Source organism: Mesorhizobium sp. KR2-14 (assembly GCF_040049255.1).
Taxonomy (GTDB): domain Bacteria; phylum Pseudomonadota; class Alphaproteobacteria; order Rhizobiales; family Rhizobiaceae; genus Pseudaminobacter.
In genome coordinates this window covers 55117-112031 of sequence record NZ_JBDZDR010000006.1, presented here as the reverse complement: position 1 = coordinate 112031, position 56915 = coordinate 55117, and the positions used below count along the sequence as shown (strand labels likewise).

51 protein-coding genes (1 of these 51 running past the window's edge) are annotated in these 56915 nt (G+C 65.4%); 18 read left to right on the top strand and 33 right to left on the bottom strand.

Translation table 11 applies throughout. The features are described from left to right. Positions 1–294, top strand: partial view of an SRPBCC family protein gene (locus ABLE86_RS16380; protein WP_348780035.1) — the 3' portion only. It extends 144 nt beyond the left edge of the window; only the last 294 of its 438 coding nucleotides appear in the window; the start codon falls outside the window, past its left edge; the stop codon is at positions 292–294. Between the two features lie 9 nt (positions 295–303). After that, positions 304–1821 (top strand): zinc-binding dehydrogenase, encoded by a 1518-nt coding sequence (locus tag ABLE86_RS16375; RefSeq protein WP_348780034.1) that lies wholly within the window; start codon positions 304–306, stop codon positions 1819–1821. 358 nt (positions 1822–2179) lie between these two features. On the opposite strand, the gene ABLE86_RS16370 is transcribed toward ABLE86_RS16375, so the two are convergent. The 3 genes from ABLE86_RS16370 to ABLE86_RS16360 form a co-directional block, all read right to left on the bottom strand. Further along, positions 2180–2731 carry a pilus assembly protein TadG-related protein gene (locus tag ABLE86_RS16370; RefSeq protein WP_348780033.1) on the bottom strand — a complete coding sequence of 184 codons (552 nt, stop codon included), beginning with the start codon at positions 2729–2731 and terminating at the stop codon, positions 2180–2182. Then, positions 2728–3156: a TadE/TadG family type IV pilus assembly protein gene (locus ABLE86_RS16365; protein WP_348780032.1), complete on the bottom strand. Its 429-nt coding sequence runs from the start codon at positions 3154–3156 to the stop codon at positions 2728–2730. Before ABLE86_RS16365 ends, ABLE86_RS16370 begins: the two co-directional genes overlap by 4 nt. Positions 3157–3234: 78 nt before the next feature. Then, the gene (locus ABLE86_RS16360; RefSeq protein WP_348780031.1) at positions 3235–4167 is read right to left on the bottom strand and encodes a LysR substrate-binding domain-containing protein; all 933 of its coding nucleotides are present in this window, start codon (positions 4165–4167) and stop codon (positions 3235–3237) included. Between the two features lie 101 nt (positions 4168–4268). On the opposite strand from ABLE86_RS16360, the gene ABLE86_RS16355 reads away from it, so the two are divergent. The 4 genes from ABLE86_RS16355 (at position 4269) to ABLE86_RS16340 (ending at position 8760) form a co-directional block, all read left to right on the top strand. After that, complete coding sequence (locus tag ABLE86_RS16355) at positions 4269–5309, top strand: aromatic ring-hydroxylating dioxygenase subunit alpha (RefSeq protein WP_348780030.1); 1041 nt, start codon at positions 4269–4271, stop codon at positions 5307–5309. Beyond that, complete coding sequence (locus ABLE86_RS16350; protein ID WP_348780029.1) at positions 5306–6427, top strand: 2Fe-2S iron-sulfur cluster-binding protein; 1122 nt, start codon at positions 5306–5308, stop codon at positions 6425–6427. Before ABLE86_RS16355 ends, ABLE86_RS16350 begins: the two co-directional genes overlap by 4 nt. Before the next feature lie 97 nt (positions 6428–6524). Then, the gene (locus ABLE86_RS16345) at positions 6525–8153 is read left to right on the top strand and encodes a SulP family inorganic anion transporter (RefSeq protein ID WP_348780028.1); all 1629 of its coding nucleotides are present in this window, start codon (positions 6525–6527) and stop codon (positions 8151–8153) included. Next, positions 8143–8760, top strand: a complete 618-nt coding sequence (locus tag ABLE86_RS16340; RefSeq protein WP_348780027.1) for a ParB-like protein — start codon at positions 8143–8145, stop codon at positions 8758–8760. The genes ABLE86_RS16345 and ABLE86_RS16340 overlap by 11 nt, the downstream gene beginning before the upstream one ends. A gap of 12 nt (positions 8761–8772) precedes the next feature. Here ABLE86_RS16340 and fixJ read toward each other — a convergent pair whose 3' ends face one another. From fixJ to ABLE86_RS16320, 4 genes are all read right to left on the bottom strand, one after another. Next, positions 8773–9387, bottom strand: coding sequence for a response regulator FixJ (gene fixJ / locus ABLE86_RS16335; protein WP_348780177.1), 615 nt, complete (start codon positions 9385–9387; stop codon positions 8773–8775). Positions 9388–9405: 18 nt separating this feature from the next. Further along, positions 9406–10899 (bottom strand): PAS domain S-box protein, encoded by a 1494-nt coding sequence (locus ABLE86_RS16330; RefSeq protein WP_348780026.1) that lies wholly within the window; start codon positions 10897–10899, stop codon positions 9406–9408. A gap of 245 nt (positions 10900–11144) precedes the next feature. After that, complete coding sequence (locus tag ABLE86_RS16325) at positions 11145–11966, bottom strand: universal stress protein (RefSeq protein ID WP_348780025.1); 822 nt, start codon at positions 11964–11966, stop codon at positions 11145–11147. Between the two features lie 135 nt (positions 11967–12101). After that, positions 12102–12533 (bottom strand): cytochrome c, encoded by a 432-nt coding sequence (locus ABLE86_RS16320; protein ID WP_348780024.1) that lies wholly within the window; start codon positions 12531–12533, stop codon positions 12102–12104. Between the two features lie 162 nt (positions 12534–12695). On the opposite strand from ABLE86_RS16320, the gene ABLE86_RS16315 reads away from it, so the two are divergent. Beyond that, on the top strand, positions 12696–13532 hold the full coding sequence (locus ABLE86_RS16315) for a universal stress protein (RefSeq protein ID WP_348780023.1): 837 nt from the start codon (positions 12696–12698) through the stop codon (positions 13530–13532). Positions 13533–13538: 6 nt separating this feature from the next. On the opposite strand, the gene ABLE86_RS16310 is transcribed toward ABLE86_RS16315, so the two are convergent. The 8 genes from ABLE86_RS16310 to ABLE86_RS16275 form a co-directional block, all read right to left on the bottom strand. Beyond that, entirely contained in the window at positions 13539–14030 is a 492-nt protein-coding gene (locus ABLE86_RS16310; RefSeq protein ID WP_348780022.1) for a pyridoxamine 5'-phosphate oxidase family protein, read from the bottom strand. 75 nt (positions 14031–14105) lie between these two features. Next, positions 14106–14324 (bottom strand): hypothetical protein, encoded by a 219-nt coding sequence (locus ABLE86_RS16305; protein ID WP_348780021.1) that lies wholly within the window; start codon positions 14322–14324, stop codon positions 14106–14108. Positions 14325–14413: 89 nt separating this feature from the next. Continuing rightward, the gene (locus ABLE86_RS16300; RefSeq protein ID WP_348780020.1) at positions 14414–16297 is read right to left on the bottom strand and encodes a heavy metal translocating P-type ATPase; all 1884 of its coding nucleotides are present in this window, start codon (positions 16295–16297) and stop codon (positions 14414–14416) included. Positions 16298–16333: 36 nt separating this feature from the next. Then, a complete protein-coding gene (locus ABLE86_RS16295) occupies positions 16334–16720 on the bottom strand; it encodes a DUF302 domain-containing protein (RefSeq protein WP_348780019.1) in 387 nt (128 codons plus the stop codon). Positions 16721–16832: 112 nt separating this feature from the next. Beyond that, positions 16833–18395: an AAA family ATPase gene (locus ABLE86_RS16290; RefSeq protein ID WP_348780018.1), complete on the bottom strand. Its 1563-nt coding sequence runs from the start codon at positions 18393–18395 to the stop codon at positions 16833–16835. Between the two features lie 28 nt (positions 18396–18423). After that, complete coding sequence (locus ABLE86_RS16285) at positions 18424–19074, bottom strand: helix-turn-helix domain-containing protein (RefSeq protein ID WP_348780017.1); 651 nt, start codon at positions 19072–19074, stop codon at positions 18424–18426. 104 nt (positions 19075–19178) lie between these two features. Further along, entirely contained in the window at positions 19179–19556 is a 378-nt protein-coding gene (locus tag ABLE86_RS16280; RefSeq protein WP_348780016.1) for a hypothetical protein, read from the bottom strand. Positions 19557–19695: 139 nt separating this feature from the next. Then, positions 19696–19896 (bottom strand): hypothetical protein, encoded by a 201-nt coding sequence (locus ABLE86_RS16275; protein WP_348780015.1) that lies wholly within the window; start codon positions 19894–19896, stop codon positions 19696–19698. 246 nt (positions 19897–20142) lie between these two features. Between ABLE86_RS16275 and ABLE86_RS16270 the strand changes: the two genes are divergently transcribed. Continuing rightward, the gene (locus tag ABLE86_RS16270; RefSeq protein ID WP_348780014.1) at positions 20143–21561 is read left to right on the top strand and encodes an FAD-binding oxidoreductase; all 1419 of its coding nucleotides are present in this window, start codon (positions 20143–20145) and stop codon (positions 21559–21561) included. A gap of 22 nt (positions 21562–21583) precedes the next feature. On the opposite strand, the gene ABLE86_RS16265 is transcribed toward ABLE86_RS16270, so the two are convergent. Continuing rightward, a complete protein-coding gene (locus tag ABLE86_RS16265; RefSeq protein ID WP_348780013.1) occupies positions 21584–22021 on the bottom strand; it encodes an Lrp/AsnC family transcriptional regulator in 438 nt (145 codons plus the stop codon). A 134-nt stretch (positions 22022–22155) separates the two neighbouring features. Here ABLE86_RS16265 and rocF point away from each other — a divergent pair, with 134 nt between their 5' ends. Together rocF and ABLE86_RS16255 are read left to right on the top strand one after the other, a co-directional pair. Beyond that, positions 22156–23076: an arginase gene (gene rocF, locus ABLE86_RS16260; RefSeq protein ID WP_348780012.1), complete on the top strand. Its 921-nt coding sequence runs from the start codon at positions 22156–22158 to the stop codon at positions 23074–23076. A 4-nt stretch (positions 23077–23080) separates the two neighbouring features. Then, on the top strand, positions 23081–24148 hold the full coding sequence (locus ABLE86_RS16255; protein WP_348780011.1) for an ornithine cyclodeaminase: 1068 nt from the start codon (positions 23081–23083) through the stop codon (positions 24146–24148). A 127-nt stretch (positions 24149–24275) separates the two neighbouring features. Here the strand turns inward: ABLE86_RS16255 and ABLE86_RS16250 are convergent, their stop codons facing one another. Next, positions 24276–24566, bottom strand: coding sequence for a GlsB/YeaQ/YmgE family stress response membrane protein (locus ABLE86_RS16250; protein WP_348780010.1), 291 nt, complete (start codon positions 24564–24566; stop codon positions 24276–24278). Positions 24567–24741: 175 nt separating this feature from the next. Continuing rightward, the gene (locus tag ABLE86_RS16245; RefSeq protein ID WP_348780009.1) at positions 24742–25413 is read right to left on the bottom strand and encodes a Crp/Fnr family transcriptional regulator; all 672 of its coding nucleotides are present in this window, start codon (positions 25411–25413) and stop codon (positions 24742–24744) included. Positions 25414–25704: 291 nt separating this feature from the next. Here ABLE86_RS16245 and ABLE86_RS16240 point away from each other — a divergent pair, with 291 nt between their 5' ends. Beyond that, complete coding sequence (locus tag ABLE86_RS16240) at positions 25705–26550, top strand: slipin family protein (protein WP_348780008.1); 846 nt, start codon at positions 25705–25707, stop codon at positions 26548–26550. Between the two features lie 21 nt (positions 26551–26571). Here ABLE86_RS16240 and ABLE86_RS16235 read toward each other — a convergent pair whose 3' ends face one another. Beyond that, the gene (locus ABLE86_RS16235) at positions 26572–27891 is read right to left on the bottom strand and encodes a glucoamylase family protein (RefSeq protein ID WP_348780007.1); all 1320 of its coding nucleotides are present in this window, start codon (positions 27889–27891) and stop codon (positions 26572–26574) included. A 209-nt stretch (positions 27892–28100) separates the two neighbouring features. Here ABLE86_RS16235 and petA point away from each other — a divergent pair, with 209 nt between their 5' ends. Beyond that, a complete protein-coding gene (gene petA / locus ABLE86_RS16230; RefSeq protein ID WP_348780006.1) occupies positions 28101–28754 on the top strand; it encodes a ubiquinol-cytochrome c reductase iron-sulfur subunit in 654 nt (217 codons plus the stop codon). A gap of 14 nt (positions 28755–28768) precedes the next feature. Here petA and ABLE86_RS16225 read toward each other — a convergent pair whose 3' ends face one another. The 4 genes from ABLE86_RS16225 to ABLE86_RS16210 all read right to left on the bottom strand — a co-directional run bounded on the left by ABLE86_RS16225 (position 28769) and on the right by ABLE86_RS16210 (position 38111). Next, positions 28769–30250, bottom strand: a complete 1482-nt coding sequence (locus ABLE86_RS16225; RefSeq protein WP_348780005.1) for an efflux transporter outer membrane subunit — start codon at positions 30248–30250, stop codon at positions 28769–28771. Between the two features lie 168 nt (positions 30251–30418). Continuing rightward, positions 30419–33703 (bottom strand): efflux RND transporter permease subunit, encoded by a 3285-nt coding sequence (locus ABLE86_RS16220; protein ID WP_348780004.1) that lies wholly within the window; start codon positions 33701–33703, stop codon positions 30419–30421. Then, a complete protein-coding gene (locus tag ABLE86_RS16215) occupies positions 33700–36810 on the bottom strand; it encodes an MdtB/MuxB family multidrug efflux RND transporter permease subunit (RefSeq protein WP_348780003.1) in 3111 nt (1036 codons plus the stop codon). Before ABLE86_RS16215 ends, ABLE86_RS16220 begins: the two co-directional genes overlap by 4 nt. Further along, complete coding sequence (locus ABLE86_RS16210) at positions 36807–38111, bottom strand: efflux RND transporter periplasmic adaptor subunit (protein ID WP_348780002.1); 1305 nt, start codon at positions 38109–38111, stop codon at positions 36807–36809. Before ABLE86_RS16210 ends, ABLE86_RS16215 begins: the two co-directional genes overlap by 4 nt. A 212-nt stretch (positions 38112–38323) precedes the next feature. Between ABLE86_RS16210 and metH the strand changes: the two genes are divergently transcribed. Beyond that, the gene (gene metH / locus ABLE86_RS16205) at positions 38324–42109 is read left to right on the top strand and encodes a methionine synthase (protein ID WP_348780001.1); all 3786 of its coding nucleotides are present in this window, start codon (positions 38324–38326) and stop codon (positions 42107–42109) included. 54 nt (positions 42110–42163) lie between these two features. On the opposite strand, the gene ABLE86_RS16200 is transcribed toward metH, so the two are convergent. Further along, positions 42164–42634 (bottom strand): NUDIX hydrolase, encoded by a 471-nt coding sequence (locus ABLE86_RS16200; RefSeq protein WP_348780000.1) that lies wholly within the window; start codon positions 42632–42634, stop codon positions 42164–42166. 174 nt (positions 42635–42808) lie between these two features. Here ABLE86_RS16200 and ABLE86_RS16195 point away from each other — a divergent pair, with 174 nt between their 5' ends. The 3 genes from ABLE86_RS16195 to ABLE86_RS16185 all read left to right on the top strand — a co-directional run bounded on the left by ABLE86_RS16195 (position 42809) and on the right by ABLE86_RS16185 (position 46029). Further along, positions 42809–43006 carry a hypothetical protein gene (locus tag ABLE86_RS16195; RefSeq protein ID WP_348779999.1) on the top strand — a complete coding sequence of 66 codons (198 nt, stop codon included), beginning with the start codon at positions 42809–42811 and terminating at the stop codon, positions 43004–43006. Positions 43007–43252: 246 nt separating this feature from the next. After that, positions 43253–44413, top strand: a complete 1161-nt coding sequence (locus tag ABLE86_RS16190) for an FAD-binding oxidoreductase (protein ID WP_348779998.1) — start codon at positions 43253–43255, stop codon at positions 44411–44413. Between the two features lie 116 nt (positions 44414–44529). Continuing rightward, on the top strand, positions 44530–46029 hold the full coding sequence (locus tag ABLE86_RS16185) for a malonyl-CoA synthase (RefSeq protein WP_348779997.1): 1500 nt from the start codon (positions 44530–44532) through the stop codon (positions 46027–46029). 80 nt (positions 46030–46109) lie between these two features. Here ABLE86_RS16185 and ABLE86_RS16180 read toward each other — a convergent pair whose 3' ends face one another. The 6 genes from ABLE86_RS16180 to ABLE86_RS16155 form a co-directional block, all read right to left on the bottom strand. Beyond that, entirely contained in the window at positions 46110–47054 is a 945-nt protein-coding gene (locus tag ABLE86_RS16180) for a nucleoside hydrolase (protein WP_348779996.1), read from the bottom strand. Next, positions 47051–48064, bottom strand: a complete 1014-nt coding sequence (locus tag ABLE86_RS16175; protein WP_348779995.1) for a nucleoside hydrolase — start codon at positions 48062–48064, stop codon at positions 47051–47053. Before ABLE86_RS16175 ends, ABLE86_RS16180 begins: the two co-directional genes overlap by 4 nt. A 42-nt stretch (positions 48065–48106) precedes the next feature. Beyond that, positions 48107–49072, bottom strand: a complete 966-nt coding sequence (locus tag ABLE86_RS16170; protein ID WP_348779994.1) for an ABC transporter permease — start codon at positions 49070–49072, stop codon at positions 48107–48109. Next, entirely contained in the window at positions 49060–50100 is a 1041-nt protein-coding gene (locus ABLE86_RS16165; RefSeq protein WP_348779993.1) for an ABC transporter permease, read from the bottom strand. Before ABLE86_RS16165 ends, ABLE86_RS16170 begins: the two co-directional genes overlap by 13 nt. Further along, complete coding sequence (locus tag ABLE86_RS16160) at positions 50097–51671, bottom strand: ABC transporter ATP-binding protein (protein ID WP_348779992.1); 1575 nt, start codon at positions 51669–51671, stop codon at positions 50097–50099. The genes ABLE86_RS16165 and ABLE86_RS16160 overlap by 4 nt, the downstream gene beginning before the upstream one ends. Before the next feature lie 118 nt (positions 51672–51789). Beyond that, complete coding sequence (locus ABLE86_RS16155) at positions 51790–52794, bottom strand: BMP family ABC transporter substrate-binding protein (protein WP_348779991.1); 1005 nt, start codon at positions 52792–52794, stop codon at positions 51790–51792. Positions 52795–53056: 262 nt separating this feature from the next. Here ABLE86_RS16155 and ABLE86_RS16150 point away from each other — a divergent pair, with 262 nt between their 5' ends. Together ABLE86_RS16150 and ABLE86_RS16145 are read left to right on the top strand one after the other, a co-directional pair. Continuing rightward, a complete protein-coding gene (locus ABLE86_RS16150) occupies positions 53057–53641 on the top strand; it encodes an amino acid synthesis family protein (protein WP_348779990.1) in 585 nt (194 codons plus the stop codon). After that, a complete protein-coding gene (locus tag ABLE86_RS16145) occupies positions 53638–54222 on the top strand; it encodes an amino acid synthesis family protein (RefSeq protein ID WP_348779989.1) in 585 nt (194 codons plus the stop codon). Before ABLE86_RS16150 ends, ABLE86_RS16145 begins: the two co-directional genes overlap by 4 nt. 58 nt (positions 54223–54280) lie before the next feature. Here ABLE86_RS16145 and ABLE86_RS16140 read toward each other — a convergent pair whose 3' ends face one another. The 3 genes from ABLE86_RS16140 to ABLE86_RS16130 form a co-directional block, all read right to left on the bottom strand. Next, complete coding sequence (locus tag ABLE86_RS16140) at positions 54281–55483, bottom strand: amidohydrolase family protein (RefSeq protein WP_348779988.1); 1203 nt, start codon at positions 55481–55483, stop codon at positions 54281–54283. A gap of 62 nt (positions 55484–55545) precedes the next feature. Further along, entirely contained in the window at positions 55546–56079 is a 534-nt protein-coding gene (locus tag ABLE86_RS16135) for a MarR family winged helix-turn-helix transcriptional regulator (protein ID WP_348779987.1), read from the bottom strand. A 73-nt stretch (positions 56080–56152) separates the two neighbouring features. Further along, positions 56153–56797 carry an isochorismatase family cysteine hydrolase gene (locus ABLE86_RS16130; protein ID WP_348779986.1) on the bottom strand — a complete coding sequence of 215 codons (645 nt, stop codon included), beginning with the start codon at positions 56795–56797 and terminating at the stop codon, positions 56153–56155. Between the last annotated feature and the right edge of the window lie 118 nt (positions 56798–56915).

Here is a 56915-nt window from a genome sequence, read left to right as displayed (position 1 = left end):
GGCTGCATCCGAAATTTCACGCTGAAGGATGGCGGGCGCATCCGCGAGCGGCTGCTGGCGCTTTCGGACTATGAGCTCTCCTGCACCTATTCGATCCTCGAAAGCCCGATGGGGGTGGAGAACTATGTCGCCAAGCTGGCGCTGACGCCGGTCACCGACGGCAACGCCACCTTCTGCGAATGGGAGGCGGAGTTCGACTGTGCGCCGGAGCGGGAGGCCGCGCTGATCCAGCAGATCGGCAGCGGCGTTTTCCAGGCCGCGTTCAATTCGCTGAAGAAGCGCTTCGCGCGCTGACGCCGCCAGATGGTTCAGGTCTGCCAGAGCACCATCATCGACGCGCCGATCGAGGAAGTCTGGCGTGTGCTGCGCGATTTCAACGGGCACGACCGCTGGCACCCGGCGATCGCGTCAAGCGAGATCGAAAACGGCGAGCCGGTGGATGCGGTCGGATCGGTCCGGCGCTTTCGGCTCGCGGATGGCGGCGAGTTGCGCGAGCAGTTGCTGTCGCTCTCGGACAAGGATTTTCGGCTGACCTATTGCCTGCTGGAATCGCCGCTGCCGCTGATGGGCTATGTCGCCTCGATCCGGCTGAAGCCGGTGACAGACGGCGACCGCACCTTCTGGGAATGGCGCTCCGATTTCCACCCGCCGGCCAACCGGCGCGAGGAACTGGTGCGGCTGGTGACCGATGGCATCTATCGGGCAGGCTTTGCGGCGATCCGCAAGCTGCTGCGCGAAAACGCGCCGCGAAACGCGTCGCCCGCGCCGGCACCCGTGGCAATCCAGCGGGAAGCGCCGCCCAAAGTGCGGCCGGTTGGGCAGCTGCTCGGCACCGCCGCCGCAAGCCGCACCAAAGCGATTGTCGTGGAAAGGCATGGCGGCCCCGAGGTGCTGCAGTTCAGGGAGATCGAGTTGCCCGCTCCCGGCCATGGCGAGGTGCAGGTCCGGCACACCGCCATCGGCGTGAACTTCATCGATGTCTATTGCCGCACCGGCTATTTCAAGCTGCTGACGCCGCCCGGCGTGCCGGGCATGGAAGCTGCCGGCGTGGTCGAGGCTGTCGGGCCTGGAGTGACGGGGTTTGCCGTCGGCCAGAGGGTCGCCTATGCCTGCGCGCCGGTCGGCGCCTATTGCGAGCGGCGCAACATCCCGACCCAGTTGCTCCTGCATCTGCCGGACGACATTTCCGACGACATCGCCGCGGCCGGGTTGCTCAAGGGGGTGACCGCCAGCTTTCTCCTGCACGATGTCCACGCGCTTAAAGCCGGCAGCGTGGCGCTGATCCATGCCGGCGCGGGCGGGGTCGGCCAGTTGCTGGTGCAGTGGGCCCGGCATCTCGGCGCGACCGTGATCACCACCGTGTCGACGGACGACAAGGCCCGCATCGTCGAACGGCTGGGCGCCCACCATGTCGTGGTCTACTCGCGCGAGAATTTCGCCGATGCGGTCATGCAGATCACCAGCGGTCGCGGCGCCGATGTGGTCTATGACGCGGTCGGCAACGACACCTTTGGCGGTTCGCTGGAGGCTCTTGGCGTAAGGGGCCATCTGGTCAGTTTCGGACAGGCGTCGGGCCCGGTCGGGGAGTGGGACATCGACCGCATGGCGTCGAAATCGATCACGGTCTCCCGGCCGAACTACGGGCATTACACCGACACGCCCGAGAAGCTGGTGCCGCATGCGGAACGCTTCTTTGCGGCGCTGCGCCAGCGCACGGTCTCGGTCGAAGCGCCGGCGCGCTATGCGCTGGAAGACGCCGCCCAGGCGCATCGCGACCTTGAGCTGCGCCGTAGCACCGGGTCCATCGTGCTCGGCGTCTGACCCGCGGTGTGCCGTCAGTCATGCGCGAAAAGAAAAAGCCCCTTCCGCTTGCGGGGGCGTGGCGGAAGGGGCGAGGAAACCCACCGAAAAGGAGGGCACAGGCGCTTGCCTGTAAAAACGAACTTAGCAAACACCCGCAAAGATTGTGTAATCAATCTTTACAACTAAATGTTGTATTTGATTGCGTGCCTGATTGCAAGAGGCAAGATCGGGCGAGCACCACGCTCGCCGGAGCGATGATCGCGCGGTTCAGGCTTTCTGGTGCAAGGGTGGAAGGAGCCTAAATCCGCCAGGCAGCGCCCGTGCGGGCGCAGTCGCCCGGAGGCGGGCTCGGGCCTGCAGGCGTTGAACGCTCGGACTACTGGACGAGAACGGAGCGGCCGCGGCCGCCGATCGACAAGCCGGCCCGCGCCGAAACGCTTGCCGTCGCCTGCGCTCCGATGAGCGGCCGGCCGGTGAGCTCATTGCCGAAACGCCGGGTTCCGAGTTTCTGAAATGTCACGCGAACGGCATTGAAAGGCCGCGCGCCGGGCGAGAAGCGTGTGTCCGGGGCGGTTGCCGACGTGCCGACATAACGGCCCGGTTCGACAGTGACAGTCGGAGTGAGGTCGCCTGGCTGGGTGCCGCTACGCGCCAGGACGACATCATGCATGCCGTTGTCGAGCAAGGTGATGAGAACGGCCGCAACCGCCTTGTCGAGGTTGGCGGCTGCGGTGATGGCCGCAAGGTCGACCAGCGACTGCGCATGACGCCGCTCGGCATAGAGCGCACCCTCTTCGATTGCGAAGGCTGCCAGCACCAGCGCCGCCGGCATGGTAATCGCCGTCATCACGGCGAGATTGCCGGAGATGTCGGAAAGAAACCTTCTTCTCGCGGCTGCGCGAGCGTGCTGGCTGGGTCGCTGCATCATGTCCCTCCTATGCGGATGGTCGACTGCCGAAAGATGGTTTTTCCCTGTATCGGCAGGCCGTGCAGTAGGCTCCAGATCGGCAGCGCGCCGGCGTCATAGCTGAGGGCCACGACGAACTGGCCGCTATCGTTTGCGCCGTCGCACGTGCCGATCGTCAGCTTTTCGGGATCGACGAACACATAGCTGCTTGCATTGCGGCGGATGAAGTCGGCCGCCAACATGCGGCGCTCCGCCTGGTTCAGTCCGGCAATGGCGCTGCGCGCCGCGTCGGCCGCGATCTGGTGGACGGAATGGCTGGCGCCGAGATAGACGCCGTAGCCGGCCATGCCCAGGAAGAGCATGATGAAGAGTGGCGCCAGAAGCGCGTACTCGACCGGGGAAGTTCCCGATCTCGATGAAAAATATCGACGGCTGGCGGATCTCATGGCGCCATTATCGTCATGCAAGTCGGTAGGAAGGGAAAAGACGGATTGCAACCGAGGGTGGATATCGGTTGCGCCTCGCTACGGCGTTTGCGCAGAGCGGGCGTTTTGGCGTTTGGACATGGAGAGCATGAAGGCGCGAAATGCCGCGCCAAAGGATTTTTCCAGCGCCGCGCGGTTCCATGCCAGGAAATAGGCGCCCGGCATCCGCAGCCGCAGGTCGAAGGGCACCACCAGCCGGCCGGCCTCCAGGTCGCCGGAAATCATCGACATCTGCGCCAGCACGAAACCGCGACCGTTCATGGCGGCTTCGATTGCCGCGCTGGAAAGCGAGAAGGTGATTTCCGCGGATTTTTCCGGCACCTCGGCGCCCGCCAGCGCCGCCCAGTCGTGCCAGCTCACCGACGGCTGCTGGTCGGCATCCCATTCGATCTCGATCAGCGGAAGCTTGACGATGTCGGCTGGCGTCCTGAGAGGGTGGGCGGCCAGGAACGACGGCGAGCAGGCCGGCACAACCCAGTCGGTGAACATCTCGGCATAGTGTTCGTAAGTGTGCACCCCCTGGCCGTAGGTGATCCGGAAGTCTGCCTCGCCGTCGTCCAGGCGCGGCTCGGTCTCCGAGCCGATCAGCCTGATGTTGGCCTCGGGGTTCTTCGCCCTCCAGTCGAGCACCAGCGGGCCCACCCATTTGCTGGCCAGCGAGGGCAGGCAGCTCACCACGAAGCCGGCCTTGCGGTGGCTCTGGTAGAGCGCGGCCTGCGCCTTCTTCAACTCGTCGAAGGTGTTGGCGATGCCGCGCTGGTACTGCTTGCCCAGCTCGGTAAGGGCCACGCGGCGGCCCTTGCGCTCCACCAGCCGGAGGCCGATCGCGGTCTCGACATTGCGCAGTTGCTGGCTCACCGCGCCGGGGGTGACGCCGAGTTCGTCCGCAGCCGCGCTGACCGTGCCGAGACGGGCGACGGACTCGAACGCCTGGATGGCGCGCAGCGGCGGCAGTTTGAGCGGCGTTTTCATGCTCGATACTGTAGATTTTCTAACATAGAAGGCAAATTGAATCGCTTTTGATCCCCGGGCTTGTGGCTTAGGCTTTGGCCCAAAATTTGCAGGAGGAACCGATGTTTCTGAAAAACGCCTGGTACGTCGCCGCCTGGGACCACGAGGTTGGCCGCCAGCTCCAGCCGGTCAAGGTGCTGGGCGAGGAGATCGTTCTCTACCGCAAGACCGACGGCACGCCGGTGGCGCTGGAGAATGCCTGCCCGCACCGCAAGCTGCCGCTGTCTATGGGCCGGATCAAGGGCGACGAGGTCGAGTGCGGCTATCACGGACTGACCTTCGACGGCACGGGCACCTGCACGCGCGTGCCGGGCGCGGAGAAGATCCCGCATGTCGCCTGCGTGCGCGCCTACCCGCTGGTCGAACGCTACGGCCTGCTGTGGATCTGGATGGGCGAGGCCGACAAGGCCGATCCGGCCGAGATCTTCCAGGTCGAGCACTGGGGCGATCCGGCCTGGGGGGTGAATCGCGGCGAGTCCATGCTGCTCGAATGCAACTATCTCTACATGACCGACAACCTGCTCGACCCCTCGCATGTGTCGTGGGTGCACCAGTCGTCGTTCGGCGGCGTGCAGGCGATGGAAGACCTGCCGCTGCAGACCACGGTGGGCGAAAAGGGCGTCACGGTGTGGCGCTGGATGCACGACGTGGAGCCGGCGCCCTTCTACAAGCCGTTCCTGAAGTTCAGCGGCAATTGCGACCGCAAGCAGCACTACGAGGTGCACTATCCCAGCAACGCCATCATCAAGGCGATCTTCGTGCCAGCCAACACCGGCGGCGAAGACAAGCCGCTGCATGAGGACGTGTTCCTGATGGACAGCTATAACTTCATGACGCCGGTGGATGAGGACCACACCAGGTATTACTGGTTCCAGATGCGCAACTTCGCGCCCGACGACGAAGAGGTGTCGCGCCAGTTCGCCGCCTCGGTGCGCGGCGCCTTCGAGGAAGACCGCGCGGTGCTGAACGCGGTGCACAAGGGCATGAAGAACATGCGCACCCCCAATCTCGACCTGAAGATCGATGTCGGCCCGCTGCGCTTCCGGCGCAATCTCGGCCAGCTGATCGCCGCCGAGAGCGCAGCCAAGCAGGCCGCCGAATGAACGCAGTCGCGGGCGTCGAAGTCGCCGGCAGGAGCGGCTTTCGCGAGCTGAGGGTCGTCGCCAAGGTTCGCGAAAGCAGCATCATCACCTCGCTTTACCTGGAGCCGCTGCAGCCGGAGGGCTGGCGCGCCTTCGCGCCCGGCCAGTTCCTGGTGTTCAAGCTGCCGGTGGAGGGCGAGGGCGGCTTTGTGCTGCGCAACTACAGCGTCTCCTGTTCGCCGGCGTCGCCCGGCAGCTATCGCATCACGGTCAAGCGCGAGCCGGCAGCGGCGCCCGAGCTGCCGGCGGGTGCGTGCTCGTCCTTCCTGCACGACCGCACCGAGGTCGGCGATGTGCTTTTGGCGGAAGGGCCGCGCGGCGACTTCGTCCTGGACGAGACGAGCGAGCGGCCGGTGGTGCTTCTGAGCGGCGGCGTCGGGCTGACGCCCATGGTCTCGATGCTGCATGCGCTTGCCGGCAGCGGGCGCCGGGTGTTCTTCATCCATGCCTGCGACAATGGCGAGGTGCACGCCCTGCGCGACGAGGTGGAGGGGGTGGCGGCCTCGCGCGCCGGCATCACTGTGCATTTCTGCTACCGCTTCCCGACCGAGGCCGACCGCACCGCCGCGCGCCACCACAGCGAGGGCGTGATCACCCGCGAGCTGCTGCAGAGCCTGCTGCCGCTCGACGATTACGAGGTCTATCTGTGCGGGCCGCCGCCCTTCATGCAGGCGATGTACGGCACGCTGCGCGGGCTGGGCATCGCGAAGGAGCGTATCGCCTACGAGTTTTTTGGCCCCGCGACCGTGCTGGAGCCGGACCGGGTGCAACCGGCCGCCGAAACGCCGCCGGCGCCGCAAGGCGAGGCCGCGGCTACGGGCGACCAGCTCACCATCGAATTCCGCCGCTCGGGCCGCACCGCCGTCTGGGACGACAGCGCGGAATCCCTGCTGTCCTTTGCCGAGGACCAGGGCCTGGCGCCGGACTTCTCCTGCCGCGCGGGCGTCTGCAGCACCTGCAAGTCGCGCCTGATCGAGGGCGAGGTCGCCTATTTCGAGGAGCCGCTCGACGAGCTTGCGGCGGGCGAGGTGCTGCTGTGCTGCTCGAAGCCGAAAGGTTCGCTCGTCATCGACATCTGAGGCAGGCGGCGGCGCACCTCTCGGGAAATAACCCCGCGGCTGGTCACGCCGCACGGCCTCTTGCCAGCGCCGCAGATTGCGGCGTTAGATCAGCTGCATGCGCAAGGGCGACCTCATTGCAGGCGTTTCCGTGGCCGGCCTGTTGCTGCCGGAAGCGGTGGCCTACGCATCGATTGCCGGCTTGCCGCCCCAGCGCGCCATCCTGGCCGGCATTGCGGGTTGCCTGACCTACGCTGCCTTCGGCCGCAGCCGCTTCGCCATCGTCTCGCCGACCTCTTCTTCCGCCGCAATTCTGGCGGCGACGCTCGCGTCGATCCCGGGCGTCGATGGCTTCAAGCCGGCCCTCGCCACGATCGTGGTTGCGCTGGCCGGGTGCCTCTTCCTGTTTGCCGCCGCAGCCCGGCTTGGCGGCTTCACCGGCTTCATCTCGCGTCCGGTTCTGGGCGGCTTTGCCTTCGGCCTTGCCATAACCATCATCATCCATCAGTTGCCGCGGCTCGCCGGCGTGGAGGTTTCCGCACCCAATATCTGGTCCCTGCTCGCCGAGCTGGCCGCCGCACTTCCGCAATGGAATCTGGTGAGCCTGGCGATCGGTGCCGTCGCGCTTGTCGCGCTCCTGCTGCTGAAGCGCTTTCCGGCGGTCCCCGGCGCCTTTCTGGTGCTGGCGGCGGGGGTGGCGGCATCGCTGGGCCTCGGTCTTGCGGGACAAGGCGTTGCGGTCGTGGGCGCGATCAACCTCGAGCCCCGCTGGCCGACATTCCCGGCGCTCGGCTGGCCGGAATATGCAACGCTTGCCCAGTTCACCGTGCCGCTGGTGCTGATCCTGTTTGCCGAATCCTGGGGCACCATCCGGGCGCTTGCGCTGCGCCATGGCGATTCCGTCGAGCCCAACCGCGAGCTCGGCGCGCTCGGCTTTGCCAATCTTGCAGCCGCGGTCGTGCAGGGCATGCCCGTGGGGGCGGGCTTTTCCGCCGGCTCGGCAAGCGAAGCGGCCGGCGCCAAGACCCGCGCGACGGCCGTGATCGCGGGGCTGGGGCTTGCCGTGCTGATCGCCTTCGCCGCGCCGCTCGTCGCGCAATTGCCGCAGGCGGTGCTGGCCGCGGTGGTGATTGCCGCTCTCACCCATTCGCTCGACCTCGCGCCGTTCCTGCGGCTGTGGCGGCTTGGAAGGGATTTCTACATCGCCGTCGGCGCGGCCGCCTCCGTGCTGCTGCTTGGCGTGCTGGCCGGCATGCTGGTGGCAATCGCGCTATCGTTGATTGCGCTGGTGCAGCGCCTTGCCACCCCGCATGTCGCGCGGCTGGGCCAAGTCGGCAACTCGCATGACTATGTCGACGTCGCTCGCCATGAAGACGCCGTGCTGCCGAAAGGGATTGCCATCTGGCGGCCGACCGAGCCGTTGTTCTTCGCCAATGCAGACCGGACCTTTGCCGTGATCCGCAACAAGGTTGCGGCCGAGCCGACGGTCAGGGCAGTCGTCGTCAGTCTCGAGGAAAGCGCGGAGTTCGACAGCACCGCGCTCGACGCCTTGCTGGAATTCGACCGCGCCATATCTGCAAGCGGCGTGAGGGTACAGCTTGCGCGGCTGCACCACCGCGTCAGCGACCTGCTGCTCGCGGCCGGGGCAACCGATCTTCAGGCCCGCAGCAGCTACAGCGTCGACGATGCGGTCCGGGCCGTGTCGGCATCGATCCAGGAGCAGGGAGGTTGCCATCATGAAGCGTGACGTCGAGCCGCTGCTTCAACCAGTCGAGATCGCTGCCCTGCGACCGACACAGATGACGGTCGGCTATCGCGAAGTTTCCCAGAAGCGCGTCGAGTGGCGCAGGCGGTCGGAAGAGGGCGGGTCGGAGTTCCTGGGGCATCACATGGTGCCGGCGGTGCTGGGTCCAAAGCAGCGGCACTATCTCATCGACAATCACCATCTCGTCCGCGCGCTCTACGAGGAAAGGGTCGAGCATGTTTTGGTTAGGCTCGTCGCCGATCTCAGCACGCTCCCCAAGCCGTCATTCTGGACATTCATGGACAACCGCAACTGGCTGCACCCCTACGATGCCGCCGGGAAACGAAAGCCGCTCGACCGGCTTCCCAAGGCCATCGACGATCTTGCCGACGACCCCTACCGCTCGCTTGCCGGTGCCTTGCGCAGGGCAGGAGGCTACGGCAAGGATGCCACGCCATACTCGGAGTTCCTCTGGGCCGATTTCCTGCGCCGCCAGGTCGAGATCACGACCCTGGAACGCGATTTCCAGAAGGCGCTTGTTCAGGCGCTGGCTGTGGCACACGGCCCGGACGCCAGCTATCTTCCGGGGTGGTGCGGCCCGGACGAATGACCGACGCCGGTGTCAATGGAGGTCGAACTGCGCCGCCATCGTCATGCGCACCAGCTCGGGCAGGCTTCTTGCCTGCATCTTTGCCATCACGCTGGCGCGATGCGCCTCCACCGTGCGCGGGCTGATGTCCAGCTCATAGGCGATGGTCTTGTTGGGAAGCCCGCTCACCACGCCGGAAAGCACCTGGCGTTCGCGTTCGCTCAATTGGTTCAGCCGCGCCTGCACGACGGCCAGCTCCTCGGCGCCGGCCGGTTTGCTGGCATGGGTTTGCACGGCGTGTTCCAGCGCCTCGATCAGCACTTCGTCCTCGAACGGCTTCTCGATGAAGTCGAGCGCGCCGGCCTTCATCGCCTCGACCGCCATGGGCACGTCGCCATGGCCGGTGATGACGATGGCCGGCATGCTGATATGGGAAGCCCGCAAACAGCGCAGCAGCTCGACGCCGCTGATGTCGGGCATTCGCAGGTCGGTCAGCAGGCAGCCGTTGCGGATGTTGGGCGCGACCGCAAGAAACGCGGCGGCCGTCTCGTGCGTGCGCACCGCGAAACCGGCCGTGGTCAGCAGGAAGGCGAGTGACTTCCTTGCCTGCTCCTCGTCGTCGACGATCTGGATGACGTATGGATCGATCATGCCGCAACGCGCCTGTCATATTGTCGGCAGGGTGAAGTGAAACGTCGCGCCGCCATCATCGTTCCGCCTGACGGCCATTTCGCCTCCATGCGCCTCCACGATGCGCTTGGAAATGGAAAGCCCCACGCCCATGCCTCCCGGCTTCGTGGTGACAAAGGGGGTGAACAATTGCGCCGCGATCTCGTCCGGTATGCCGGGCCCGGTGTCGGCAACCTCCACGGTGACCATGCCATCGCCGTTTGACGAGGTGCGCACCAGCAGTTCGCGGCGCTCGCATTCGCGCATCGCTTCCATGGCGTTGCGCATCAGGTTTGCCAGCACCTGCTGGATCTGCACGCGGTCCACCATCACCGTGTCGGCCCCCGGCGCGAAGTCGAAAACCGAGCGCACGCCCTGCTCGCGGGAGCCCGCCAGGGCCAGCGCGCCGGCTTCCTCCACCAGCCTGCGCACGTCCTCCGGCGCCTTCTCGGTTTCGCCCCGCGTCACGAATTCGCGCAGGTGCTTGATGATCTGGCCGGCGCGAAACGATTGCCGCGCGGCCTCTTCCAGCGCCTCGCGCATCTTGGCCGCAAGGCCGTCGTCGATGTCGCGCAACAGGCGGATGCAGCCCTGCACGTAATTGGCTATCGCCGAGAGCGGATGGTTGAGCTCGTGCGCGAGCGTTGAGGCCATCTCGCCCAGTTCGTTGAGCCGCGCCAGCCTGGCCAGTTCGCCCTGCACCTGGTGCAGGCGCAATTCCGACGCCTGGCGCTCGGTCAGGTCATGAATGAAGCCGGTGAAGTAGATGCTGCCGCCGAAGCTCATTTCGCCGACCGAAAGCTTCATCGGAAAGGTCGAGCCATCCTTGCGCCTGCCGACGACGACGCGGTCGCGCCCGATGATGCGCTTCTGATGGGTCGTGAAATAGCGGTTTATGTAGCCGTCATGTTCGGTGCGATAAGGCTCGGGCATCAGCACGCGAACGTTCTGGCCCAAGATCTCGGCTTCCGAATAGCCGAACTGCCTCACCGCAGCGGCGTTGAAGGTGATGATCGTTCCACCCGCATCGATCACCACGGTGGCGTCGGGAACCGTATCCAGGATCGAGCGCAGATGCGCTTCCCTCGCCTCGAGCTCGCGCGCGGTCTTGTCCGCAAGCCTTTGCGCGTGATGGAGCCTTTCTCCCACCCAGGCTATGGCAAGGCCCACCAAGGCAAACAGGGCAAACTGAAATGCGTCGGCGGGGACGCTGGGCGCGCCGCCGCCCAGATAGTATGCGGCCGGCAGTGACAAGGCGACTGCCACCAACCCTGGCCCGATGCCGCCGGCAACCGATGCCAGCAATATGGCGGGGATGAAGAGGATGAACGAGGCGCGGCCGTCGAGAAGCTGTTGCAGAGCGAAACGGATGCAGAAGGCCGCGGCAACCGACGCAAGCGCCAGGACATAGCCCGCCGGACCGTCGAAGCGGTTTGACACGACCTCATGGAGGAAACGGCCATACAGGCCTGAAATATCTCTCGCCGGCATGATGCGGGCACCAGGTTCGAGACTGGTTTTATCACATGATAATTAGGGCAACGATCAGGAAAAACCCGCCTCCGAACGCATGGGAATGCGGGTGATTTTAGCCCATTGCGACGCTGCAAGCCCGCCCTCGTGAGGGGGAAGGCGAGCCTCGGCTATGGCAATGTCCCACGAGGCGAAGAAGCGGCCTGCCTGAATTTAGGGCCCGGCCTGACGCACACTAGTAGCGGCCGCGGCGGCGGTCCTGGTCAGCTGGACATGAAGCGGTGCAGGCCGTTTTCGCCCAGCAGCGAACGGGTCACGCCGCCGAAGACCCACTCCCGCAATCTGCTGTGGCCGTAGGCGCCGGATACGACCAGATCGGCCTTCATCGACCGTGCATGGCTGGTAAGCGCCGCGCTGTCGTCGTGGCCGGCGATGATCTCGGCGCGTGCCTTGATGCCGTGGCGAGCGAGGTAGGCGGCGACATCCTCCACCCCTGTGCTCGAAATCGAACCTTCGGTTTCCTCGACAGTCACCACAGCCACTTCCTGCGCCAGGGTAAGCAGCGGAATTGCATCCGCCACCGCGCGCCGCGCTTCGCGCGTGTCCTTCCAGGCCACCAGCGCCTTGTCGGCCGCAAGGCGTTCCGCATCCAGGGCCGCCACCAGAACCGGCCGCCCGGCGTTCAGCACCAAGCTGCCGAGATCGGTGGAGCGATAGAGGTTTGCGCTGGCGCTCTTGTCCGGCGGGCCGGTGATGATGAGATCGGCCGAGCGTGCCGCCTCCGTGACATGGCGGGTCGGGATTGCAAGTTCCTCGCGCCATTCCAGCTCCACGGCGGTGCCGGCAAGCTGCTCCAGCTTCGTGCGCAGTTCGGCAAATTTCGCCTCTATGTTCTCGCGCTCGCACTCCACCAGTTCGCCGTCGAAAACCATGCCGTCGGCCGATGCCATAGGGGGCGGAACGTCGGCAGCGGCAAGCCCGATGAGCCGGGCGTCGAGCCGCTGCGCCAGATCCACCGCGAGCTTCATCAGCAGCGTCGAGCGGCGGTCGATGTCGAGATTGAGGAGTATGGTCTTGTACGCCACGGCATTTCCTTTCCTCGGGCGCCCGCCGACGGGCTTGCCGGTTCGATCCTATGCAACGTCAGGAAATCCATATAGGGCGCATGATGGCGCGCCTTGATCCGGGTCAAAATCGGCTGGCGCCTGCCGTATATGGCATCACTGCTGCTGTTGCAGCGACCTGATGTAGTAGGCGAGGGCAAGGATCCTGTCCTGGGCCGACAACTCGACCCCGTTTGGCGCGGTCGCCGGCTTGTTCTCCTGGCGAAACACATCGCCCCAGATCGGCATCATGCGCTCGCCGTGGCCCGGAACCATGAAGCGGCCGTCTATGGTCGCCACCACCTTCTCCATCGGGAACTTCCCGCCATTGTTCCGTTCAAGGGCGGTGAGGTCGGCGGGCTTTCGGGTAAGCACCTGCGCCATGATCCCGTCGCCCCGGCCGCGAATGCCGTGGCAGGCGGCGCAGAAGTTCTTGTAATACTGCTGGCCGAGCGACATGTCCTGCGCGAAACACGTTGCCGGCAGCAGCCCTGCCGCCAGCAACCATGATCCTGTAGCGATGGCCAGGGACCTGATGGTCTTTCTCATCACGTCCTCCCTTTTTGAGATGGATGGCACCGTTTGGCGGCCTCTGCCTTGACCCGGGTCAACGCGGCAAATCTTGTTCGGCGTCCGGGCTTTGATCCAGCGCAATGAAGGGGCTGCCCGGCTTCGCTAGAAAGACTTTGCGGCGTGGCAAGGAGTTTCGGAATGTTCTTCAAGACCGTGCTCTGCGTTGTCGGTGTTCACCAGTCGGATCGCGATGTCAGGCGGGCGATTAGTCTCTGTGCCGAAGTGCAGGCTCATCTGTCCGTGCTGGTCGTGTGCCTGGCGGCACCGCCGCCGGTCGGCGCCTATGCGGCGGTTCTGTCGGAGCCCTGGCTGCAGGAACGCGAGAACGACACTTCCGAACTCAAGCAGCGCGTCGAAGAGATTTCCCAGCTCACAGCGACCGCCGGCACCTCTTGCGACGTGAACGGCTATTATTCCGAGGTCGTCTGGGCTGACGAGGCAATCGGCCAGCGCGCGCGCTACGGCGACCTGACGCTGATTGGCGCCGAACTGCTCGATGACGGCGATTTGCGGGCAGCCGCCATAGGCGGAGCCTTGTTCGAATCCGCCCGTCCGGTGCTGCTGATGCCGGACGGCAAGGTCCCGACCTTGCGGCCGAAGACCGTCCTCGTCGCCTGGGATTCGCGCATTGAGTCTGCCCGCGCCGTGCACGAGGCCTTGCCACTTCTGCCCGGAGCGGAGCGCGTGCACGTCACGCTTGTCGATCCGCAGGCCGGGCTCGACCTGAGCGGTCCGGAGCCGGGCGCCGATGTCGCGACCTATCTGGGCCGCCACGGCATCAAGGTCGCGGTGGATCATCTCCCGGGCGGCGGGCGCGCCGTGGCCGACGTGCTTGCGCAGCACGCGATGGATCTCGACGCCGACATGATCGTGATGGGGGCATATGGCCATTCGCGCCTGAGGGAGCGCCTGTTCGGCGGCGTGACCAGGACGATGATCGAAAAGGCCAACCTGCCGGTTTTCATGGCTCACTGACGGGAACTAGCCCCGACGAGGGTGGGTACCCGCCGGCTCGTCGGCGGGGGCGACCTCGATGGCCCGGCGACCCGTGACGGTCTCGACCAGGATGCGATAGAAGATGTGGGTGGAATCGCGCACTACCGGCTGCGGACCGGGCTTCAGGCCGCCCGGCTCCCACCAGTTCGGAAATTCATGCAGCAGCGTCCAGGCGTGGTTGCGCTCGCGTTTCCACTGCGGGGTGTCGGTCAATTCCTCGAAAACCCCGTAGACCACGACGCTGCGCCACTCGCGGTGCTGGGAAAACTCATCGACCTGGATGCAAACGTGAGGGTTGGCGCGCATCCAGTCTATCTTCTGGCCGGGCATCGAGAAACTGTAGAGGCAATCATTGGCATAGGCGAAATGGATCGGCACCACATAGGGGCGGTTTTCTCTCGCGCAGGCAAGGCGGCCCAGCCGAGATGCCGAGATCAGGTCGATGCTCTCCTGCCACGTCATTTCCTTCAATAACATTGCATAACCTGCCTGTGTTTCGGGAAGCGTCACGGCCGGCCGCCAGCATGCGACCGGCCAGTGTCCAAGGGGCCCTCACCTGCAGGCGCGGGCAACCCTCCTGGCCAGTTCCGCGCCCATCTTGGTTCGATGGGCGTGGCCGAGCTGTATCAATTCCTTGCCGTCCGGCTTCTGCGATACGATCTCACATTTCTTGGAATCGGGCTTGTGAACCACGAAATACTCATTCGCCGCGAGGGCGGTGGTTCCGGTCAGGGAAAGCACCGCGCCGACCATCACAAGTTTCCGTAACATGGCATTGCTCCGTTTCGGATAACGCGGTCCGTCGAAGCCGGACCGGGCAAAAATTCTATAGGCGCCGCAAGGAGTCGCCTTGATCAGCGTCAATGGACGGCCAATTCGGCCTCCGCGTCCTGCAGCACGGGCCACAGCTGGCCGGGACCAAGTGCTCGCAGCGCATTGACGATGACCGCGACATCTATCGCTTCCTGAAACAGCGCTCCCGCCACGGGCGTCAGATAGCCGAATGCGGCCGCCACCATTCCGGCGCCTGACAAGGCGAGGCCCACCACGATGCTCTGCAGGGCGATGGAGCGGGTGCGCTGGGCGATCGCCAGCGCTTGCGCCACCCGGTCCAGCCGATCCACCAGCACCACCACGTCTGCCGCTTCCGAAGATGCCGTGGCGCCGCGCGCGCCCATCGCAATGCCGAGGCTGGCCGCCGCCAGCGCCGGAGCGTCATTGATGCCGTCGCCCACCATCATCGTGGGCTGGACCGCCGTTTCGGCCAGCACGGCGTCGACCTTTTCGGCCGGGCTGCGCTCTGCGAGAACCTCGTCGAGGTCAAGCTCGGCCGCCACCGCGCGTGCCACGGCCTCGTTGTCGCCGGTCACCATGATCATGCGCGAAACCCCGGCATCGCGCAGGCCCTGAAGGGCCTTCGGCGTGTCGGGGCGGATCTCGTCGCCCATCACGAGAACGGCCGCCAGCTTGCCATCGACCGAAAGGTAGAGCGTCAGCGCCGCCATGTGCCGGCTCGCGGCCGCACTGCCTTCGGCCCAGTCGGGCAACTTCATGCCGGCGCAGACAAGGCTGCGGGACCCGGCGCGGACCTTCCTGCCGTCAACAAGGCCCTCGATTCCCGACCCGCGATGTTCCTGGACCATGCTCGGCTGCGAGAGCGGCAAGCCCCGTGCCCGCGCGGTGGCGATGAGGGTTTCGGCAAGCACGTGGTGCGACGCCTGCTCCAGCGATGCGACCAACCGCAGCGCTTCATCCGCCTCGACGCCAGGCGCGGTCTTCATGCAGAGAAGCTTGGCGCCGCCTTCCGTGAGCGTTCCGGTCTTGTCGAACACGGCGGTGCGGATCCCTGCCAAAGCCTCCAGGGCAGCGCTGCCCTTCATGAGCACGCCGGCCTTGGCCGCGCGCGAAACGCCGCCGATGAAGGCCACCGGCGCGGCCAGGATAAGCGGGCAGGGCGTGGCCACCACCAGCACGGCCAGCGCCCGCACAGGGTCGCCCGAACCCCACCATGCCGCTCCGGCGACGACCAGCGTTGCCGGCAGCAGAAGCAGGGCAAACCGGTCGGCCATGCGCATGAAGGGGGCCTTGGCGGTCTGCGCCGCCTCCACCATCCGCACGATGCCGGCATAGGTGCTGGCACCCGCCTGCGCGGTGGCCCGAAAGCGAAAGGCCTCGCCCGCGTTCACCGTGCCGCTGCGCAGCGTCTCGCCCTTGCGGCGGGTGGCCGGAATGGGCTCGCCGGTCAGGGCCGATTCATCGATGGTCGCGCTCGTGTCGAGAAGCTCGCCGTCGACCGGCAGGACCTCGCCGGCGCGCACCAGCAGCTCGTCGCCGATCGCCACCTGGGCAACCGGAACATCGACAATCCCGTCGCTGGCCTTTCGATGCGCCACGCGCGGCGTGCGATCGGTCAGCGAGCGCAGGTCGTGCTCGGCCCGGCCGCGGGCAAAGTCCTCCAGTACGTTGCCGCCCGAATACATCATGGCGATGACCACGGCAGCGAAAGGTTCGTCGAGCGCAAGCGCGCCCGCCATCGAAAGCAGCGCAATGGCATCGACGCCTATCCGTCCGATCCAGAAGTCGCGAAGAATCGAGATGGCTAGCGCGGCGATGACCGGCACCACTGCCGCAGCCCAAATCCAGCCGGCATCCACCGGCCAATCGAAGACGTAAGCCGCGGCGCCAACGACGAGCCCGACGCCGGCAAGCGTCAGAAGCGATCGATGAAACAGGCCTTCGTTCAAGGGCGCGGTCTCTGCTTTCGCTGGGGTGCGGCCCGGTCAGAGCCCGTCGACGATTTCCTTCAGCAGGCCGCGAACCTTCGAGGCAATGTCGGCCAGTTCCGGATTGCCGACGGAGGCCATGGACGCGACCGGATCTATGGCGCAAACCTCTATCTCGCCGGGGGCTCTCTCCATCACCGTCACGTTGCAGGGCAGCATGGTGCCGATCCTGTCCTCTGCCTGAAGCGCGCGATAGGCGTAATGCGGGTTGCAGGCGCCAAGGATCGTGTACGGCCTGAAGTCGACGCCCAGCTTGCGCTTCAACGTGTCGCGCACGTCAATGGTCGTCAGGACACCGAACCCCCTGGCCGCCAGAGCCTGGATCACCCTTCCCACGACAGCGTCGAACGGCCCGGGCAGCGACTTGCTGAGATAGTAGCTCATGGCATGTCTCGCGAGCAAAACGCGGCATTGCAGGTGCAGTGCCTGTCCCGCAAGCGCGCATCCGCGTTGCTATAGTCCCGGCAAATCCTCCCGGCCTTGATCTGGCTCAAGCTTAGCCGATCCGGCCGGATGTCTCCGCGCGCTCGTAGCTGGCGGTTCGGTCTTTGAGGGCCAGGATTGCGTTCACGATGGCGGTCGGCGTGCCGGTGGCGTCCACCCGCTTCCAGCCGATTTCTCCCGCATCGCGCCCAAGCTGCTGCTGCACGATTTCGGCCGTGGCATCCGACGCCCCTCCCGTGCGTTCGCCCACCCGCCGCAGGAGCGTGCCGGCGTCGGCCTCGAGCCAGATGCCGGTGAATTCCGCGCCGCTTTGCGAAGCCGCAGCTTCGATCAGCGCGCGGTTTTCGGGCCTGTCGAACACGGCATCGGCCACCACCGATCCGCCTTGCTGCAGCACGGCCTGAGCCCGGTCGGCGAGCGCCCGATAGACCTTCGCAGAGACTTCCGGTCGATAGGCTTCGACGGCGAGGCGGGTTTCGGCCGAGACCCCGAACATCGCCTTGCGCAGCCGGTCGCTCTCGACCAGGCGGGCCCCCGGAGGTGCGCCGATGCGAGGCGCCAGTGCCTCCGCGATGGTGGACTTTCCCGATCCGCTCAAGCCCCCAATAGCCACGATGGCGGGTGGCACGCGCTCCAGCAACGCGTCGGCCAGCTCGAAATAGGAGCGCGCCGCTGCCACCAGCTCCTGCGACTTCGGTTCGCTTTCCTCGACCTGCGTGGCGGTGACATGCGCGCGCACCGCTGCCCGCACAGCCATGAAGAACGGCAGCAGCGCAAAGCCGTCGTCGTCGCCGGTTTCGTCCAGATAGCGGTTCATCACCACATTGGCGAAGGCGCGCAGGTCGCGATGCCATAGGTCCATCAGCAGGAACGCCAGGTCGTAGAGAACGTCCACGGTGGCGATCCGGTCGTTGAACTCGATGCAGTCGAACAGCCTCGGGGCACCGTTGAACATGCAGATGTTGCGCAGGTGAAGGTCGCCATGGCAGCGGCGGATCTTTCCGGCGTCGGCGCGGCGGTCCAGTGCGGCGGTGTGGCGATCCAGTTCCATCCGGAACCTGGCGGCGCTGGCGCGCACTTCGTCGGGCGTGAAGACGTGGCTGGTGGAAAACCCGGCTTCGTTGATGTCGAGCACGGCCCGCATGCTGGCCGCCCCCTTCTCACGCGCCCGGGGCGCCTCGGCGTGAAACTGCGCCACCATGTGGGCGACTTCCTCCATCAGCTTCGGCGTCAGTTCGCCCGCCGCCGCCATCCGGTCGAACAGACAGTTTTGGTCGAAGCGCACCATCTCCACCACCGCCTCGACCAGCTCTCCTGGGACGTCGAAGGCGAGCTTTCCGGTGTTGTCGCGCACGATGCGGCGCACGCCGAGATAGAGGCCGGGCGCCGTCGCGGAGTTCAGCGCCACCTCCTTTTCGCAGGTTGCCATGCGCAAGTCGGGGGTCGAGAAGTCGACATAGGGCAGCCTCACCGCCCGCTTCATCTTGAAGGCGCGGTTTCCGGCAAGGAAGATCAGCGAGATATGCGTCTCGATCACTTCGACAGGGCCCGTGAGCCGAAAGGTCTCCGGCCTGCTGAGGAAGTCGACAGCCGGCGTCTGATCGTCGACGATCATGGAAAGCGGCCGCCTGGATAGGCCGGGCTCAGTCGCTCAGGTTTTGAAGGATGTCCCATCTCAGGATCTCGACGCTGCGCAGGCCGTGAAGGCGGATGGCTCCGGTTTCCCGAAACATCGAGAATACACGCGACACGGTTTCAATGGCGAGGCCGAGATAGTCGCCTATGTCCATGCGCGGCATGGGCAGGTCTATGCGGCTGGTTCCGCCCTGCCTTTCGGCCATGTTGAGCAGAAACGCCGCCACGCGCTCGGCGGCGGCCTGCCGGCCCAGCACCAGCAGGTGGTCCTGCGTGCGTATCAGGCTGCGAAGCGCCAGCGGAAGGAGTTCGCGGGACATTTCCTCGCACGAGGCCAGAGAGAATTTGCGGATGCCGGCCGCATTGATCGCCTCGGCAAAGAAGCGGTGCGTGGGGTCGGCCTCGAAGCCGAAGATCTCACCGCTGAGATGAAAGGCACTGATCTGCCGGCGGCCATCCGCCATCAGCCGGTAGACGCGAACGGCTCCGAACACGACCTGATAGACGTAGCCGGCCGCTTCGCCCTGCGCATAGATTTCCGCGCCGGCGGGAAAATAGATGGTCTGCTGGCAGGGCGAGAAAAGCGAGGCGTGGTGGCGGCTGGCGGCGTCAGGCTCGTTGAGCACGGACACGTTGCGGGAATTCGCATAGGCAAGCATGGGACGGCCTCCGGGAGTTCTCCGAGGCGATAGAATTGGCGCTTATATGCCGGGGCGGAATTCGGTTATGTCCGTACGTGGAAATACGTAGTCGCGTGGAGAACCTAACGAAAAGAGGTCTGCGCGTCGGTACGGGACATCGCCAGCCGCACGGTCTCGACCAGCGTGCTTCCCAGAAACGGCTTGATCAGCACCTTGGCGTCGGGAAAACCGGTCAGGTCGGGCAACGGCAGAAACCTGTCGGCAAGCAGCACGATGGGCCGGGCGGACCGTCCAAGCTCCTTCCACGCCGAGACGCGTCCCCGCATCGCGTCCTCGTCGACGACGGTGCAGCCTGCCGAATTGGCGCGGGGGGAAGCTATTGCCTTCGACAGGTGGGCGTGCGGTTCCACGTCGAAGCCCTCGGCTTCGAGCACGAACACCAGCGACCTTCGAAATCCTTCGTCGGAGGCAACGACCAAGATCTTGCCGATGGTGGCCAAAGGAATGAGTTCTCCCACTGCCGACTTGCAATTCCGAGTGATAGACGGCTTCGCACAAGCTTGCCTTGCGTCAGGTCAAATCGGCAGTGGGAGGTGGATTGATATGGCGCACCGGAGAAAGCCGCGCGCCGGGTGGATGTCAGAGGTTGGCGGGTTCGCCCCTCAGAAGCTGGTTGGTGTCGAAGGGGCGGCGGGGGTATTGCCGGCGAGCCATCCGCTCTGCGGCCTGCATCATGAGCAGTCTCACGTCCTCGGCGCGGACACCGTCGCGCGCCATCACCTTGTGAACGACCGGGTCGCTCAGGAGGTCTTCGAGTGTCGTATGGTACGGGCTCTGCATTACTTCCTCCAAGTGCTTCCTGAACCCCTAGGTAGGGTATGCCTCGACCATTGCCACCCTATGACGGACCAAATTTCCGCACCGGCCCGTCGTGCCCAGCCGCGGCCGATGTCAGCCGGGCGGGTTTCCCGGCGGAAAATGCGACAATCCGTCCGGGGGCCTTCTGCGGGCGCGCGCGGCGTATTTTTGGCTTGCCGCCCATCCCGAGATCGCGCATGTGCTGTGCCGTCCCGAGGAAGACCCATCATGACCCAGACCAGCGCCCAACCATCTGCTCCGCTCGACGACGCCACGCTTGCCAGGATCGAGGCCATAGCCGGGCCTGTGCTGCGTGAGGAAAAGCTTCGCGACTGGGATCCGGGATACCACGCCGACAATTTCGCGGCCGGTGCCGCTGTGTCGCCGCGCTCGGTCGACGAACTCTGCGCGCTGCTGGCGCTGTGCCATGCCGAGCGTATTGCCGTGGTCACCCATGGCGGCCGCACCGGACTTGTCGGCGGCACGGCCTCGGCGCCCGGCAGCCTCATCGTCAGCACCCGCCGCCTGAATGGCGGCATCGAGATCGATCCCGTCGGTCGGGTCGCCATCGCCGATGCCGGGGTGACGCTGGAGGCTCTGCAGCAGGCGGCGGCCGAGCATGGCCTCAGCCCCGGCATCGACCTGCCCTCGCGCGGCAGCGCCACGCTTGGCGGCCTCGCCGCCACCAATGCCGGCGGCATCGAGGCCTTCCGCTTCGGCACCATGCGCGACCGCCTGCTCGGCTGCGAGTTCGTGCGCGCCGACGGAACGCTGGTCAGCGATCTCGCCCGCGTCCTGAAGAACAACACCGGCTACGGCCTCACTGACCTGATCGCCGGTTCGGAAGGCACGCTCGGCATCATCACCCGGCTTGCGATCCGCCTCGAGCCGTTGCGGCCGGTGGCCGCCACGGCGCTGTTTGCCTTCGCGACCATCGAGGAGACGCTGGCCGTCGCCCGGAACCTGCGCGACCGTTTCGGCGACCGCCTGCGCGCGGTGGAGATCCTCTGGCGCGAATATGCCGAAACCATCGCCGCCCAGCACGGCCAGTCGCTGGAGGCCATCGGTATTGGCGAGGGCGCCTTCCTGCTCCTGGCCGAGACCGAGGAGACGCCGGAGGGCGACGGCCAGGACAAGTTCCTCTCCCATCTCGAGGCGCTGTTCGAGGAGGGGCTGGTCAGCGAAGCCGTCCTGGCGCAGAACAACAGCCAGCGCGACTTCTTCTGGATCCTGCGCGAGGATGCCGACGTGCTCTTCCGCGTCTGGCCGCACGTCCATTCCTTCGACGTCTCGGTGCCGCTCGCCAATCTCGGCGCCTATGCCGGCGATATCGAGCCGAAGCTGAAGCAGCTTGCCGATCCCGTCGGCGTCTACATTTTCGGCCATCTCGCCGACGGCAATCTGCATGTCATGCTCGGCCTCAACGATGACCTGCCGCATGAGGCGATGGAGGCGATCCTATATCCCGGCCTCACCGAAATGGGCGGCGCCTTCTCGGCCGAGCACGGCATCGGCCTGGAAAAGCGCGAAGCCTTCGCGCTCTACAACAGCGCGGCCAAGCATGAGACGATGGCGGCGATCAAGGCCGCCCTCGATCCGCGCGGCATTCTCAACCCCGGCAAGATCTTTTCCGCCGAGCCGCACTGACGCGCAGGCAAGGCGGGGCTGCCTAAAGCCTCGCCTTGGTGCTGCGCGGCGTTGCCAGAAGCAGGTTTGTCTCGCTGCCGGTGATGCCGGGTATCAGGCGGATGCGGCGCAACGCCGCGTCGAAATCCGTCAGGGTGGCCGTGCCGAGTTCGGCCACCAGGTCCCAGCGCCCGTTGGTCGTGTGCACGGCCGACACCTCCGGAAAACCGCCCAGCGCGCGGATCACCCTGTCGGCGGCAACGCCCTCGATCTCGATCATCATGATGCCGCGCACCGGCTGGCCCACGGCATCCGCGCGCAGGATCACCGTGTAGCCGATGATTTCGCCGGCCTTCTCCAGCCGCTCCAGGCGGGCGCGAACCGTGGCGCGCGACACGCCCAGATCGGCCGCCAGATCGGAGATGCTGCGCCTGCCGTCGTGGCGCAGCAGCGTGATGAGCTTTTCGTCCAGGGCATCCATGGCATTCTCATTTTGGCAAAATGGCCTGCCGAAATGATAGGCAATGCCGGTTTGATTGCCAATTCAGCCTGTTCATTTCGCCAGCGCAAGCCGCTTCAATGCGACCTGATTGTTATCGGGATTTTCGGGGTCGCATGCACTGCAGGATCGTCGGCGCTCCGGTTCAGGATGGAACCGGGCGCATGGGTTGCGAGATGGGGCCAAGCGCGTTGCGCACGGCAGGCCTTGTTGCCGCACTTGCTGAACTGGGCCACACCGTCGCCGATCTTGGCGCGGTTGTGCCAGAAGCGTCGCGTGAGATCGAGCACGCCAACCAGTCGCTCAAGGCGCTCGGCGCCATCTCGGCCTGGACAGGGGTGATCGCCGAAGCCGCCTATGCCGCCAGTGGCGAAGGCATGCCGATCTTTCTTGGCGGCGATCACAGCATCTCGGCCGGCACGGTCTCCGGGGTTGCCCGCCGCGCGGCCGAAATCGGTCGGCCGCTCTTCGTGCTGTGGCTCGATGCTCATCCCGACTTCCACACGTTGGACACCACCACCAGCGGAAACCTGCACGGCGTGCCGCTTGCCTATGCGACCGGCCAGCCCGGCTTCGAAGGCTACCTGCCGCCGCTTGCGGCCACGGTCGATCCGCACCGGGTCTGCGCGCTCGGCATTCGCAGCGTCGACCCGGCCGAGCGCGTCGCGCTGAGCCGCGCGGGTGTGATGGTGCACGACATGCGTGCCGTGGACGAGCACGGCATCGCGCCGCTGCTTCGCGCCTTCCTGGAGCGCGTCGCGGCAGAGAACGGCCTTCTGCATGTCAGCCTCGACGTCGATTTTCTCGATCCTTCGATCGCGCCGGCGGTCGGCACCACCGTGCCGGGCGGCGCCACCTTCCGCGAGGCGCACCTTGCCATGGAAATGCTGCACGACAGCGGGCTGGTCACCAGCCTCGACCTCGTCGAACTGAACCCCTTTCTGGATGAGCGCGGCCGCACCGCAACCCTGATGGTCGATCTCACCGCGAGTTTGATGGGGCGCCGCATAATGGACCGGCCCACGAGGAGTTATTGAAATCATGCTGCCCAAACTGAACATCGTTCCCTTCGTCAGTGTCGACAACATGATGAAGCTGGTCCTGGCCATCGGCGTCGAACGCTTCCTGAAGGAACTGGCCGGCTATATCGAGGAGGATTTCCGGCGCTGGGAATCCTTCGACAAGACGCCGCGTGTCGCGTCGCACAGCCATGAGGGCGTCATCGAGCTGATGCCCACCAGCGACGGCCATCTCTACGGCTTCAAATACGTCAACGGCCATCCCAAGAACACGCGCAGCGGCCGCCAGACCGTGACGGCATTCGGCGTGCTGGCCGACGTCGGCTCGGGCTATCCGATGCTGCTGACGGAGATGACGATCCTCACCGCGCTGCGCACGGCGGCGACTTCGGCGGTGGCCGCCAAATATCTGGCGCCGAAGGGCAGCGAGTGCATGGCCATCATCGGCAACGGCGCCCAGTCCGAATTCCAGGCGCTGGCCTTTGCCACCTTGCTGGGCATCAGGAAGCTGCGCCTGTTCGACATCGACATCGAGGCCAGCCGCAGATGCGCGCGCAACCTGGCCGGCATGGGCTTCGACATCACCATCTGCACCTCCGGCGAGCAGGCGGTGGAAGGCGCCCACATCATCACCACGGTGACAGCGGACAAGCAGTACGCCACCATTCTCACCGACAACATGGTCGGCGCCGGCGTTCACATCAATGCGGTGGGCGGCGACTGCCCCGGCAAGACCGAACTGCATCACGACATCCTGCTACGTTCGGAAATCATCGTGGAATATCCGCCCCAGACGCGCATCGAGGGGGAGATCCAGCAGCTTTCGCCCGACCATCCGGTAACCGAACTCTGGCAGGTGATTGCCGGCAGGGCGCTCGGCCGCAAGGAAGAGACGCAGATCACCCTGTTCGATTCCGTCGGCTTCGCCATCGAGGACTTTTCGGCGCTTCGCTATGTGCGTGATCGGCTGGAATCAACTGGCCTCTATGAAGAGCTCGACCTCCTGGCCGACCCCGACGAGCCGCGCGATCTGTTCGGCATGCTGCTGCGCGCCAAGAAGGCTTCGGAAGCGCCGGTCGAAGTCGCCTGACGCCAGCGGCGCCACGCCGGCACACACATTACGAGCGGGGCCTTGGGAGCCCCGCTCGTCCTATCGCCCGCCTATAATCTCGGCTGACCTTGCTTCGCGGCTGCCTTGAGCGGCCGCGGCGCCAAGGTCATGAGTGCCTGCCCCAGTGATGGCGCTGCCAGGTGCCGGCATCATGAACCAGCCTTGCGATCAGCAGCAGCACCAGCGCCCCAATGACAGCGTTGATCGACCAGGCAACGAGTGCGGTGCCGATCGTCAGGCCGATCTTGGGCAGAAGCCATGTGCCGATGAATGCGCCGACCACGCCGATGATGAGGTCGCCGACCATCCCGAACCTGGCACCCTGCACGATCTGATCGGCCAGCCATCCGCAAACCAGGCCAGCCACCAACACGATCAGAAGATTTTCGACTGACATGTACATCATGTGCCTCCAGACTTCCCAGGAGACGGACGCCTTTCGATGCGTCGCACAGGCAACCACTCCTGCGGCCAGATGCTACGTCCGCGTCAGGACAAAGACTGTGCAAAATTGCTCACTTCACGAATTTTGTGCATCGTTTCCATGGGCTTGCACCCCTGCCGGCGCGCCCTCAATCCTTGGAGCGCGGCTGCTCGTGCAGAATGACGTTGAACAGCGAGGGGTGGACCTCGATGGCGCCGTTGTAGTCGATGAAGCCGAGCCTGCGAAACTTGTTCATGAAGAAGCTGACCCGGGAGCGGGTCGTGCCGATCATCTCCGCCAGTGTTTCCTGGCTGATCTTGATGACGATGGGCTCGGGCTTGCCCTCCTTGCCGAAATTGGCAAGCCGCAGAAGAACCCGGGCCAGGCGCTTCTCGCTTGAATTGAACAGCTGATCGACCAGGTCGGCTTCGACGCGCAGCGTCCGGTCCAGCAGATGCGCGATGAACTGCTCGGCAAAGTCGGGATCATTGTGGATCAGGCGCGCAATCGCCGCCTTCTCGAAGCGCGCGACCGAGGCTTCGGTCATCGTCGTCGCGGTTGAAATGCGCTGCTTCTGACCGGCCAGGCAGCCTTCGCCGAAGAAGTCGCCAGGGCCAAGAATTGCGATCACCGCTTCCTTGCCCTGTTCCGAAACAACGGTGATCTTCACCTTGCCCTGCTGAAGCTGGAACACGGCGTCGGCCAGGTCGCCTTGCGAAAAGACGATCTGGCCTTTTGCGTATCTGCCGATGCTGCGCCCTTCGCCAATCCTGGTGAGAAAGGACACGGCATCGAATGGCGGTTTGCGCCTGTTTGCCATGGCAGCCTTCGCGTTGCAGCCGGACGACGAAGCTTCTGTAATCATAATGTTCCCGAGCCGCCGGGGCAGGGTCAATGTCGCCGCAGAGCTGCTGCGGCAAACACGATTGCGTGCAGGTCGTCCGCTTTCGAACTAACGTGCGCGGAACGCGGCGCCCGCGACGCTGTTACCTCGTCGGCGTCGAGTGATCCGGCCGCTAGCCATGAGCAACTTTGCTCACCCGGCAATGCGCGGCGGCCCGATACTCACGCTTCGGAAAGATTGCCGAACCGGCAGGGAGGAGCGACCAAAATGAACCCCATCACCTTGTTCCTGAGCGCCGTTTGTATCGCCATCGGCGCAGCGTTCATCGCCTCGGGGCACCCGAGCCTGGGTGTTCCGTTCTTCGTTCTGGCCGTCATCGTTGCCGCCGCGCTGAAGATGGCCAACACCTGGGAGAGGTTCGTCATCCTGCGCGCGGGCAAGCTGCTGGGCGTCAGGGGACCGGGGCTTTTCCTGATCATCCCGGTGGTCGACAATGTGGTGGCGATCATCGACCAGCGCATCCAGACCACGGCCTTCAGCGCCGAGCAGGCGCTGACAAAAGACACCGTTCCGGTCAATGTCGACGCGATCATCTTCTGGTTCGTCCATGACGCGCAGAAGGCAGCGCTCAACATCACCAATTTTCGCGAAGCCATCGACCGGGTCGCCCAGACTTCGCTGCGCGAGATGATCGGTTCGGCGATGCTCTCGGCGCTGCTCTCGGAGCGCAATGCGGCAGACCAGCTGCTGCGCAACGAAATCAGCCGCAAGACCCTCGACTGGGGCATCTCGGTGAAGTCCGTCGAGATCCGCGACGTGGCGATCCCCGTCGCATTGCAGGATGCGATGTCCAGGCAGGCCCAGGCCGAGCGGGAAAAGCAGGCGCGCGTGATCCTGGGGTCCGCCGAGGCTGCCATTGCAGGGCAGTTCGTCGACGCGGCAAGGACCTACGCCGACAATCCCGGCGCCATGCAGCTGCGCGCCATGAACATCATCTACGAGACCACCAAGGAGCGTGGAACGACGATCCTGATGCCAACCTCGATGGTGGACAGCATGAACCCCGCATTCGCGCTGGCACTGGCCGGCAGGGATGGCGGCGCGGCCAAATAGCGTTCCGGGAGAAGCGCCAGGTCAGGCTTCGCAGGCGGGCGCTGGCTCGACTTCGCGGGGCTCGGGGCGGGCGTCGAGATACGGGCTCTCGAACTCGAGCCGGGCAAGCGCCCGGCGCACTTCCGGCGCGGACATGAACAGCTTCCACAAAAGCCCTGTCCGATAGTTTTCCGTCATGACGACGATGGGACCCTGGTTGATCGCCAGATAGGTCCTTGCGTACCAGTTCCGGTTTTCCGAGAAGGAATCCACGAAGCCGAACCGCCCCCAGATGCGTTTGCGCGGCTTGTCCATGAAATAGCGCAGCGCCTGCATTGCTTCGGCGGGCACGTAGGGCAGGCTGGCGATTGCGGCGCTGGGTGTGATGACGCCGATGTCGAAATCCGGCGCGTGGGGGGCATAGCCCGAGGGCCCGTGGCTGGCGGTCAGCCCCCAGCAGGCCGGACCGTAGCCGTTGTGGCCGTGCGGGTTGGCGACGCAATGGGCATGGTTGATCTGCGCATGCCGCACGTTCTGTTCCCAATAATCCGCGTGGCGGTCTCTCAGGCCGCGCGGGTCGAGGCCGCAGAACGAGTAATGCGCCAGGAAAAGCGGGCCGCCATAGTCCATGCCCAGGGGCAGCTCGATCCCGTAATACGACCTCCCGTTGCGGAACCCGGGACCGGAGGCAAAGCACTCGTGATAGGTGGCGGGATCGATCGGATAGCTGTCCGAGCCCGTGGCCAGGATGTAGGCGACGAGGCACTCGTTCCAGCCTGCCACCCTGTGGTCCATCGCCCAGCCGTGATTGGGGCTCCAGTGCCAGTAAAGGTGCTGGCCGCCTCGTGTGAACCAGTCCCATTTGGCCTGTGCCAGAAGCTCGTCGATCTGCTGGCGCAGGCTCGATTCCGCTCCCTCGCGTCCGTTGAAATATTGGCGGGCACAGATCAGCCCTTGGAACAGGAAAGCCGTCTCTACCAGGTCGGCGCCGTCGTCCTTGCGGCCGAAGGGGATCGTCTCGCCCGTGCGTCCGTCCAGAAAGTGCGGGAATATCCCGTGGAAGCGGTGGGCCGTGCGCAGGAAGGCAAGCATCGTGGCAATGCGTTCGACGGCTTGCTTGCGCGAGATCCATTCTCGCTCCACCGCCACGATGATCGCCATGACGCCGAAGCCGGTGCCGCCGACAGCGACGAGGTCACCCTTCGGATCCCCGGTGGTCTTCTGGCGATCACGAGCCAGGCCCGATGCCGGGTGCGCGCCCTCCCAGAAGAAGCGGAACGTCTGCCGCTGCACGTTCTCGAGCAGCTCGGCATCGTCCTCCTCAAGCTCGGGAAAATAATCGATGGAAGCGTTGAGCTGCATCCAATTTGGCCATTCACTGCACTTTGTCTTCGCGAGGTAGTGCTGGCGCAGGCCCACTGCAAGCCTGCATTGCGCCACAGGCGCGGCAATGGCCGGGTGATCGCGCGTTTGTTATTACGTGCCGGACATGTTGTCCCCGTAAGCCCTTCTTCACGTGATACGTAGAGGACGAGACGACCCCACAATCGTGCATTGGAGCTTTGAGGAAAATGTCCAATGTTCACTCCGCTGCTGACCATCCCGCACGATCTCAACGCCAAAGTCCCGATCGCCGCGATTTTCTGTACATCGCCACGGCGTGCGCCGGCGTGGTGGGCGCGGCCGCCGCCCTGTGGCCGTTCATTGATCAGATGAACCCGGATGCCAGTGCACGCGCCAGTGGCGGGCCGATCGATGTGGACGTGTCAAAGATAGCGCCCGACCAGCAGATCACGGTGCGCTGGCGCGGAATGCCGGTTTTCATCAGCGACCGGCCGGCCGCCGCGCTCCAGACCCTGCGCAACGCGGATCTGCTGGCGGAGCTTTCCGATCCGGATTCTACAGTGAACCAGCAGCCGCCCTATGCCACGAACTGGTCGCGTTCGGCCAATCCGCGCTATGCCGTTCTGGTTGGGGTCTGCACGCACCTGGGATGCATTCCGGTGTTCCGACCCGAGGCCGAGCCGGGCAATGTCTGGTTCGGAGGCTATTTCTGCCCGTGCCACGGGTCCAAATATGACCTGGCCGGCCGCGTGTTCAAGAATGTGCCGGCTCCCTACAACTTGCCCGTTCCGCCCTACCATTTCACTTCGGAAACGAACCTGCGGATTGGTGAGAACCCGCCGGGCGAACCCTTCGACTTCAGTTCTATCAGGCAGGTCTGAGGCTGGCCTCGGTTCTACTGCGTTGCGACGAGGCCCGGCTCTATCGGCCACAGCCATCCGCCGCCAAGCGCCTGGAACAGGCTGACGCAGGCGAGCATCCGGTTCAGCCGCACTTGCACGAGGTTGGTCTCGGCGGTGAACAGGGTCTGTTGCGTCTGCAGCACGTTGATGAGGCTGACGGTGCCGCCGAGCAGCTGGGCTTCCGCCACCTCGAAGGCCTTGCGCGAATTGGTCACGACGTCCTTCTGAAGCCGTTCCTGGATCGTGGTCTGCTCCAGCGCCACCAGCGCCTTCTCCACATCGGAAAAGGCGGAAAGAATGGCCCTGCGATAGGCCTGCAGGCTCTGCAGCTGCACGCCCCGCGCCTGCTGCAACTGGCTCTCCAGCAGAAAGCCGTCGAAGATCGGCTGGGTGACGGTTGCCATCAGCGTGTAGTACCAGGCCCCCCGTGTGAACAGCTTTCTCAAGGACATGCTCTGGAAGCCGGTCGTCCCGGTCAGCTCGATCTGCGGCAGGAAGGCGGCCCGGGCGGCTTCGACGCTGAAATTGGACGCCGCAAGCTGCGCCTCCGCCTGGCGGATGTCGGGCCGCTGGTTGACGATTTCCGACGGCAGGCCGGGGGTCACGCGCGGCACGGTGATCTGGTTCAGGCTGCTGCCCTTGACGGTGAAGCCGGCGGGCGCGCTCGCAAGCAGGAAGGCGAGGGCTGCGATGTTCTGCTTCAGCGTCACTTCCAGCGGCGGGATCGACGCGCGCACGGTGGCGACGAGTGCTGCCTGCTGCGAAAGGTCCAGCTGCGAGGCCGTGCCGGCGTTGAACTGCTTCTGGACCAGGTCGAGAATGCGGCTAGACGCGGCAAGATTTTGCCGCGCCACGCGCAGCTGGTCGCGTGCGGCCAGGATCTGGAAATAGGTGTTGGCCACGCTCGTCACGACGGTGAGCGTGACGATCTCGCGGTTGAACCGGCTCGCCGCAGCGCTCTCGGCGGCGGAGAACAGGGTGGCGTGGTTCTTGCCCCAGAAGTCGAGCATGTAGCTGGCGGTCAGCCCGACATTGTAGAGCGAGAAGGTTTGCGCCGGCAGGGTTCTGGTGGCCGACTGGCGCAACCGTTCGGCGCTGGCCGTGCCGGTCAGGCTCGGCAGCAATGGCGCGCCGGCAATGCCCACCTGCGCGTCGGCCTGGACGATCTGCGCCACTGCAATCGCGACGTCCAGGTTCGAGAACTGTGCCTCCTGGATAAGGGTCGTCAGTTCCTCGGAGCGGAAACCGCGCCACCAGTCCAACGCGGGCACGGCCGCTTCGACATCCTTCTTGGGGCCATTCTCGTAGGCGCCAGGAATATCGATCGCCGCAAGAGGCTTTTCAGAGCCGAGGATGCAGCCGGACAGCGAAAGCCCCATCAGGCCCACCGACAGGATACGGCAAAACCGCTTGCCATTGCGGCAAAGGTGCTCCGGAACATTGGTGAGGACTGACTTGCAAGCAATGCCACGCATTCGATGCCCAGACAGGGTTCGCCGCCCATGTAACCCCAACGCGCTCGACTGCTCGCTGAGTATCAATTCATGCTCGACCAATTGTCGAGCCTAAGCGTAACTTGTAAACAATGCTTACGCCAATGGGTGCGGCAAGTATTAGCCCCGATTATCCCCGGCCAACTTGCGTCATTCGCCGGGCAGCGGCCGCGGCTGCACTGGGGCGGCAGGCTTGCGAAGACCCTGCGCCCACAGCCGGAACCGGTCGATATAGATATAGATCACCGGTGTGGTGTAGAGCGTCAGCAACTGGCTGAGGATCAGGCCGCCCACTATGGCGATGCCGAGCGGCTGGCGAAGTTCGCTGCCTTCGCCGATGCCGATCGCCAGCGGCACCGCGCCGAGCATCGCGGCCATGGTCGTCATCATGATCGGCCGGAAGCGCAGCAGGCAGGCCTGGTAGATCGCGTCGCGCGAGGATTTTCCTTCGTTGCGCTCGGCGTCGAGCGCAAAGTCGATCATCATGATGGCGTTCTTCTTGACGATGCCGATGAGCAGGATGACGCCGATCAGCGCCATCACGCTGAACTCGAGCCTGAAGGCCGACAGCGCCAGCAGCGCGCCGACGCCGGCCGAGGGCAGGGTGGACAGGATGGTCAGCGGATGGGCGTAGCTTTCGTAGAGAATGCCCAGCACCACATAGACCGCAACCAGTGCCGCCAGGATCAGCAGGGGCTGGTTTGCCAGCGACTCCTGGAAGACCCGCGCCGTTCCCTGGAAGCTTCCGCGGATCGAAGGCGGCATGCCGATGCGTTCCTTGGCTGCGTCGATGACCGCGACGGCCTCGCTCAGCGCGACTCCGGGTGCGAGGTTGAAGGAGATCGTCGCCGCCGCGAACAGGCCCTGGTGGTTGACGGCAAGGGGCGTGCTGCCCGGTGCATAATGGGCGACGGCCGAAAGCGGGATCATGTTTTCGGCGCGGGTGCTGACCGCCGTGCCGGTCGAGGCTATGCCCTTTCCGACATTGCCGATCGAATTGGTCGCCAGGTTGCGCGCCGCATCCGCCGCGGCGGGGGAGGGAGGGGCGGCGCCGCGCCTGGGCGAAACGAAGGTCCCGGCCACGGCGTTGGTGGCCTGCGATCCGCTGACGCCGCCGCCGGATGTGCTCACAAAGACCTGTCTCAGCGTCTCCGGGTTCTGCCAGTATTGCGGCGACACCTCCATGACCACGTGATACTGGTTGCGCGCCACATAGATGGTCGAGACCTGGCGCTGGCCGAAGGCGTCGTAGAGCGTGTTGTCGATCTGGCTCACGGTGATGCCCAGACGAGCGGCCGTGTCGCGATCGATGACGACATTGGTTTCGAGGCCCTTGTTCTGCTGGTCGCTGCTGACGTCGGTGAGCTTCGGTTCCGCCTGCAGGGCAGCGGTCAGCCTGGGCGCCCATTCGTTGAGTTCGCCAAAGGTGTCGCCCTGCAGCGTGTATTGATACTGGGCGTTCGACTGCCGGCCGCCCACGCGTATGTCCTGCACGGCTTGCAGGTAGAGCGTTGCGCCGGACACTGCCCCAAGCTTTCGCCGCAGCCGGGCGATCACCTCGTCGGCCGAGATCTTGCGTTCGGCCAGCGGCTTCAGCGAAATATACATGAAGCCGGAATTGGTCTGCCCGCTCCCGGTGAAGCCGACGGCGGTGTCCACGGCGGGGTCGCTCTTCACGATGTCGACGAACTGGGCGAGCTTCTTCGACATCAGCTGGAAGGATATCGCCTGATCCGCCTGGATCGACCCGGTGAGCCGCCCGGTGTCCTGCTGCGGGAAGAAGCCTTTGGGAATGGTGACGTAGAGGTAACCGTTCAGGCACAGCATGGCCAGGAGCACCAGCAGGACGAACCGCGGATGCGCGAGCGCCCAGCCCAGCGACCGGCGATAGCCGCCCAGCATGGCCGCGAATGCCCGCTCGCTGGCCCGGTAAAGCCGCCCATGCCGGCGCTGGTCCTGCCGGCGCAGCAATATGGAGCACATCATCGGCGTGGTGGTGAGCGATATGGCAAGCGAGATCAGGACCGCCGTCGACAGCGTGACCGCGAATTCGCGGAACAGCCGCCCGACCAGCCCGCCCATCAGCAGTATGGGAATGAAGACGGCAATGAGCGACAGGCTCATCGACAGGACGGTGAAGCCGACCTCGCGGGCGCCGCGCATCGCAGCCTTCATCGGCGTCAGTCCCGCGGCGGTGTGGCGGGAAATGTTCTCCAGCACCACGATGGCATCGTCCACCACGAAGCCGGTGGCCACCGTCAGCGCCATCAGCGACAGGTTGTCGATGCTGAAGCCCAGCAGGTACATCACCCCCAGCGTGCCGATGAGCGAAACCGGCACCGCCACGATCGGCACCAGCGTGGCGCGCGCATCGCGCAGGAAGGCGAAGACCACCACGATCACCAGCCCGATGGCGATCATCAGCGTGATCTGCACCTCCTTCAGCGAAGCGCGGATGGTGGTCGACCGGTCCATCATCACGGCGAGGTCGACCGCCGGCGGGATCGAGGCGCGCAGGAACGGCAGCAGCGATTTCACCCGGTCGACGGTGGCGATGATGTTGGCGTTGGGCGAACGGAACAGGATGAGCAGCACCGCAGGCTTGCCGTTGGCGAGGCCGGCATTGCGGATGTTCTCCACCGCGTCGTTGACCTGCCCAACCTCCGACATGCGCAGCGGCGCGCCGTTGCGATAGCCGATGATCAGCGAGCGGTAGGCTTCCGCCTCGTTCGCCTGATCGTTGGCGTAGATCTGGTAGCGCTGGTCGCCGACGTCTATCGCGCCCTTGGGGCTGTGGGCGTTTGCCGAGGCAAGTGCTGCGCGCACGTCTTCCAGTCCGACGGCATATTTGTAGAGCGCCTGCGGGTTCAGCTCCACGCGCACCGCGGGCAGCGAACTGCCGCCCACGATCACCTCGCCTATGCCATCCACCTGGGAGAGCTTCTGCGCCAGAATGGTGCTGGCGGCGTCATAGACCTTTCCCTTCGGCAGTATGTCGGAAGTGAGCGCAAGCACCATGATCGGCGCGTCGGCGGGGTTGACCTTGCGATAGGTCGGGTTGGTTCGCAGGCTCGTCGGCAGATCGGCGCGCGCGGCGTTGATCGCGGCCTGCACATCGCGGGCGGCGCCGTCGATGTCGCGGTTGAGGCCGAATTGCAGCGTCACGCGCGTATTGCCCAGCGTGCTGGTCGAGGTCATCTCGGTCACGTCGGCGATTTCGCCGAGATGGCGTTCCAGCGGGCTGGCAACGGTGGTTGCGACCACTTCCGGGCTGGCGCCGGGAAGCGTCGCCTGCACCGAGATGACGGGATAGTCCACTTGCGGCAGCGGCGAAACCGGCAGCAGCGGGTAGGCCACCAGCCCGGTCGCCAAGAGGCCGATGGTCAGCAGGGTGGTGGCGACCGGGCGCCGGATGAAGGGGGCCGACAGGTTCATGGCCGGCCGCCCACGCCCTGCGCCTCGCCGGCCTGCGGCCGAGCACCCCGAAGGCGTGCCGCAAGCCGGTCGAACCAGAGATAGATCACCGGCGTGGTGAACAGCGTCAGCACCTGGCTCACCAGCAGGCCGCCGACGATGGAGACGCCCAGCGGGTGCCTGAGCTCGGAGCCGACGCCAGTGCCCAGCATCAGCGGCAGCGCGCCCAGTATGGCGGCCAGCGTCGTCATCAGGATGGGCCGGAACCTCAGCAGGCAGGCCTGGTAGATGGCCTCGCGCGGCGACTTGCCCTCGTTGCGCTGCGCATCAAGCGCGAAGTCGATCATCATGATCGCGTTCTTCTTGACGATGCCGATCAGCAGGATGATGCCGATGATGGAAATCACGGTCAGGTCCTCGCCGGCCGCCATCAGGGCAAGCAGGGCGCCGATGCCGGCAGACGGCAAGGTCGAAAGGATGGTGATGGGATGGATGAAGCTCTCATAGAGCACGCCCAGCACGATATAGACGGTCACCAGCGCCGCCAGCACCAGGAACAGCTGGTTGGTGAGCGAGGCCTGGAAGGCGCGCGCTGCACCCTGGAAGGTGGTCATCACGCTGATGGGCATGTCGGCCTGCGCCTGCTGGATCGCCTTCACCGCCTCGCCCAGCGAGGCCCCGGGCGCCAGGTTGAAGGAGACGGTGGTGGCCGGAAACTGCCCCATATGGGTGACCTGTAGCGGCGCCGTGCCGGTGCGGGTCTTGGCCAGCACCGACAGCGGCACCGGCGCGCCGCCGGTGGAGGACGGCAGGTAGATCGAGGACAGCGAAGTCAGCGATTGCTGCAGCGAAGGATCGGCTTCAAGTATCACGCGGTACTGGTTGGTCGTGGTGAACACCGTAGAGACGATGCGCTGCCCGAAGGCGTCGTACAGCGCATTGTCGATCGTCGCCGGGGTGATGCCGAAGCGCGCGGCCTGGTCGCGGTCGATGTCGACGAACACCGCCAGCCCGCTTTGCGACAGGTCGCTCGCCACGTCGGCAAGCTGCGGCAGCGAGTTCAGCTTGTCGACCAGCTTTGGCGCCCATTCGGCCAGTTCGTCGCCATTGGCGTCCTGCAGCACGAACTGGTACTGCGTGCGGCTCACCGTGCCGTCGATCGTGAGGTCCTGAACGGGCTGCATGTAGAGCGTGATGCCGGGAAGCGAGGCGGTGCTGGCCTTCAGGCGGCGCATCACCTCGGTGATGTTGGAGCCGCGCTGTTCGTGCGGCTTCAGGTTGATCAGGATGCGGCCGACATTGAGCGTGTTGTTGGTGCCATCGACCCCGATGAAGGACGACAGGCTTTCGACGTCCGGGTCCTTGAGGATTATGCCGGCGACCGCCTGCTGCCGCTCCGCCATCGAGCTGTAGGAAACCGACTGGGGTGCTTCGGTGATGGCCTGTATCATGCCGGTGTCCTGAACCGGAAAGAAGCCCTTCGGGATCACGATATAGAGCGCGACGGTCAGCACGAGGGTGGCCAGCGCAATCAACAGCACCAGGGGCTGGTGGTTGAGCACTCTCGTGAGAAGGCGCCCATAGCCACGGATCACCCAGTCGAAAAAGTTGCGGCTTGCCCGCTGCAGCGCATTTTCGTGCACGGCCGAGATCGGCTTCAGCAGCTTGGCGCATGCCATCGGAACCAGGGTCAGCGACACAACGGCCGAGATGAGGATGGTGGTCGACAGCGTAATGGCGAATTCGCGGAACAGCCTGCCCACGATGTCGCTCATGAACAGCAGCGGTATCAGCACGGCGATCAGCGACACGGTCAGCGAAATGATGGTGAAGCCGATCTGCTCGGAGCCGATCAGCGCCGCTTCCTGCGGCGAGTAGCCTTCCTCGATGTAGCGCGAGATGTTCTCGATCACCACGATGGCGTCGTCCACCACGAAGCCCGTCGCAATCGTCAGCGCCATGAGCGAGAGATTGTCCAGGCTGTAGCCGAACAGATACATGATGCCCAGCGTGCCCACGAGCGAAAGCGGCACGGAAAGGCTGGGGATCAGCGTTGCGCGGGCGCTGCGCAGGAACACGAAGATGACCAGCACCACGAGTATGACGGCGAGCGTCAGCTCGTATTCCACGTCGCGCACCGAGGCGCGGATGGTGGTGGTGCGGTCTGTCAGCACGGCGACGTTGACCGCGCTGGGCAGCGAAGCCTGCAGTTGCGGCAGCAGCGCCTTGATGCGGTCCACTACCTGGATGACGTTGGCGCCCGGCTGGCGCTGGATGTTGAGGATGATCGCGGGCGTGGTGTTCATCCATGCGCCGAGCTTGTTGTTCTCGGTGCCGTCTATCACCGTGGCCACGTCGGTCAGCCGCACCGCCGCCCCGTTCTTGTAGGCGACGATCAGCGAGTCATATTCCCTTGCGGTCCTGAGCTGGTCGTTGGCATTCACCGAATAGGCCCGCGCCGAGCCGTCGAAGCTGCCCTTCGGCGCATTGACGTTGGCATTCGCCAGCGTGGTGCGCAGATCGTCGATGTTGAGCCCGTAGGCGGCGAGCTTGCGCGGATCGGCCTGCACGCGCACCGCAGGCCGGTGGCCGCCGCTCAGCGTCACCAGGCCGACACCGGGAAGCTGCGAAATCTTCTGGGCAAGCCGGGTGTCGGCCAGTTCCTGCACCTGGCGCAGCGGCATCGTCTCCGAAGTCAGGCCCAGCGTCAGCACCGGCGCGTCGGCGGGGTTCACCTTGGCGTAGATCGGCGGGGCCGGCAGGTCCGACGGCAGCAGGTTGCCCGTGGCATTGATCGCCGCCTGCACCTCCTGCTCGGCGACGTCGAGCGAGATCGAGAGGTTGAACTGCAGCGTGATCACCGAGGCCCCGGCCGAGCTCACCGAGTTCATCTGGTTGAGGTTGGGAATCTGCCCGAGCTGGACCTCGAGCGGTGCGGTGATGGAAGACGTCATCACGTCGGGGCTGGCGCCGGGATAGAAGGTCTGGACCTGGATGGTCGGATAGTCGACCTGGGGCAGGGCCGATACGGGCAGGAAGCGGAACGCCACTATTCCGGACAGCAGGATTGCGACCATCAACAGCGATGTTGCCACCGGCCGAAGAATGAAGGGTCGCGACGGGTTCATTTCGTGTGACGATTCCCTCCATGTCGCTGTCCGCCCTGCGGCCTCTCCGGCGGGGGCGGGGTGACATCGGGCTTGGGCAGGTCCTGCTGGGCCTGCGCGGGGCTCGCGGCCTGTTCCTGCTCGTGCACCCTCACGGGCGCGCCCTCGCGCAGCTTGTCGGCACCGTCCACCACCACGCGGTCGCCCGGCGCGAGGCCCGAGACAACCTCGGCGCGCTCGCGATCGATCGCGCCCAGCGCGATCTTCCTGACCGTCACGGTGTCGTTGGAATTGATGACATAAGCGAAGGTTCCGGGCACGCCGTGCTGGATCGCGGCAGTCGGCATGACGGCCACGTTCTTGTGCTCGTTTAACAGCAGCACCGCGTTGACGAACTGGTTCGGATAAAGGATGCGGTTGGCGTTGTCGAAGAACGCCCGCAGCTTGATCGTGCCGGTCGAGGGGTCGATCTGGCTGTCGAAGGTCTGCAACACGCCTTCGGCCAGCTTCGTGGTGCCGGTACGGTCATAGGCCGTCACGGGCAGTTGCGCGCCCTGCTGCACGCGCTGGGAGATCGCCGGCAACTGGTCTTCCGGCACGGTGAAAAGAACGCTGATGGGCTGGATCTGGGTGATGACGACGATGCCGGCAGGGTCGCCGGGGGTCACGTAGTTTCCCGGATCGATCTGGCGCAGGCCCGTGCGGCCATCCAGCGGCGACAGGATGCGGCAATAGCCGAGATTGACGGTGGCGGCCTCCACCAGTGCCTTGTCGGCCTCGACGGTGCCCTGATATTGCCCGACAAGTGCCGTCTGGGTGTCGAGGGTCTGTCGCGCCACCGCGTTCTGGGCCGCCAGGCCCTGGTAGCGCTTGAGGTCGACCTGCGCGCCCTTCAGAAGCGCTTCATCCCGGGCCAGCTGGCCCTGGGCCTGCTGCAGCGCTGCCTCGAAGGGCCGGGGGTCGATCTGCGCCAGCAGGTCTCCCTTCTTGACGTCCTGCCCCTCCTGGAAATCCACCTGGGTGAGCAGGCCGCTGACCTGGGGCCTGACCACCACCGTGTTCATCGACGTCACCGTGCCGAGGGCACTGACGGTGACGTTGATGTTGCCGGTCTGCACGGTGGCCGCCCCGACCGACACCGGCTGCTCGGCACGGCTGGGGGCTGGCGGTTTCTCGGCCAGGGGCAGCCTTTGCCACCAGAGGCCCCCCGCGATCGCCAGCAACACCACGAAGACAAACCAAAGCCAGCCGCTGCGCGAGCCCGGCCTGGTCAGTTCCGGTCGCTCAACAATGCGCTCTTCGGGCTCTCGAAGCTGATCCATGGCAACGCATCGCACAAGATCGGTCGGCACGAAGGATAATCAAGGCCGCCGATACAAGGACTTTTGTGCCGCCGCAGCGCTCCTGCAAGGGGGTCACCGTTTCGTGATCGCGCGGCCGCGGCGGGGGTGCCGCGATTTTGATGGGGGGGCATATTGACATAAAGATATCTTTATGTGACGAGAGGTCGCTCTGGAAACTGGAATTGTCGCAAATGAATTCGCTTGATGCCCTGTTCGGGCCCGTCGCCGAAACCTCTCGTGGGGCCGAGGTTCTCGCCGCACTGACGAAAGCTGCGCGCGAACGCATCCTCATTCTCGACGGCGCCATGGGCACGCAGATCCAGGGACTGGGCTTCGACGAGGGCCATTTTCGCGGCGACCGTTTTGGCGGCTGCGCCTGCCACCAGCAGGGCAACAACGACCTGCTGATCTTGACCCAGCCCGCCGCGATCGAGGAGATCCACTACCAATACGCCATCGCAGGCGCCGACATCATCGAGACCAACACCTTCTCGTCCACCCGCATCGCCCAGGCCGACTACGGCATGGAGGACATGGTCTACGAGCTGAACCGCGACGGCGCGCGGCTGGCGCGGCGGGCGGTGCTGCGGGCCGAGCAGGAGGACGGCAAGCGCCGCTTCGTGGCCGGCGCGCTGGGGCCCACCAACCGCACGGCGTCGATCTCGCCGGACGTCAACAATCCTGGCTACCGCGCCGTCACCTTCGATGATCTGCGCCTTGCCTATGCCGAGCAGCTGCGCGGCCTGATCGATGGCGGCGCCGACCTGATCCTGATCGAGACCGTCTTCGATACGCTCAACGCCAAGGCGGCGGTGTTTGCGTGCAACGAGGTCTTTGCCGAGAAGGGCGTCGAACTGCCCATCATGATTTCCGGCACGATCACCGACCTTTCCGGCCGCACGCTTTCGGGCCAGACGCCCACCGCCTTCTGGCACTCGCTGCGCCATGCAAACCCCTTCACCTTCGGGCTGAACTGCGCTCTGGGTGCGGCCGCCATGCGCGAGCACCTGGCCGAGATCTCGGACGTGGCCGACACCTTCACCTGCGCCTATCCCAATGCCGGCCTGCCCAATGAATTCGGAGGCTATGACGAAAGCCCGGAATTCATGGCCGAGCAGATCGAGGAGTTCGCCCGCGAGGGGCTGGTGAACGTGGTGGGCGGCTGCTGCGGCTCGACGCCCGAGCACATTCGCGCCATCGCCGAGGCGGTGAAGAAATATCCGCCGCGCCAGGTGCCCGAGCACAAGCCGCTGATGAAGCTGTCCGGCCTCGAGCCGTTCACGCTCACGCCGGAAATTCCCTTCGTCAATGTCGGCGAGCGCACCAACATCACCGGCTCGGCCCGGTTCCGCAAGCTGATCACGGCGGGCGACTATGCAGCCGGGCTTGAGGTCGCGCGCGACCAGGTCGCCAATGGCGCGCAGATCATCGACGTCAACATGGACGAGGGCCTGATCGATTCAAAACGGGCCATGGTCGAGTTCCTCAACCTGATCGCGGCCGAGCCGGACATCGCCCGCGTGCCAATCATGATCGACAGCTCCAAATGGGAGGTGATCGAGGCCGGGCTGAAATGCGTGCAGGGCAAGCCGGTCGTCAACTCGATCTCGATGAAGGAAGGCGAGGAAGCCTTTCTCCACCACGCCAAACTGGTGCACGCCTATGGTGCGGCGGTCGTCGTCATGGCCTTTGACGAGGCCGGCCAGGCCGACACGAGGGAGCGCAAGGTCGCGATCTGCACCCGCGCCTACAAGCTCCTGACCGAGAAGGCAGGCTTTGCGCCCGAGGACATCATCTTCGATCCCAACATCTTTGCAGTCGCCACCGGCATCGAGGACCACAATGGCTACGGCGCGGCCTTCATCGAAGCGGCCGGCGAGATCACCCGCACCCTGCCGCATGTCCACGTCTCGGGCGGCGTGTCGAACCTGTCCTTCTCGTTCCGCGGCAACGAACCGGTGCGCGAGGCGATGCACGCGGTGTTCCTCTACCACGCCATCCAGGCGGGGATGGACATGGGCATCGTCAATGCCGGCCAACTGGCCGTGTACGAATCCATCGATCCCGAGCTGCGCGAGGCCTGCGAGGACGTCATCCTCAACCGCGTGCCGAAGGATGGCGGCAACGCCACCGAGCGCCTGCTGGAACTGGCCGAGCGCTTCAAGGGCGCGGGCGGCAGGGAAGCCAGGGAAAAGGACCTGGCCTGGCGCGAATGGCCGGTGGAAAAGCGGCTGGAGCATGCGCTGGTCAACGGCATCACCGAGTTCATCGAGGCCGACACCGAGGAGGCCCGGCAGAATGCCGAGCGTCCGCTCCACGTGATCGAGGGGCCGCTGATGGCCGGCATGAACGTCGTCGGCGATCTGTTCGGCTCGGGCCGGATGTTCTTGCCGCAGGTGGTCAAGTCGGCCCGCGTCATGAAGCAGGCGGTCGCCGTGCTCTTGCCCTACATGGAGGCCGAGAAGGCGGCCAATGGCGGCAACGGTGCGCGCGAGAGCGCCGGCAAGATCGTCATGGCGACCGTGAAGGGCGATGTCCACGACATCGGCAAGAACATCGTCGGCGTCGTGCTGGCCTGCAACAACTACGAGATCATCGATCTTGGCGTCATGGTGCCGGCCTCGAAGATCCTCGAGACCGCGCGCGAACATAAGGCCGACATCATCGGACTGTCCGGGCTGATCACGCCTTCGCTGGACGAGATGGTGCATGTCGCCACCGAGATGGAGCGTGAAGGCTTCGACATTCCGCTTCTGATCGGCGGCGCCACCACCAGCCGCGTGCACACGGCGGTGAAGATCCACCCGAAATACGAACGCGGCCAGACGGTCTATGTCACCGATGCAAGTCGCGCGGTCGGCGTCGTCTCCACGCTTCTGTCGCCGGAGGCGAAGGGCGGCTACGTGGACGCAACACGGGCGGAGTACAGGAAAGTCGCCGAGGCCCATGCGCGCAGCGAGGCGGAAAAGCAGCGGCTGCCGCTGGTAAAGGCGCGGGCCAACGCCCACCGCATCGACTGGTCGGGCTACGAGCCGCCGCGGCCTTCCTTCCTCGGCACGCGTGTTTTCGAGGACTGGGACCTGGCCGAGCTTTCCCGCTATATCGACTGGACGCCCTTCTTCCAGACCTGGGAATTGAAGGGGCGCTTTCCGAAGATCCTGGAGGACGAAAAGCAGGGCCACGCCGCCCGCCAGCTCTTCGAAGACGCGCAGGCGATGCTGGAAAGGATCGTTGCGGAAAAATGGTTCGCGCCGAAGGCCGTCATCGGCTTCTGGCCCGCCAATGCGGTGGGCGACGATATCCGGCTGTTTGCCGACGGCGACCGGGAGAGGGAGCTCGCCACCTTCTTCACGCTGCGCCAGCAGCTTTCCAAGCGCGACGGCAGGGCCAATGTGGCGCTGTCCGACTTCGTCGCGCCTCTGGAAACCGGCAAGCCCGACTATCTCGGCGGCTTCGTGGTCACGGCCGGCATCGAGGAGGTGGCCATAGCCAAGCGCTTCGAGCGCGCCAATGACGATTACTCGTCTATCCTGGTGAAGGCGCTGGCCGACCGCTTTGCCGAGGCGTTCGCCGAGCGAATGCATGAGCGCGTGCGCAGAGAGTTCTGGGGCTATGCGCCCCAGGAAAACCTTTCCGGCGATGAGCTCATCGGCGAGACCTATCGGGGCATCCGCCCGGCGCCGGGCTACCCGGCCCAGCCCGACCACACCGAGAAGGTGACTCTGTTCCGCCTGCTCGATGCGCAGAAGCGGGTAGGCGTCAGCCTGACCGAGAGCTATGCCATGTGGCCCGGCTCATCCGTCTCCGGCCTCTATCTGGCCCATCCCGAAAGCTATTATTTCGGCGTCGCCAAGGTCGAGCGCGACCAGGTCGAGGACTATGCAAGGCGCAAGGGCATGGCGGTTGCCGAGGTGGAGCGCTGGCTGGGGCCGATCCTGAACTACGTGCCGGTTCGGACCGCCGAGAGCGTCGCCTAGCACAGCGTCGCCCGCTGCATCATTGCGATTGCTGGCCGGGGGCTGTCGCCCCCGTCATGCGCGCGCGGTCAGGTCCTTGCGCAGCGAGTGGAACAGGCCCTTCAGCCCGGTGTCGGAAACGGCTTCCGTCGCCTCGGTCAGGTCGTGCCAGCGCCGCTTGCGCTCGGCGCGTTCCGGCCAGTGCACCAGCGTACCCCGAACCTGCAGGCCGTACAGCACCACCGAGCAGAGGGCCTGCGAGCCGTCCTTGAGCGTCTTGAGGTAGTCATAGGTGCCGATCGGCTCTGGATCGATGTCTCCGAACACGCCGGCCTCCTCGAAGGCCTCGCGCATGGCCGCGTGCCTCGGGCTCTTGCCCTTGACCGGCCAGCCCTTCGGCACCAGCCAGCGCTTGGTCTCGCGCGAGGTGATCAGCAGCACCTTGACCCCGCCGCGCCGGCTCACGCGCCAGGGCAGCGCGCCGTACTGAAGCAGGCTCTCCGCTGCACTCGGCGCGGCTGAATGTTGTCTTGCCAGTGCTGTCATCGGCAGCCCTCGCCGGAAATCCCGGAGGCGTATCCCTCAGCGGAAACAGACAGGCCAGGCGCGAAAGGCCGCGGCATCACCGGCGGGTGCTGGCGGTGAGCGCACCAGGGGCAGCGAACCGCCGCGCGCGGCAGGCCGCGGTGGCAGAACTTGCATTTCGGAAAGGCATAGGAAGTGATCATCTTCGGCTCCGGGCGGCGCGAGAAAATCGCGCAAGGTTCCACCGCAATTCGGTTCGAAAAGGTGGTCCCGGAGCGGAAGGTTCTGTGCGGTATTCAGTCCATCATGAAGCCGCTCCGGGAGAAGACATGCGCTTCTCCGGCCAGCCTCGAAATCATGATGAAGGTTTTCATGCACATGACTTCAATATAGTTGAAAGCAAAAGAAATACAAGGGCATGGACGGGTGGCGGTGGGTGACGGGGGCTTCTTGTCGCGCCATGGCGGGATTTCACATTTCTCCGCGCGCGACGATGCCTTCAGGCGACAGGCCAGGCGGGCTGGAGCCGTTTTCCGGCTTTGAAATCGATTTGCACATGGCAAATCTTGCCTTATTGAGATTGCGGGTTTTCCGGCGAACGCGGCCGGGCCCGCCGCATAGGAGAGGAGCCTTTTCGTGATGTCAGAACAAGCGGGTGCGATGAAAGCCGATGTGATCGTCATCGGCGGCGGCATTGCCGGCGCCTCCATCGGCTATTGGCTGGCGCCGCATGTGAAGACCGTTCTTCTCGAGCGCGAGAGCCAGCCGGGCTATCACTCCACCGGGCGTTCGGCCGCCCTGTTCAGCGAAAGCTACGGCACGCAACAGGTGCGCGCGCTGACCCTGGCCAGCAGGGCTTTTCTCGAAGCCACCCCGGCCGGCTTCGCCGAGTTCCCCATCCTGTCGCCGCGCGGCGCGCTGGTCGTTGCTTCGGCCGACAAGGCGCACATGCTGGACGAGCAAGAGGAAATCATCCGCGCCGTCAGCACCACGGGTTCGCGCCTCGACGCCGCAGCCGTGCAGGCAATGGTCCCGGTGCTCCGGCCCGAAATGGCGGTGGGCGGCGTCTACGATCCGGACTCGGCCGACATGGATGTGCATGCGCTGCACCAGGGCTATCTGCGCGGCCTGCGCCAGGCGGGCGGCACGGTCATGTGCAATGCCGAGGTGACAGCCGCCGAGCGCTCCGGCGCCGACTGGCGCGTCGTCGCCTCCGGCAAGGAATATGTCGCCCCCATCGTGGTGAACGCTTCCGGCGCGTGGGGCGACGAGCTGGGCCGCCTGTTTGGCGCGGAACCGCTGGGGCTCGAGCCGCGCCGGCGCAGCGCCTTCATCTTCGCGCCGCCCGCCGGCATGGACATCTCGCGCTGGCCGATGGTCATGGACGCCGAGGAGAACTGCTATGTGAAGCCCGATGCGGGCATGCTGCTCGGCTCGCCCGCCAATGCCGACCCGACCGCGCCGCAGGACGTGCAGCCGGAAGATCTCGACATCGCCATGGGCATCTATCGCATCGAGGAGATGACCACGCTCACCGTCGGCCGTCCGGCCCGCGTCTGGGCGGGCTTGCGCTCCTTCGTCGGCGACGGTGACCTCGTCGGCGGCTTCGACCCGAAGGTTGCGGGTCTGTTCTGGGTCGTCGCCCAGGGCGGCTATGGCATCCAGACCTCGGCGGCGATGGGCGAGGCCTGTGCTTCGCTGGTGCGCGGGCTGCCGCTGCCGGCCCGCATCGCCGATTTCGGCCTCGACGAGGCCAAGCTCGGCCCGGCGCGCCTGAAAGGGTTGCGGGCGGCCGGCTGAGGCTTGACTGATACTCCGGTTTGGTGCGACGCGCTTGGGAGCGTAACACCGCCGCAGCTGCCGCGGGTCGCCATGAGGCGGCCGCGAAGCTTCGGCCGAAACTTCCGGGGTTCAGCATGGCCAATCCGATCTATGACGCGCTTGTCGGCATTCACCGCGACAACGCCAAACCGTTCCTTCATCTCGCCGACGGAACGGCGATCAGCCATGCCGGCTTCGCATCGCTTGTCGGCCGCATCGCGGCCGTGCTGCGGGCGCAGGGCGTGGAAGCCGGTGATCGCGTCGCCGTCCATGCTGCCAAGACGCCGGAAACGCTTGCGCTGTTCTTCGGCTGCGCGCAGGTCGGCGCGGTCTTCCTGCCGCTCAACACTGCCTACACGCTCGACGAGGTGAGCTTCTTCCTCGGCGATGCCGAGCCGAAGCTGTGCGTCTGCGCGCCGGAAGAGGAGGCCGACATCGCCGCGCTGCTGGAGGGCAGGGGTCGCACGCTTTCCATCTCGGCCGACAGCACCGGAAGCTTTGCCGACGCGATCGCGGCCGCAGAACCCCTCACGACGGTGACCGACCGGGGCGACGACGACCTCGCCGCGCTGCTCTACACCTCCGGCACCACCGGGCGCTCCAAGGGCGCCATGCTCACCCAGAACAATCTTCTGTCCAACACGCGCGCGCTGGCGGCCGAATGGCGCTTCACGGCTGACGACGTGCTGATCCACGCCCTGCCAATCTTCCACACGCATGGCCTGTTCGTGGCCACCAATGTCATGCTGGCGGTGGGCGGCAGCATGATCTTCCACCAGGCGTTCAAGGCCGACGCCATTCTTGACGACCTGCCGCGCGCGACCGCGCTGATGGGCGTGCCCACCTTCTACACACGGCTGCTGGCCAGCGACCGCCTCAATCGCGAGCTCGTCAGCCACATGCGCCTCTTCGTCTCCGGCAGCGCGCCGCTGCTTGCCGAGACCCATGTCGAGTTCGAGGCGCGCACCGGCCACCGCATCCTCGAGCGCTACGGCATGACCGAAACCGGCATGAACACCTCCAACCCCTATGAGGGCGAGCGTCGTGCCGGCACCGTCGGCTTCCCGCTGCCGGGCACGGAAATCCGCATTGCCGATGACAGCGGCCAGCCGCTGCCAAATGGAGAAATCGGCGGCGTCGAGGTGCGCGGGCCCAATGTCTTTGCCGGCTATTGGCGCCTGCCGGAAAAGACCAAAACCGAATTCCGCCAGGACGGCTTCTTCATCACCGGCGATGTCGGCATGATCGATGAAGACGGCTATCTGCACATAGTCGGCCGGGCCAAGGACCTTATCATCTCCGGCGGATTCAACATCTATCCGAAGGAAATCGAGCTGGTGATCGACCAGGTCGAGGGCGTGGTGGAAAGCGCCGTTATCGGCCTTCCTCATGCGGATTTCGGCGAGGCGCCGGTGGCGGTCATCGTGGGCGACGAGACCGCGCGCCCGGCCGTCGAGGCTGCCGTGACGACGTCACTTGCGCGCTTCAAGCAGCCGAAGCGGCTGGTCTTCGTGTCCGAGCTGCCGCGCAACACCATGGGCAAGGTGCAGAAGGCCGAGCTGCGCAAGCAGTTCGGCGACCTGCTGTCGAACTGACCATGAATAAGGCCCCGGCGCAGAAAGCGTCCGGGGCCTGAGTTCAACCGCGGTCAAAAGGGACTGGCTGTGCCCCTAGCTCAGTCCCTGAGCAGGTCGAACATCAGCTTGAAGAAGCGTTCGGCGTCCACCTCATAGGCGATCCGGGCGTTGTCCTTTTCGCCGCGTTCGCCCCAGAAGTCCGCGACCGTGGCGCCGAAGGTGTAGGTGCCGTTCAGATCCACGGCGATGTGGGCCGGGCGGGTCTTCACCAGCGTCGGGTCGATTGCCAGCGCCAGCGCCAGCGGGTCGTGCATGGCACCGCCCACGCCCATCGAGTTGCGGTGCAGCTTCTCGTAGAAGCGCAGCCAGTCGTTGACCAGCTTGCCCAGCGGCGTGTCGATCTTGGCGAGCTCGGCAAATTGCGGCTCCTCGATCAGCACCTGCATCGTCACGTCGAGGCCGACCATGGTGATCGGCACGCCGGAATCCAGCACGATCTTCAGCGCCTCGGGATCGCAATAGGCGTTGAACTCGGTCGGCGTGATGATCTCGCTCTTGCGGTAGAACACGCCGCCCATCCAGATCACTTCCTTGATCTTGGGCAGGACATGCGGGTGCTTCAGCAGCAGGAGCCCGATGTTGGACAGCGGGCCTGTCGCCACCACCAGGGTGGGCTCGGGGCGCGCCAGCAGTTTTTCCGCCAGGAAGTCGACCGCATGCTGGTCGACAGGCTTGATGGTGGCTTGCGGCAGGTAGGGCGAGCCCTCAAGGCCGCTCGGGCCGTCGGCGGTGCCAAGAACCAGCGGCCGCGCCAGCGGGCGGTGGCAGCCGGCCGCGACCGGCACGTCGCCTGCGCCGATATATTCGAGGATGCGCAGGGCGTTCGCCGTCGTCTTTTCCAGCTCGGCATTGCCGCAGGTCGTGGTCACGCCGAGCAGTTCGATGGCCGGCGAACGATGCGCCATCACCAGCGCGATGGCGTCGTCATGGCCGGGGTCGCAGTCGAAGAGAATGGGGGTAGGGGTCATGTCGCTGCCGTTCATGCTGCCCGCTCGTAGCGAGCGATGGTATTCTTGAAGATGTCGAGGAAGCGCCGGCCTTCGAGGTCCGTGCCGATGCGCGTGGTCTTGGGACCGCCGCCGGGCAGGATCTGGAAGCCGCGATAGGCCACCGTCTGGCCGCGGGCCACGCTGCCGTCGGTCAGCACGTCGACGAAGAGCGGCTCGGTCGTGGTCACCAGGTCGGGCTGGAAGGCCAGTGCCACGGTGATCACGTCGTCCATCGGGAAGCCGACGAGGCCGAAGAACTCGCGCCAGATGTCGATATAGATCGGGAACACGTCGGCGATCATGTCGACAACCGGGTTGTCCTTGGCGGTCGCCTGCATGTCGGCAATGTCGTTGCGCGTCAGCATGGAGGTGGCGACGCGGTTGTCCTCGCAGATGTCGAGCGGCACGAGGATCTTCTGCACGTCGGCATTGAGCACGATGCGCGAAGCTTCCGGGTCGGCCCAGATGTTGTACTCGGTCACCGGCGTGATGTTGCCCGGCGTGTGGAAGTTGCCGCCCAGCACCAGCAGGTTCTTCAGCGCCTTGGTCAGCCGCGGCTCCTGCAAGAGCGCCATGGCGGCATTGGTCAGCGGGCCGGTGGTCACCAGCGTGATCTCGCCGGGGTTCGACATCACCGTGTCGATGATGAAGTCGACTGCGTGGCCGGGGGTCGCCTGCCGCTTCGGCGTGGGCGCCGGCGGGTTGAACTTCTTCAGGCGATCGCCGAAGCGTTCGGTCAGCTGCTTCTCGAAATGCACCGGCGCTTCCATGTCGGCCTTGGAATGGCCGACGATCGGCCGCCAGGCACCGGCATAAACGGGAATGTCGTCACGGCCGGCAAGCGACAGCGTGTTGAGCACGACATTGGTCACCTGCTCGATGGGGCCGGCCGCACCGGTCACGGTGGTGATGGCCTCGAGCTTGATGTTGGGGTTTGCCGCGGCAAACAGCACGGCGAGGATGTCGTCGCCCGCCGAATCCACGTCGAGAATAATGCGTTCCATTCGTCAAAAAGCCTTTCAGCGTGAAATGGTCCTGTCCGGCTTCTATGCCGGGTTCTTGTCGGCACTCAGCAGCCTGCGCATGGTTTCCGCGGTCTCGCGGATGATCTTGGGCCGGCTGCGGTAGGAGAGGGCAAACAGCGCCGCCAGCGCAACCAGGTATGGCACCGCAAGGATCAGGTAGGACGGGAAGCCGAAGGTTTGCAGACGCAGCGAGAAGGCGTCGGCGAAGCCGAACAGCAGACAGCCCACCAGCACCTTCCAGGGATCGCCGTTGGAGAAGATCAGGATGGCAACCGCCATGAAGCCGCGCCCGGACGACATGTTCTCGGTGAACATGGTGATGTAGCCGAGCGACAGGTGTGCGCCCGCAAGGCCGGCCAGCAGGCCGCACAGCAGCGAGGCCGTGTAGCGGATGCGCGTAATCGAGATGCCCAGCGCCTCCGCCGCTTCCGGCTTCTCGCCGACGACGCGGATATAGAGGCCAAGCCGGCTGCGCTTGTAGAACAGGATCAGCAGCGGCACGGCGATGAAGGCCACATAGACCATGGGCGTGTAGCCCGAGATCAGCGGCGCCCACGAGCCGAGCAGTGCCTTCGCGCCGGGGATCTGCACCTTGGGTAGGCCGACGATGCCCTGTCCGACGATGGAGCCGCGCGTGCCGAAGATAGCCTTCATCAGCGAGACCGTCATGCCGCCGGCAAGAATGTTGAGTGCAAGGCCGACCACCACTTCATTGGCCCGGAAGCTGACGACGAGGACGGCGAAGGCCAGCGCGAACACCAGTGCCGCGGCCACGCCGCAGGCCACGCCCACCAGCGCCGAGCCTGACCAGATCGAGCCCAGCACGGCGAAGAAGGCGCCGACCAGCATCTGGCCTTCCAGGCCGATGTTGAAGATGCCGGCCTTGGTGGTGAAGGAACCGCCCAGCGCCACCAGAAGGATCGGCGCCGTGGTCCGCAGCATCGCGACAATGAGCGCGACGTTGACGAGGTTGCCTAGAATTTCCATCGACGTTCCCCTGCGGTGCTGTCACCGCGCCGCTTCATCAGAACCTGGGCCGACACGCTGAGGATGATCAGCGCCTGGATCACCGTGATGATTTCGCGCGAGGCGTTGGTGTCCACTTCCAGCAGCAGCGAGCCGCTGCGCAGCGCGCCGAAGAACAGCGCCGTGAAGATCGTGCCGATGGGCGAGCCGTTGGCGAGCAGGGCCGCGATCAGCCCGTCGAAGCCGAAGCCGGGCGCAAAGCCTTCCATGAAGCGATGGTGCACGCCCAGCGTCTCGACACCGCCGGCCAGCCCGCCGATGGCGCCGGAGGCCAAGAGCACGATGAAGCCCTGGCGCTTGACGTCGATGCCGCCATATTCGGCGAATTTCGGTGCCGAGCCGACCATGGAGGCCGAATAGCCGCGCGCCGTGTGGCGGAACAGCCAGGCGACCGCGACCGCCAGCACCAGCCCGACGACCAGTCCCCAGTTCAGCCGGGAGAAGGAGAAGATCTCCGGCAGATACGCGCTTGGGAGGATGGGCGGGGTTTCGGACCAGCCGCCGGGACGCTTGAAGAGAAAGATGGTGAAGTAGGAGGTCAGCAGCACCGCCACATAGTTGGACAGGATGGTGGAGACGACCTCGTTGGTGTTGTAGCGCGCGCGGAAATAGGCTGGGATCGAAACCCAGGCCGCGCCCGCAAGAACCGCCACGATAAGAGCGACGACCATGTGCAGGCCGGGCGGCAGCGGCAGCGCGAAGCCGACCAGCGCCGCGGCGAAGCCGCCAAGGAAAAGCTGGCCCTCGATGCCGACATTGAACATGCCGCCGCGCAGGCCGACGCAGGCCGCCACGCCGCAGATGAGGATAGGTGTCGTCTGCAGCAAGGTGCCGGCGATCCTGGTCTGGTCGCCGAAAGCCCCGCGCAGCAGGGTCATGAAGACCTTTACCGGACTTTCGTCGACGAGGACGATGATGACCGCGCCGATGGCAAGCGCCAAGAGCACAGCTATCGCCTGGCCGTAGAATGCGCGCAATCTGTCGCTCATGAAACGAGTTCCCGTTCCTTTTCGCCGGGCTGCAGCCCCGCCATCATCATGCCGATGGTCTCGTCGTCGGCCTCGTTGCCGTCGACCTCGCCCATGAGGCGGCCGTTGAAGAGAACCAGGATGCGGTCAGCCAGCGTCAGCAGCTCGTCGAGCTGCACGGAAATCACGAGCACCGCGCGCCCGGCCGCGCGCTGGCTCATGATCTCGCTGTGGATGGCTTCCTGGGCGCCGATGTCGACGCCGCGCGTCGGCTGGTCGATCAGGAGGAAATCGGCGTCGTTGGTGAATTCGCGCGCCAGCACCACCTTCTGGATGTTGCCGCCCGAAAGCCGCTTGACGGTATCGTGCGGCCCGCGCGCGCGGATGTCGAAGCGCTTGATCATCGCCTCGGCGTCCCTGTCGGTGGCCTTCCAGTCGAGCACGCCGTTCCGGCTCCACGGAGCCCGGTGCTGGCGGCCCATCAAAAGGTTGGACGAAATCGAGGCGCCGCCGTCGACGCCGCGGATCATGCGGTCGCCCGGCACATGCGCAAAGCCGGCCTTGCGGATCGCCGCCGGCGAAAGCCGGGTCAGGTCGCGGCCATTGAGAAACGCCTCGCCATGGCTGGCAGGGCGCAGGCCGGCAAGCACTTCCGCCAGCTCGGTCTGGCCGTTGCCGGCGACGCCGGCGATGCCGACGATCTCGCCGGCGCGCACGGTGAAGCTCACGTCGCGCAGGGCAGGCAGGCGGCGCTCGTCGCGCGCCCACAAATTGCGCACGTCGAGCACGACCTTGCCGTGGGTGGCCTCGCGCGGGCGCCGGTCGAAGCTGACGTCGCGGCCCACCATCATGCGTACGAGGTCGGCCTTGGTGAGCTCGGCAGTCGGACGGGTGGCGACATGCTTGCCGTTGCGCAGCACCGTTACCGTGTCGGATACTTCCATCACCTCCTCGAGGTGGTGGGAAATGAAGATGACGGTCATGCCCTCGGCCACGAAGCGACGCAGCGTCTGGAACAGCTCGCGGCTCTCCTGCGGCGTCAGCACGGCGGTCGGCTCGTCGAGGATGATGGTGCGCGCGCCGCGCACCAGGACCTTCAGGATCTCGATGCGCTGCTCGATGCCGACGGAAACGAGGCTGACGCGCTCGGTCGGGTCGACCTTCAGGCCGACGCGCTCGGAGAGCTCGCGGGTCTTCTCGATCTGCCCGGCGTGGTCGATGAGACCGTTGTTGATGATCTCCATGCCGAGGAAGATGTTCTCGGCGATCGAAAGCGACGGCACGAGCTTGAAATGCTGGTGCACCATGCCGAGGCCCGCGGAAATGGCCGCGGCCGGGTCGGCAAACACGACGTCCTGCCCGTCGATGCGAATCTTTCCCTCGTCGGGCTGCAGCAGCCCGAACAGGATGTTCATGAGGGTGGTTTTGCCGGCGCCGTTTTCGCCGATGATCGCGTGGATTTCGCCGCGGCGAACGGTGAGGTTGACGTTCTCATTGGCGGTGAAAGCGCCGAAGCGCTTGGTGATGCCAATGAGCTCGACAGCGTTTTCGGCGGGGCGAGCTGCGGTCGTTGTCGAGGATGCGTTCGACACGAAAGACCTCACAGTTGGGTTGGTCGATCAACCCGGCGTCCGCACGGACCGATGTGCCGGATTGCGGGCGGCGGCGCCGCATGGCGCCGCCAGCCTTTCGAGAGATGCCGAACCGGCCTTACTTGGCCTTGACGATCTCGATCTTGCCGTCGACGATCTCCTGCTTGATCTCTTCCAGCTTGCTGGTGATCTCGGAGGGGATGTTGGCGGCGATGTCGTCGCAGACCTTCACTTCGACGCCGCCGGATGCGAGGTCGAACGTGCGGGTGCCGGGGGTGACCTTGCGGCCCTCGACCTCGTCCTTGATCAGCGTGTAGACGGCGATGTCGCCGCGCTTGAGCATGCTGGCCAGCACGTTGCCCGGAGCCGAGCCGCACATGTCGACGTCGACGCCGATCGAGTACTTGTCGGCCGCAGCACTCGCCTGCATCACGCCTTCGCCCGTCGGGCCAGCCACGTTGTAGACGATGTCGGTGCCCTGGCCGTAGAGCGCCAGCGCCAGCTCGCTGCCCTTGGCCGGGTCGTCGAAGGTGCCGGCGAACACGGCGTTCACCTTGACGTCCGGCGCGGCATACTTGGCGCCCTGCTCGTAGCCGCCGAGGAAGTTGCGGATGACGGGAATGTCGCGGCCGCCGACGAAGCCGATGGCCTTGCCGTCGCCGATCTTGTCGAAGGAGCTGCCCTGGTTCTCGATCAGGCCCGCCAACGCGCCGGCCACGAAGGAGCCCTGCTCCTCAGCGAAGCTGGCATAGACGATCTTGTCGCTGTCCAGCACGCCGTCGATGAACACGAAGCGCTGGTCGGGATAGGCCGCACTTGCCTTCTGCAGCGCGTCCACCAGCTCCCAGCCCATCACGAAGATGAGGTCGTACTGGCCGCCCTTGGCGAGGTTGGCGAACTGCTCTTCATAGTCGAGCGCGCGGTTGCCGGTGTCCACCAGCTTGAGATCGATGCCGAACTCGTCCTTGGCCTTGTTGAGGCCGTTGACGATGGAGACGCCGAAGCCCTGTGCGAAATAGCCGGAAATGGCCGCCACCGACACCTTGTCCTGCGCGCCGGCTGCGCCGATCGAGGCGGCAAAAGCAACGCCGGCGATCGCAAACTTCTTGAACAAATTTCTCATCCCGCTTCCCATGATCTCCCTGGAAACACTGCTTCAAGCCCGACGCGTTGCGGTATAGGTTATCCCAACTTGTTGGTGCTCATATGACTTTATGGGTGGTCTAACAATCTGTCAATCGGGGTGCATTGCAGCCCACAGGAGTCATCGCCGTTAAATAAGGCCAGCCGGCGTCTGGCGCTTGACAATCCACGCCAATCGCTAATTGTTGCTACTCTAACAAGTTAGGCCAGTTTCAAGCCTGGTCGGTTTTTCGAGAGGACCCATGTCAGACATCCCAATCAAGAAGCTCGTCGTCCAGGTCGAGGAGATATTCCACGAGGGCGGCCCGCGCGCCGACAAGCCCCTGAAGCGCGGCGCGGTGCTGGCCGTGGTCGAAAACCCGTTTGCCGGCCGATACGTCGAGGAAATCGCCGGCTTCATGGAAGATCTGAAGCCGGTCGGCCTCGCCATGGCCACGAAGCTGCTGGAAGCCATGGGCGGCGAAGCGGGCGAGATTGAGGCCTATGGCAAGGGCGCCATCGTCGGCGGTGCGGGCGAGCTGGAACATGGCGCGCTGTGGCACAATCCGGGCGGCTATGCGATGCGCGAGCTGCTGGGCGACACCAAGGCCATCGTCCCCTCCACCAAGAAGGTCGGCGGCCCGGGCGCTCGAATCGACATTCCGGTGGCCCACGTCAACGCCGCCTATGTTCGCAGCCATTTCGATGCGATCGAGGTGGGCATCAACGATGCGCCGCGCGCCAACGAGATCGTGCTGGTGCTGGCGATGACGACGGGGCCCCGCATCCATGCACGTGTCGGTGGCCTGGCGGCCAAGGACATCAAGGGAGAGGACGGTCTGCGATGAGCGTCGAGATCCGCAAGATTTTCACGGTCGTCGAGGAAACGCGGTTCGAGGGCGGCCGTCCGGTCAACCCGCCCACGCGCCGCGCCGTTGCAGTTGCGGTCATCCGTAACCCTTATGCGAACCAGTTCGTGGACGACCTGTCGAAGCTCAGCGACATCGGCGAGGAACTCGGCGACATCTTGCCGCGTCGCGCGGTCGCTGCCCTGGGCATCGACGGTTCCGCCGTCGAGAGTTTTGGCAAGGCGGCGGTGGTCGGCGCTGATGGCGAGCTCGAGCACGCCGCCGCCATCCTGCACCCGAAGCTCGGCGCACCCTTCCGCGACATCCTGGGCAAGGGCGCGGCGCTGATTCCGTCGTCGAAGAAGCGTGGCGGCCTCGGCGCGCCGATCGACATCCCGCTCGGCCACAAGGATGCGGCCAAGGTGCGCAGTCATTTCGACGGCATGGAAGTGCGCGTTCCGGATGCGCCGCGCGACGACGAGATCGTGGTGGCGATCGCGGTCACCGATTCGGGCCGCCCGCATCCGCGCGTCGGCGGACTGACCAAGGCCCAGGTGAAGGGCGAAGACGGGCTCGTCTGAGCCCTGGCAATTGTTCCGCCGCGGTCCAGTGGATCGCGGCGGAAACTTGTTGCGGCCCTCAGGCCGCGACTGTCTCAGGAACGCGGGCTGCCGGAGGCGTGTTGCGGCTGCGCGCCGTGCGAACCACGCCGTCCACCATGATCATGCCGATGCCGGGCAGGTTGCCCATGGTGATGCTGTCGAGGAAGTCCTTGCCGGCGCCGCCCATGGCCTGGTCCATGAAGACGAGATCGGCCGCGCGGCCGGGCGCGACGATGCCGCGATCGTCCAGCTTGCGCACGCGGGCGATGTTGCCGGAGGCGAAGCAGAACGCGACTTCCGGCGCAACACCGCCCAGCGAGGCCAGCATGGTGATGGTGCGCAGGATGCCGAGCGGCTGCACGCCCGAGCCGGCAGGGCCGTCGGTGCCGAGGATCACGCGGGCGAGCTCGCCGCGCTCCTGGGCTATCTTCAGCACCATCAGGCCGGTGCGCAAATTGCCGTTGTGGACGATTTCCAGCGCGCGCGTGCTTTCCTCGCAGACGCGGATGATTTCATCGTCGGGCAGGGCGGTCGGGCCGCCATTGACGTGGGCGATCACGTCGGCGTCCACTTCCAGCACCACGTCGGCGCCGATGCGGCCCGAACCGGGGATCGACGGGCCGCCGGTGTGGGTCATCGACGTCATGCCGTATTTGCGCGCCCAGGCGATCATCTGCCGGCCGGTCGGGCCGTCCTTGACGCCGCCCAGGCCAACCTCGCCGATCAGCGTCACGCCGGCTTCCGCGAGTTCGCGGAAATAGTCTTCCGTCATGCCGGGTTCGAGCACCGGCGCGCCGGCGATGATCTTCATGCCGCTGGGGCGGAAATTGGCGAAGCTGCGCTGCGCGGCAATCGCCAGCGCCTTGATGCCCACCAGGTCGCGCGGACGGCCGGGATAATGCGCCTCGCCAGCCGAGATCACGGTGGTCACGCCGCCATGCAGCGTGGAATCGAGCCAGCCCATCTGGTTCTGGCGCGGCGTCCAGTCGCCGGCCACGGGATGCACGTGGTTGTCGATGAGGCCGGGCGTGACGACGCAGCCCTGCGCGTCGATGATCGTCCTGGCGCCGTCGAGGTCGAGATCGGCGGCCTTGCCGACGGCACTGATGCGCTCACCGGTGCAGACGATGGTGTCGGCGTCGAGGATCGGGTTGGCGAGATCGCCGCTCAGCAGCAGGCCGATATTGCGGATGACGAGTTTGTCGCCGCCGGCGGCAGGCCCATTCGGTTCAACCGACATTCAAAATTTCCTTTTTCAAGTCTTGCGGATTGGTGCCCGGTCAAGGCCCCCGCCGGGCTGGCTCAGTCCTCGCTGCCGATCCGGTGTAGCAGGTCGAGAAGGGTCTTCTGCTCTTCCGGCGACAGCGGCGAGAGCAGCTTGCGTCCGACCTCCAGGCTGCGGTCGAGGCGTTCGAGCGTGTAGTGCGTGCCCGCATCCGTCAGCGTGATCATGATCAGGCGCTGGTCGGTCTCGGAAGGGCTGCGCTTGATGAGCCCATGCTTCATCAGCTTGCGCACCACGATGCTGATGGTGGAGGGGTCCATCGCGGTGAGCCGACCGAGATGGTTCTGCGAGACCTCGCCATAGCGCAGGATCGTCGCCAGCGCGGCGAACTGGGTGGGCGAAAGTTCCTCGCCGGCCATCACCTGCTGGAAGCAGAGCGTGGCGCGCTGGTGTGCGCGACGGATGGCATGCGCCGGATGTGCGTCGAGATCGTAGCCGGACTTGCCGTAGAGTTCGACGGCTTCCACCCGGCTGATGGGCTTGACCGCGCGCGCAGGCTTCTTGCGCGCGGCTTTGGCGCTGTCGTCCTGGACTTCGCTGTCTGTCGTCACTTTCGATCCCTTCTCGTGTTTTCGCAGGCCAGGCCGCTCCTGGCCGGACGGCGCTCCCTCTCCTGGCCGGTATTCAGCCGACGGTGTCGAGGTTGCGCAGGACCACGCCGGATTGCAACGCCCCCGCCACAGTCGCCGCGTCGCTGACCACGCCGAAATGCGTGGCGATGTCGTAAAGGCTGCTTTCCTGCTCGCGCGGGCCGGTGGCTGCGCAGCAGTCGCTCGGCACCACCACTTCGTAGCCGTTGAAGAAGGCGTCATGGACGGTGGAGCGCACGCAGATATTGGTGACCACGCCGAAGACGATGATCTGGTCGACCAGCATGTCCTTCAGCGTCATGTCGAGGTCGGTCTGGAAGAAGGCCGAGTAGCGCCGCTTGATGATGTGGATCTCGTCGTCGCGCGCGCCGAGGTCGTCGATGATCTCGACGCCCCAGGTGCCTTCAACGCAGTGCGGGGTGCGCTTCAGCCATTCGCGGTCGCGGCGCATGTTGGGGCGATGCGCGTCGTGAACCCAGATCACCGGGGCGCCGGCCTTGCGGGCGGCCTCGATCACGCTGAGCTGCGGCGCCACCAGCGTCTCGTAGCCCGGCAGCACCATTGCGCCGCCCGGCTTGCAGAAATCGTTTACCATGTCCACCACGATCACGGCGGCGCGGGCCGGGTCGAGACTTATGCTGCCGTCATGGCGGTGCGACGAAAAGCTATCCGTGGTCATGGTAGAAACCCTTCAGCATGTGCCAATTGTTTGTGTACATACAAAAACCCTGCCGGTGGCGAAGTCAATCCCGCAGCGTGGAACCGGGCCGCAAAGAGCGACCGTGTCACCAACTTTA

Excerpts from the sequence above, each read along its gene's own strand:
- ABLE86_RS16375 (WP_348780034.1), top strand. The coding sequence starts at position 304 with ATGGTTCAGGTCTGCCAGAGCACCATCATCGACGCGCCGATCGAGGAA.
- ABLE86_RS16370 (WP_348780033.1), bottom strand. The coding sequence starts at position 2,731 with ATGATGCAGCGACCCAGCCAGCACGCTCGCGCAGCCGCGAGAAGAAGG.
- ABLE86_RS16365 (WP_348780032.1), bottom strand. The coding sequence starts at position 3,156 with ATGAGATCCGCCAGCCGTCGATATTTTTCATCGAGATCGGGAACTTCC.
- ABLE86_RS16360 (WP_348780031.1), bottom strand. The coding sequence starts at position 4,167 with ATGAAAACGCCGCTCAAACTGCCGCCGCTGCGCGCCATCCAGGCGTTC.
- ABLE86_RS16355 (WP_348780030.1), top strand. The coding sequence starts at position 4,269 with ATGTTTCTGAAAAACGCCTGGTACGTCGCCGCCTGGGACCACGAGGTT.
- ABLE86_RS16350 (WP_348780029.1), top strand. The coding sequence starts at position 5,306 with ATGAACGCAGTCGCGGGCGTCGAAGTCGCCGGCAGGAGCGGCTTTCGC.
- ABLE86_RS16345 (WP_348780028.1), top strand. The coding sequence starts at position 6,525 with ATGCGCAAGGGCGACCTCATTGCAGGCGTTTCCGTGGCCGGCCTGTTG.
- ABLE86_RS16340 (WP_348780027.1), top strand. The coding sequence starts at position 8,143 with ATGAAGCGTGACGTCGAGCCGCTGCTTCAACCAGTCGAGATCGCTGCC.
- ABLE86_RS16330 (WP_348780026.1), bottom strand. The coding sequence starts at position 10,899 with ATGCCGGCGAGAGATATTTCAGGCCTGTATGGCCGTTTCCTCCATGAG.
- ABLE86_RS16320 (WP_348780024.1), bottom strand. The coding sequence starts at position 12,533 with ATGAGAAAGACCATCAGGTCCCTGGCCATCGCTACAGGATCATGGTTG.
- ABLE86_RS16315 (WP_348780023.1), top strand. The coding sequence starts at position 12,696 with ATGTTCTTCAAGACCGTGCTCTGCGTTGTCGGTGTTCACCAGTCGGAT.
- ABLE86_RS16310 (WP_348780022.1), bottom strand. The coding sequence starts at position 14,030 with ATGTTATTGAAGGAAATGACGTGGCAGGAGAGCATCGACCTGATCTCG.
- ABLE86_RS16305 (WP_348780021.1), bottom strand. The coding sequence starts at position 14,324 with ATGTTACGGAAACTTGTGATGGTCGGCGCGGTGCTTTCCCTGACCGGA.
- ABLE86_RS16295 (WP_348780019.1), bottom strand. The coding sequence starts at position 16,720 with ATGAGCTACTATCTCAGCAAGTCGCTGCCCGGGCCGTTCGACGCTGTC.
- ABLE86_RS16290 (WP_348780018.1), bottom strand. The coding sequence starts at position 18,395 with ATGATCGTCGACGATCAGACGCCGGCTGTCGACTTCCTCAGCAGGCCG.
- ABLE86_RS16285 (WP_348780017.1), bottom strand. The coding sequence starts at position 19,074 with ATGCTTGCCTATGCGAATTCCCGCAACGTGTCCGTGCTCAACGAGCCT.
- ABLE86_RS16275 (WP_348780015.1), bottom strand. The coding sequence starts at position 19,896 with ATGCAGAGCCCGTACCATACGACACTCGAAGACCTCCTGAGCGACCCG.
- ABLE86_RS16270 (WP_348780014.1), top strand. The coding sequence starts at position 20,143 with ATGACCCAGACCAGCGCCCAACCATCTGCTCCGCTCGACGACGCCACG.
- ABLE86_RS16265 (WP_348780013.1), bottom strand. The coding sequence starts at position 22,021 with ATGGATGCCCTGGACGAAAAGCTCATCACGCTGCTGCGCCACGACGGC.
- rocF (WP_348780012.1), top strand. The coding sequence starts at position 22,156 with ATGCACTGCAGGATCGTCGGCGCTCCGGTTCAGGATGGAACCGGGCGC.
- ABLE86_RS16255 (WP_348780011.1), top strand. The coding sequence starts at position 23,081 with ATGCTGCCCAAACTGAACATCGTTCCCTTCGTCAGTGTCGACAACATG.
- ABLE86_RS16250 (WP_348780010.1), bottom strand. The coding sequence starts at position 24,566 with ATGTCAGTCGAAAATCTTCTGATCGTGTTGGTGGCTGGCCTGGTTTGC.
- ABLE86_RS16245 (WP_348780009.1), bottom strand. The coding sequence starts at position 25,413 with ATGGCAAACAGGCGCAAACCGCCATTCGATGCCGTGTCCTTTCTCACC.
- ABLE86_RS16240 (WP_348780008.1), top strand. The coding sequence starts at position 25,705 with ATGAACCCCATCACCTTGTTCCTGAGCGCCGTTTGTATCGCCATCGGC.
- ABLE86_RS16235 (WP_348780007.1), bottom strand. The coding sequence starts at position 27,891 with ATGCAGCTCAACGCTTCCATCGATTATTTTCCCGAGCTTGAGGAGGAC.
- petA (WP_348780006.1), top strand. The coding sequence starts at position 28,101 with ATGTCCAATGTTCACTCCGCTGCTGACCATCCCGCACGATCTCAACGC.
- ABLE86_RS16225 (WP_348780005.1), bottom strand. The coding sequence starts at position 30,250 with ATGCGTGGCATTGCTTGCAAGTCAGTCCTCACCAATGTTCCGGAGCAC.
- ABLE86_RS16220 (WP_348780004.1), bottom strand. The coding sequence starts at position 33,703 with ATGAACCTGTCGGCCCCCTTCATCCGGCGCCCGGTCGCCACCACCCTG.
- ABLE86_RS16215 (WP_348780003.1), bottom strand. The coding sequence starts at position 36,810 with ATGAACCCGTCGCGACCCTTCATTCTTCGGCCGGTGGCAACATCGCTG.
- ABLE86_RS16210 (WP_348780002.1), bottom strand. The coding sequence starts at position 38,111 with ATGGATCAGCTTCGAGAGCCCGAAGAGCGCATTGTTGAGCGACCGGAA.
- metH (WP_348780001.1), top strand. The coding sequence starts at position 38,324 with ATGAATTCGCTTGATGCCCTGTTCGGGCCCGTCGCCGAAACCTCTCGT.
- ABLE86_RS16200 (WP_348780000.1), bottom strand. The coding sequence starts at position 42,634 with ATGACAGCACTGGCAAGACAACATTCAGCCGCGCCGAGTGCAGCGGAG.
- ABLE86_RS16190 (WP_348779998.1), top strand. The coding sequence starts at position 43,253 with ATGTCAGAACAAGCGGGTGCGATGAAAGCCGATGTGATCGTCATCGGC.
- ABLE86_RS16185 (WP_348779997.1), top strand. The coding sequence starts at position 44,530 with ATGGCCAATCCGATCTATGACGCGCTTGTCGGCATTCACCGCGACAAC.
- ABLE86_RS16180 (WP_348779996.1), bottom strand. The coding sequence starts at position 47,054 with ATGAACGGCAGCGACATGACCCCTACCCCCATTCTCTTCGACTGCGAC.
- ABLE86_RS16175 (WP_348779995.1), bottom strand. The coding sequence starts at position 48,064 with ATGGAACGCATTATTCTCGACGTGGATTCGGCGGGCGACGACATCCTC.
- ABLE86_RS16170 (WP_348779994.1), bottom strand. The coding sequence starts at position 49,072 with ATGGAAATTCTAGGCAACCTCGTCAACGTCGCGCTCATTGTCGCGATG.
- ABLE86_RS16165 (WP_348779993.1), bottom strand. The coding sequence starts at position 50,100 with ATGAGCGACAGATTGCGCGCATTCTACGGCCAGGCGATAGCTGTGCTC.
- ABLE86_RS16155 (WP_348779991.1), bottom strand. The coding sequence starts at position 52,794 with ATGAGAAATTTGTTCAAGAAGTTTGCGATCGCCGGCGTTGCTTTTGCC.
- ABLE86_RS16150 (WP_348779990.1), top strand. The coding sequence starts at position 53,057 with ATGTCAGACATCCCAATCAAGAAGCTCGTCGTCCAGGTCGAGGAGATA.
- ABLE86_RS16145 (WP_348779989.1), top strand. The coding sequence starts at position 53,638 with ATGAGCGTCGAGATCCGCAAGATTTTCACGGTCGTCGAGGAAACGCGG.
- ABLE86_RS16140 (WP_348779988.1), bottom strand. The coding sequence starts at position 55,483 with ATGTCGGTTGAACCGAATGGGCCTGCCGCCGGCGGCGACAAACTCGTC.
- ABLE86_RS16130 (WP_348779986.1), bottom strand. The coding sequence starts at position 56,797 with ATGACCACGGATAGCTTTTCGTCGCACCGCCATGACGGCAGCATAAGT.